The organism is Terrimonas pollutisoli (genome assembly GCF_029360765.1).
Taxonomy (GTDB): domain Bacteria; phylum Bacteroidota; class Bacteroidia; order Chitinophagales; family Chitinophagaceae; genus Terrimonas_B; species Terrimonas_B pollutisoli.
The window spans coordinates 57,672-115,342 of the sequence record NZ_JARKNA010000019.1; the positions used below are offsets into that span (position 1 = coordinate 57,672).

The 57,671-nt window shown below is 41.5% G+C and carries 41 protein-coding genes (2 of these 41 cut by a window edge); 20 read left to right on the top strand and 21 right to left on the bottom strand.

Annotation, left to right across the window (positions count from 1 at the left end; genetic code table 11):
• From P2W73_RS22075 to P2W73_RS22090, 4 genes are all read left to right on the top strand, one after another.
• On the top strand, positions 1-784 hold the 3' portion of the coding sequence (locus P2W73_RS22075) for a hypothetical protein (RefSeq protein ID WP_276504278.1). 260 nt of this gene lie to the left of the window's left edge; only the last 784 of its 1,044 coding nucleotides appear in the window; its start codon lies beyond the left edge, outside the window; its stop codon occupies positions 782-784.
• 24 nt (positions 785-808) lie between these two features.
• Positions 809-1,660 (top strand): HAD-IIA family hydrolase, encoded by an 852-nt coding sequence (locus tag P2W73_RS22080; RefSeq protein ID WP_276504279.1) that lies wholly within the window; start codon positions 809-811, stop codon positions 1,658-1,660.
• Between the two features lie 161 nt (positions 1,661-1,821).
• Positions 1,822-2,832, top strand: a complete 1,011-nt coding sequence (locus tag P2W73_RS22085) for a glutamine synthetase beta-grasp domain-containing protein (protein ID WP_276504280.1) — start codon at positions 1,822-1,824, stop codon at positions 2,830-2,832.
• 122 nt (positions 2,833-2,954) lie between these two features.
• On the top strand, positions 2,955-5,144 hold the full coding sequence (locus tag P2W73_RS22090; RefSeq protein WP_276504281.1) for a glutamine synthetase III family protein: 2,190 nt from the start codon (positions 2,955-2,957) through the stop codon (positions 5,142-5,144).
• A 74-nt stretch (positions 5,145-5,218) separates the two neighbouring features.
• Here P2W73_RS22090 and P2W73_RS22095 read toward each other — a convergent pair whose 3' ends face one another.
• The 4 genes from P2W73_RS22095 to efp all read right to left on the bottom strand — a co-directional run bounded on the left by P2W73_RS22095 (position 5,219) and on the right by efp (position 9,192).
• Positions 5,219-6,397 carry a dipeptidase gene (locus P2W73_RS22095; protein WP_276504282.1) on the bottom strand — a complete coding sequence of 393 codons (1,179 nt, stop codon included), beginning with the start codon at positions 6,395-6,397 and terminating at the stop codon, positions 5,219-5,221.
• A gap of 91 nt (positions 6,398-6,488) precedes the next feature.
• Positions 6,489-7,826, bottom strand: coding sequence for an acetyl-CoA carboxylase biotin carboxylase subunit (gene accC, locus P2W73_RS22100; protein ID WP_276504283.1), 1,338 nt, complete (start codon positions 7,824-7,826; stop codon positions 6,489-6,491).
• 119 nt (positions 7,827-7,945) lie between these two features.
• Positions 7,946-8,443 (bottom strand): acetyl-CoA carboxylase biotin carboxyl carrier protein, encoded by a 498-nt coding sequence (accB, locus tag P2W73_RS22105; protein WP_276504284.1) that lies wholly within the window; start codon positions 8,441-8,443, stop codon positions 7,946-7,948.
• Positions 8,444-8,625: 182 nt separating this feature from the next.
• A complete protein-coding gene (efp, locus tag P2W73_RS22110) occupies positions 8,626-9,192 on the bottom strand; it encodes an elongation factor P (protein WP_276504285.1) in 567 nt (188 codons plus the stop codon).
• A gap of 340 nt (positions 9,193-9,532) precedes the next feature.
• On the opposite strand from efp, the gene P2W73_RS22115 reads away from it, so the two are divergent.
• The 4 genes from P2W73_RS22115 to P2W73_RS22130 all read left to right on the top strand — a co-directional run bounded on the left by P2W73_RS22115 (position 9,533) and on the right by P2W73_RS22130 (position 13,544).
• Positions 9,533-10,036, top strand: coding sequence for a thioredoxin (locus P2W73_RS22115; protein WP_276504286.1), 504 nt, complete (start codon positions 9,533-9,535; stop codon positions 10,034-10,036).
• A gap of 291 nt (positions 10,037-10,327) precedes the next feature.
• Positions 10,328-11,257: a malate dehydrogenase gene (gene mdh / locus P2W73_RS22120; protein WP_276504287.1), complete on the top strand. Its 930-nt coding sequence runs from the start codon at positions 10,328-10,330 to the stop codon at positions 11,255-11,257.
• A gap of 94 nt (positions 11,258-11,351) precedes the next feature.
• Positions 11,352-12,446: a lipase family protein gene (locus P2W73_RS22125; protein WP_276504288.1), complete on the top strand. Its 1,095-nt coding sequence runs from the start codon at positions 11,352-11,354 to the stop codon at positions 12,444-12,446.
• Between the two features lie 291 nt (positions 12,447-12,737).
• Positions 12,738-13,544: a M57 family metalloprotease gene (locus P2W73_RS22130; protein WP_276504289.1), complete on the top strand. Its 807-nt coding sequence runs from the start codon at positions 12,738-12,740 to the stop codon at positions 13,542-13,544.
• Between the two features lie 112 nt (positions 13,545-13,656).
• Here the strand turns inward: P2W73_RS22130 and P2W73_RS22135 are convergent, their stop codons facing one another.
• Positions 13,657-16,302: a S8 family peptidase gene (locus P2W73_RS22135; protein WP_276504290.1), complete on the bottom strand. Its 2,646-nt coding sequence runs from the start codon at positions 16,300-16,302 to the stop codon at positions 13,657-13,659.
• A gap of 160 nt (positions 16,303-16,462) precedes the next feature.
• Between P2W73_RS22135 and P2W73_RS22140 the strand changes: the two genes are divergently transcribed.
• A complete protein-coding gene (locus P2W73_RS22140) occupies positions 16,463-17,272 on the top strand; it encodes a M57 family metalloprotease (RefSeq protein WP_276504291.1) in 810 nt (269 codons plus the stop codon).
• Between the two features lie 47 nt (positions 17,273-17,319).
• Here the strand turns inward: P2W73_RS22140 and P2W73_RS22145 are convergent, their stop codons facing one another.
• Positions 17,320-18,285: a class I SAM-dependent methyltransferase gene (locus P2W73_RS22145; RefSeq protein ID WP_276504292.1), complete on the bottom strand. Its 966-nt coding sequence runs from the start codon at positions 18,283-18,285 to the stop codon at positions 17,320-17,322.
• Positions 18,286-18,355: 70 nt separating this feature from the next.
• Between P2W73_RS22145 and P2W73_RS22150 the strand changes: the two genes are divergently transcribed.
• Positions 18,356-19,747: an exonuclease domain-containing protein gene (locus P2W73_RS22150; protein ID WP_276504293.1), complete on the top strand. Its 1,392-nt coding sequence runs from the start codon at positions 18,356-18,358 to the stop codon at positions 19,745-19,747.
• Here P2W73_RS22150 and P2W73_RS22155 read toward each other — a convergent pair.
• Positions 19,732-20,187, bottom strand: a complete 456-nt coding sequence (locus P2W73_RS22155; RefSeq protein ID WP_276504294.1) for an acyl-CoA thioesterase — start codon at positions 20,185-20,187, stop codon at positions 19,732-19,734. The two genes, P2W73_RS22150 and P2W73_RS22155, sit on opposite strands and share 16 nt — an antisense overlap.
• Before the next feature lie 76 nt (positions 20,188-20,263).
• On the opposite strand from P2W73_RS22155, the gene bamJ reads away from it, so the two are divergent.
• Positions 20,264-20,986, top strand: coding sequence for a BamJ family beta-barrel-assembly machinery protein (bamJ, locus tag P2W73_RS22160; RefSeq protein WP_276504295.1), 723 nt, complete (start codon positions 20,264-20,266; stop codon positions 20,984-20,986).
• Between the two features lie 2 nt (positions 20,987-20,988).
• Here bamJ and cmk read toward each other — a convergent pair whose 3' ends face one another.
• The gene (gene cmk / locus P2W73_RS22165; protein WP_276504296.1) at positions 20,989-21,675 is read right to left on the bottom strand and encodes a (d)CMP kinase; all 687 of its coding nucleotides are present in this window, start codon (positions 21,673-21,675) and stop codon (positions 20,989-20,991) included.
• Between the two features lie 148 nt (positions 21,676-21,823).
• Positions 21,824-24,349 carry an ATP-dependent Clp protease ATP-binding subunit gene (locus tag P2W73_RS22170; RefSeq protein WP_276504297.1) on the bottom strand — a complete coding sequence of 842 codons (2,526 nt, stop codon included), beginning with the start codon at positions 24,347-24,349 and terminating at the stop codon, positions 21,824-21,826.
• A 92-nt stretch (positions 24,350-24,441) separates the two neighbouring features.
• Between P2W73_RS22170 and P2W73_RS22175 the strand changes: the two genes are divergently transcribed.
• Both P2W73_RS22175 and P2W73_RS22180 read left to right on the top strand, forming a co-directional pair.
• Positions 24,442-24,825 carry an STAS domain-containing protein gene (locus P2W73_RS22175; RefSeq protein WP_276504298.1) on the top strand — a complete coding sequence of 128 codons (384 nt, stop codon included), beginning with the start codon at positions 24,442-24,444 and terminating at the stop codon, positions 24,823-24,825.
• A 105-nt stretch (positions 24,826-24,930) separates the two neighbouring features.
• On the top strand, positions 24,931-25,833 hold the full coding sequence (locus P2W73_RS22180; RefSeq protein WP_276504299.1) for a ribonuclease Z: 903 nt from the start codon (positions 24,931-24,933) through the stop codon (positions 25,831-25,833).
• Positions 25,834-25,907: 74 nt separating this feature from the next.
• On the opposite strand, the gene P2W73_RS22185 is transcribed toward P2W73_RS22180, so the two are convergent.
• From P2W73_RS22185 to P2W73_RS22225, 9 genes are all read right to left on the bottom strand, one after another.
• Positions 25,908-26,219 (bottom strand): protease inhibitor I42 family protein, encoded by a 312-nt coding sequence (locus P2W73_RS22185; protein ID WP_276504300.1) that lies wholly within the window; start codon positions 26,217-26,219, stop codon positions 25,908-25,910.
• Positions 26,220-26,396: 177 nt separating this feature from the next.
• Positions 26,397-26,813, bottom strand: coding sequence for a hypothetical protein (locus P2W73_RS22190; RefSeq protein WP_276504301.1), 417 nt, complete (start codon positions 26,811-26,813; stop codon positions 26,397-26,399).
• A gap of 12 nt (positions 26,814-26,825) precedes the next feature.
• Positions 26,826-27,944 carry a C1 family peptidase gene (locus P2W73_RS22195; RefSeq protein WP_276504302.1) on the bottom strand — a complete coding sequence of 373 codons (1,119 nt, stop codon included), beginning with the start codon at positions 27,942-27,944 and terminating at the stop codon, positions 26,826-26,828.
• A 642-nt stretch (positions 27,945-28,586) separates the two neighbouring features.
• On the bottom strand, positions 28,587-29,747 hold the full coding sequence (locus P2W73_RS22200) for an alpha/beta hydrolase-fold protein (protein ID WP_276504303.1): 1,161 nt from the start codon (positions 29,745-29,747) through the stop codon (positions 28,587-28,589).
• A 59-nt stretch (positions 29,748-29,806) separates the two neighbouring features.
• Complete coding sequence (dapA, locus tag P2W73_RS22205; RefSeq protein ID WP_276504304.1) at positions 29,807-30,697, bottom strand: 4-hydroxy-tetrahydrodipicolinate synthase; 891 nt, start codon at positions 30,695-30,697, stop codon at positions 29,807-29,809.
• Positions 30,698-30,850: 153 nt separating this feature from the next.
• Positions 30,851-31,795: an acetyl-CoA carboxylase carboxyltransferase subunit alpha gene (locus P2W73_RS22210; protein WP_276504305.1), complete on the bottom strand. Its 945-nt coding sequence runs from the start codon at positions 31,793-31,795 to the stop codon at positions 30,851-30,853.
• Between the two features lie 166 nt (positions 31,796-31,961).
• Positions 31,962-32,726, bottom strand: coding sequence for a murein L,D-transpeptidase catalytic domain family protein (locus tag P2W73_RS22215; protein WP_276504306.1), 765 nt, complete (start codon positions 32,724-32,726; stop codon positions 31,962-31,964).
• A gap of 403 nt (positions 32,727-33,129) precedes the next feature.
• Positions 33,130-34,584, bottom strand: coding sequence for a hybrid sensor histidine kinase/response regulator (locus P2W73_RS22220; protein ID WP_276504307.1), 1,455 nt, complete (start codon positions 34,582-34,584; stop codon positions 33,130-33,132).
• 8 nt (positions 34,585-34,592) lie between these two features.
• Positions 34,593-35,705 carry a sensor histidine kinase gene (locus P2W73_RS22225; RefSeq protein WP_276504308.1) on the bottom strand — a complete coding sequence of 371 codons (1,113 nt, stop codon included), beginning with the start codon at positions 35,703-35,705 and terminating at the stop codon, positions 34,593-34,595.
• A gap of 25 nt (positions 35,706-35,730) precedes the next feature.
• Here P2W73_RS22225 and P2W73_RS22230 point away from each other — a divergent pair, with 25 nt between their 5' ends.
• A complete protein-coding gene (locus P2W73_RS22230) occupies positions 35,731-36,072 on the top strand; it encodes a response regulator (protein WP_276504309.1) in 342 nt (113 codons plus the stop codon).
• Between the two features lie 11 nt (positions 36,073-36,083).
• On the opposite strand, the gene P2W73_RS22235 is transcribed toward P2W73_RS22230, so the two are convergent.
• Positions 36,084-36,518, bottom strand: a complete 435-nt coding sequence (locus P2W73_RS22235; RefSeq protein WP_276504310.1) for a response regulator — start codon at positions 36,516-36,518, stop codon at positions 36,084-36,086.
• Positions 36,519-36,680: 162 nt separating this feature from the next.
• On the opposite strand from P2W73_RS22235, the gene P2W73_RS22240 reads away from it, so the two are divergent.
• The 3 genes from P2W73_RS22240 (at position 36,681) to P2W73_RS22250 (ending at position 53,039) form a co-directional block, all read left to right on the top strand.
• Positions 36,681-42,818: a HAMP domain-containing protein gene (locus P2W73_RS22240; protein ID WP_276504311.1), complete on the top strand. Its 6,138-nt coding sequence runs from the start codon at positions 36,681-36,683 to the stop codon at positions 42,816-42,818.
• Positions 42,819-42,825: 7 nt separating this feature from the next.
• Positions 42,826-44,127, top strand: coding sequence for a response regulator (locus tag P2W73_RS22245; RefSeq protein ID WP_276504312.1), 1,302 nt, complete (start codon positions 42,826-42,828; stop codon positions 44,125-44,127).
• A 191-nt stretch (positions 44,128-44,318) separates the two neighbouring features.
• On the top strand, positions 44,319-53,039 hold the full coding sequence (locus tag P2W73_RS22250; protein ID WP_276504313.1) for a glycoside hydrolase family 94 protein: 8,721 nt from the start codon (positions 44,319-44,321) through the stop codon (positions 53,037-53,039).
• A 26-nt stretch (positions 53,040-53,065) separates the two neighbouring features.
• Here the strand turns inward: P2W73_RS22250 and P2W73_RS22255 are convergent, their stop codons facing one another.
• Positions 53,066-53,302, bottom strand: a complete 237-nt coding sequence (locus P2W73_RS22255; protein ID WP_276504314.1) for a hypothetical protein — start codon at positions 53,300-53,302, stop codon at positions 53,066-53,068.
• Between the two features lie 284 nt (positions 53,303-53,586).
• On the bottom strand, positions 53,587-54,480 hold the full coding sequence (locus P2W73_RS22260; protein WP_276504315.1) for an AraC family transcriptional regulator: 894 nt from the start codon (positions 54,478-54,480) through the stop codon (positions 53,587-53,589).
• A gap of 96 nt (positions 54,481-54,576) precedes the next feature.
• Between P2W73_RS22260 and P2W73_RS22265 the strand changes: the two genes are divergently transcribed.
• The 3 genes from P2W73_RS22265 to P2W73_RS22275 all read left to right on the top strand — a co-directional run.
• Positions 54,577-56,022, top strand: a complete 1,446-nt coding sequence (locus P2W73_RS22265) for an alpha-L-fucosidase (RefSeq protein WP_276504316.1) — start codon at positions 54,577-54,579, stop codon at positions 56,020-56,022.
• Between the two features lie 243 nt (positions 56,023-56,265).
• Positions 56,266-57,498: an ROK family protein gene (locus P2W73_RS22270; RefSeq protein ID WP_276504317.1), complete on the top strand. Its 1,233-nt coding sequence runs from the start codon at positions 56,266-56,268 to the stop codon at positions 57,496-57,498.
• Between the two features lie 59 nt (positions 57,499-57,557).
• On the top strand, positions 57,558-57,671 hold the beginning of the coding sequence (locus P2W73_RS22275; RefSeq protein WP_276504318.1) for a SusC/RagA family TonB-linked outer membrane protein. Its footprint extends 3,219 nt past the window's final position; the window shows 114 of its 3,333 coding nt (coding positions 1-114); it begins with the start codon at positions 57,558-57,560; its stop codon lies beyond the right edge, outside the window.

Below are 57,671 nucleotides of genomic sequence, written 5' to 3' on the forward strand. Positions count from 1 at the left end.
AAAAAACAACCGGGTATACACGTATCGTCACCGAAAAAGCAATATAGATGCATGGGTCGTTTTTTACAATCCCAGCCGGGTGATGCAGGTCATGCCACGTCGCTTACAGGAAGGACATATCCGCAGTTTTGGAAAACAAATCGCCAAATTCCATCTTGCCTGTAGCAGGATACGCAATGTATTGCCAAAAAGCAGTAAGACACTCAGAACGGACATTAATACATTACTTGACCAATTGGAAACGGATGAAAAAAGATTTACCAACAAAGAACATGTCAAGCTGATAAGACATCACTGTGAAATGTTTCTGAAAAACAGGAATAAATGCAATGCCGGCAGTTTCGAAACCATCCCTGTTTTTATTGATTGGAATATTGGGAATTTTTCCGTGGTTGACAATTTTCAACTATTCAGCCGCTGGGACTATGACTGGTTCAGGATGAGCAGCCGAATGATGGATTTTTATTTTTTTAGCCGGGTAGTGAGCGATGCAGGTGATAGAACCGTGTGGAGTTATGTAATCGGACCGATGATGGAGGAACGGTTCCTGGTTTTCCTGAGTGAGTATCATTCGATAAATCCATTGACGGCTGACGAAATACGTTTCCTGCGGGAAGGGTATCGTTTTTTTATTTTGAACTATGTGATTAAGAATGGTATTTATTTTTTTAGCGAGCATTTTGCAAAAAAACTATATAATGAAGCTATTGAAATATATCTGCCGTCTGTAGACAGGGATTTCGATCCTGATAAAATCATTGATCATTTAAAGATTAGTAAGTAGCTGGCGGATAAAACAAATGTGGTTATGACAGATTTTAAATCCTTGCTGGAAAATTATAAGGTTATCCTGTTTGATGCTTACGGCGTTGTAAAAAATTACAAAGGCCTGATACCTGGCATTGAAAGCACCTTCAACTGGTTGGACGAACAACAAAAAGCCTACTACATTCTCACCAACGATGCCAGCCGCAGCCCCGAGCTCTTGGCGGATTCTTATTACAAAAGTGGCTTAAACCATATTACACCCGATAAAATTATCTCATCAGGCATGCTGGCAAAAGAATTTCTTGATCTGAAAGTGAAACAGGGGCTTGTGGCTTACCTGGGAACAGAAGATTCGGCCCATTATATCGAGCACCCTGGCTTGGAAACCTTACCGCTGCAAGAAATGACGGAAGATAATATTAATGACATAACCGCTCTTGTATTACTCGACGATGAGGGATTTGACTGGATGGATGGATTAAACAAAGCTGTCAATTTACTTCGCCGGCGAACAATACCGGCTATTGTTGCCAATCCTGACGGAGCCTACCCAATGTCTAAGAGAGAAGTTGGTATTGCCATTGGTGGCCTTTCTTATATGATTGAAAAAATAACCGGCCGAAAATTCATTCGTTTTGGCAAGCCTGATTCGCAGATATTCATGTTTGCCTGGGAGTATATTTTACCGCTTTATCCAGGGATCACTAAAAAGGATATTTTAATGGTAGGTGATACCCTGCACACCGATATATTGGGAGGAAATAAGTTTGGCCTCGACACCGCATTGGTCTTAACAGGCAACATGTTACCAGAAGATTATGAAAACCGGATTATATCTACCGGCATCGCTCCTACATTTATTTGTGAAAGTGCGGTTGTTTTCGGAATGTGATTATAAAAAATAATAATTTGAAAGAAATCATTCCAAATACATCCCAATAATGATCGTTAGTGTCAAAATATCCACTTTTTTTAACCACCTGTCCGGTTTTTTACCGTTATTGTTGTAAAATTGCAAATTATTTTATTTATCAATAAACAATCCTTCGTTTTATGGCAGTAAAGTTAGAATACGTTTGGCTTGATGGTTACAAGCCCACCCAAAGTCTCCGCAGCAAAACAAAAATTGAAAAAGAATTTAGTGGCAACCTGGCTGATCTACCAATGTGGAGCTTCGACGGTTCTTCAACTGAACAGGCGCCAGGCGGATCATCTGACTGTTTATTGAAACCAGTATTTGTTGTGCCCGATCCGCAGCGCAAAAACGGTTACCTGGTAATGTGCGAAGTTTTGAATGCTGATGGTACTCCTCATGCATCAAATGGCCGTGCTTTGATCGATGATGATGACAATGATTTTTGGTTTGGATTCGAACAAGAATATTTCCTTTGGGATAATCAAACAAATAAGCCTCTTGGTTTTCCTGCTGGCGGATTTCCCGGCCCGCAAGGCCCATATTATTGTTCAGTAGGTGCAGCTAATGCTTATGGACGCAATATTATTGAAGAACATTTAGATGTTTGCCTGGAAGCTGGCCTGAATGTAGAAGGCATCAATGCTGAGGTAGCTGCCGGACAGTGGGAGTTTCAAATATTCTCCAAAGGCGCTAAAGAAGCTGGTGATCAAATCTGGATTGCACGTTACCTGCTGGAAAGAATTGGTGAGAAATACGGAGTTTCAGTAAATTGGCATTGTAAACCTCTTGGTTCTCTTGATTGGAATGGAAGTGGTATGCATGCCAACTTCTCTAACGGCTTGTTGAGAAATGCCGGTAGCAAAGAGATCTTTGATAAAGTGTGCGAAGCTTTCCGCCCTGTGGTAAAAGAGCATATCGAAGTTTACGGAGCTGACAACCACTTGCGTTTAACCGGTAAACACGAAACAGCCAGCATCCACGACTTCAGCTATGGGGTTTCTGATCGCGGTGCGTCTATCCGCATTCCTGTAATGGTTCCGGCAAAAGGATGGAAAGGATACCTGGAAGATCGTCGTCCAAACTCTGCTGCTGATCCTTATAAAGTGGCAGGACGCATCATTAAAACAGTAAAATCTGTAAAAGCATAATTTTGAAAGGCATGTCTTCGGGACATGCCTTTATTCTTTTCGATATTTATTGTCAATAATTATTTGATCCCTTCCGTCTTTGTATGAGAGGGATTTTTTTTCTTTGCCAAAAGTATACAACTATGTCACTAAGGTTTCATGCATTAGAAGAGCTGACAGCCAATGGTCAACTTGATATCGACAGCTCGAAAAAAATCACCGGTGTCTTTGGCAGTAATGTTTTTACCCTAAAAGTTGCCCGTGAGTATTTGAGTGACGAGGCATATAAAAGTCTTGCCAATTCAACAAAGTCAGGACAAAAGATTGACAGGGCAGTTGCTAATCAAATTGCAACTGGTATGCGGGCCTGGGCTGAAAACAAAGGAGTCACCCATTTTACTCACTGGTTCCAACCCTTAACCGGAACTACTGCCGAAAAACATGATTCGTTTTTCACCATAAAAGGCGATGGTACTTCAATTGAGCAGTTTGAAGGCGATGCACTGATACAGCAGGAACCCGATGCTTCTTCATTTCCAAGCGGCGGATTACGTGCCACATTTGAAGCAAGAGGCTATACTGCATGGGACCCTTCTTCTCCCGCTTTTATCATGGAAATTGGTAATGGCAAAACACTTTGTATTCCTACCATCTTTGTTTCCTATACCGGCGAATCATTAGACTATAAAGCACCTTTGCTGAAAGCGGCAGAAGCTTTGAACAAAGCAGCGGTAGATGTTTGTAATTACTTTGATAAAAACATAAGCCGTGTTACTTCTACGCTGGGATGGGAGCAGGAATACTTTGTTATCGATGAAGCAATGTTCAATGCCCGTCCTGACCTGGTGATGTGTGGCCGTACGGTGTATGGGCATAACTCTGCGAGAAACCAGCAACTGGAAGACCACTATTTCGGGTCCATACCCGAAAGAATTTATGCTTACATGCGTGACTTCGAAACGGAATCTTATAAATTAGGTATTCCCTTGCGGACAAGGCATAACGAAGTAGCCCCGGCACAGTTCGAATGCGCTCCTATTTTTGAAGAAGTAAGTGTGGCGGTAGATCACAACTCACTTTTGATGGACGTGATGGATCGTGTAGCACGGCGTCACAGCCTTCGTGTATTACTGCATGAAAAACCATTTGCAGGCATCAATGGCAGCGGAAAGCATAATAACTGGAGTATGTCAACCGATACGGGTGTAAATCTTTTAGGCCCCGGTAAAACTCCAAAAACGAACCTGATGTTCCTGACTTTTTTTGTTAACACAATTAAAGCGGTGCACGACTACTCAGATCTTTTAAGAGCATCCATTGCATCAGCGCCCAATGATCATCGCCTCGGCGCCAATGAAGCACCTCCCGCTATCATTTCGGTTTTTATCGGTCAATACCTGACCAAAGTATTGCAGGATGTAAAGGAAAGAGTGGGCGACAAGTTTGATGAGCAGGATGAAAGCATGCTGAAGATCGATATTCATAAAAGCATTCCTGAACTGATGATGGACAACACAGATAGGAATCGTACATCGCCATTTGCTTTTACAGGAAACAAATTTGAGTTCCGTGCTGTAGGATCATCGGCGAATTGTGCGAATCCCATGACAGTGCTGAATACCATCATGGCCGATACATTGAAGAAATTTAAAGATGATGTCGATGCGTTAATCGAGAAGGGTGAGAAAAAAGAGATCGCTATCATGCATGTGATCCGTGAATATATCGTTGCCAGCGAAAAAGTATTATTCGAAGGTGACGGTTATAGTCAAAGCTGGGAAAAGGAAGCTGAAAAAAGAGGTTTACCTAATGTGAAGACCACTCCGTTGGCCCTGGATGCAATGGTTACCAACAAAGCAAAAAAGCTTTTTGAGAACAATGATATCTTTACTCATTCCGAATTGGAAGCCCGTCATGAAATAGAGCTGGAAAAATACATCAAGAAAGTGCAGATCGAAAGCCGCATCATGGGTGAACTGGCTACCAGTCATATTTTACCACCTGCTATCCGTTATCAAAATTTATTAACTAATAACATCCGCGGATTGAAAGAAGCCGGACTTCCGGAGTCGGCTTACAGCAACCAAAAACAAATTCTCGATAAAATATCAGAACACATCAACAAGGCAAGCGACCTGGTTGAAAAAATGATCGAAGCCAGAAAGATCTGCAACAACATAGAAGACACAAGAACAAAAGCCATCGCTTATCAAAGCCAGGTAAAGGATGTGTTCTTTGATAAGATCCGTTATCATGCTGACAAATTGGAATTGCTCGTTGATGACAGGGAGTGGTATTTGCCAAAATACAGGGAAATGCTATTTCTCAGATAATTTCTACGACCACCTTGAAGAACTGTTATATTTTTTAAACCCTCCCTATGCGGAGGGTTTAAATTTTTGTAGCGCTAAAAATTTTCCTTCATTACCCGTAACACATTTTTACCCAATATTTTTTTTATTGACTTCTTTGAATATCCTCTTCGCATCAACTCCTCCGTTATTTTTGGATAAGACGTCACATCATCCATGCCAACCGGCAATGAACTTACGCCATCATAATCCGCGCCAATACCTACATGATCGTCTCCGATCAATTTTACAACATAATCAATATGGTCAACCAGGTCGGCTATTGTGGGCCGAATCTTTTCCAGCTCAGTCTTTGAATATTCCTGCAGCCTGGTTTTCATGGTCGCAGAATCTTTGTATATTTTAAACAGTGAATCCTGTAACCCATTTTTTGCTGCATTTTTGAAATATTCAGATCGTTCATCAAAGGCTTTACTTATAAACCCTGAATAAAAGTTAATGCAGATGACTCCACCATTTCTCTTCAACGCCTTAAGCTGATCATCTTTCACGTTGCGAAATACCGGACATAGATTCCAAACTGAGCTATGTGATAGCAGAACCGGCTTCGATGAAATGGCAATGGCGTCATAAAATGTTTGCTCACCTGTATGAGAAAGGTCAACGATGATTCCCAGTTCATTCATTCGCCTTACAATTTGCTTTCCGAAATCAGTAAGACCTTTCCTTTTTTTAGAATTTTTCAAAGTCCCTCCCTCGGAGGGATTTAGGGAGGCCTCATCCATGGCACTGGAAGCCCAATCCGTGCTGTTGTTCCAGGTGAGGGTCATATAACGCATACCCCGTTTATACAAGGCCTCCAGTTTTTGCAAATCACCTTCAATCATATGACCACCTTCTACTCCTACCAGGGCTACCAGTTTTCCTTGTGAGATGCCCATCTCTGTATCGGCGTATGTCTTAGCCAATACCATTTTGTCTTTGTTTCTGGCGACAATACTTTCAAGTGAATCGATCTCTTCGTTAGCATCTTTATATACCCCTTCTTTATTTCTTGGCTCCGGTCCGGTGAATACTGAAAAAAACTGCACATCTACCCCACCCGCTTTAAACCTGTCGAGATCGCTATGCCCTTCACCGATCCTGTGTGAAATATCCTTACCATCCAACACGGCAGAGGAAAGGACATCATTATGTGTATCAACTAAAACAGCTTTTGAGTGCAGTTTTTTATAAGCTTGTGAATAACCGTTACTGAATGAGATCAAAACCATTGAAAAACAAATCCATTTTTTCATCATTTCCTATTTCAGGTTAAGATAAAAAAATCCCGGCTACGAGCCGGGACCTTTTTTGTAAACACAATTATTTCAATTCAAAACTGTCTAAAAACTTCGTATTAAAATCACCGGCACGGAAACGTTCGTTTTGCATTAATTGCAAATGAAACGGTATTGTTGTTTTTACTCCTTCTATTACATATTCACTTAAAGCCCTGTACATCGTATCAATCGCTTCGTTTCTCGTACGGGCAATGGTAATAAGTTTGCCGATCATAGAATCATAATATGAAGGAATGGTATAACCAGCATATACATGGCTGTCCACCCGAACACCATGTCCGCCAGGTTGATGCAGAGTTGTAATTCTTCCGGGTGAAGGACGAAAATCATTGTAAGGATCCTCTGCATTGATCCTGCACTCGATGGAATGCATTTGCGGGATATAATCATTGCCTGAAATCCGTTCGCCGCCGGCAATTTTTATTTGTTCTTTGATTAGGTCAAAATTGATCACCTCTTCCGTTACGCAATGCTCTACCTGGATACGGGTATTCATCTCCATGAAATAGAAATTGCGATGCTTATCCACGAGGAATTCAATAGTTCCAACGCTTTCGTAATTGATGGCACCAGCAGCTTTTTTAGCCGCCTCCCCCATTTGCATTCTTAGTTCATCCGTCATAAAAGGTGAAGGCGACTCTTCTACGAGTTTTTGATGCCGGCGCTGGATAGAACAATCTCTTTCACTCATGTGACAAACAGTTCCGTATTGATCACCTGCCACCTGTATTTCGATATGGCGTGGTTCCTCTACAAATTTCTCCATGTAGATGCCATCATTCTTAAATGAAGCGGCGGCTTCTGCTTTAGCCGTATCATAGGCTTTCTCCATTTCACTTTCTTCCCAAACAATCCGCATTCCTTTACCACCGCCACCGGCAGTAGCTTTTAAAATCACCGGATAACCCATATTTCTTGCCAGCCCTTTTGCTTCGTCAAGGCTTTGCAACAGGCCTTCGCCGCCGGGAACAACAGGTACGCCGGCTTTGATCATCGTTTCTTTAGCCGTTATCTTATCGCCCATGCTGTTGATCATATCAGGCGTTGGACCAATGAATTTTATTCCATGGTCATTACAGATACCAGCAAACTTTGCATTCTCAGCCAAAAAACCGTAACCGGGGTGTATGGCGTCTGCATTGGTAATTTCCACGGCCGCCATTAAATGAGGAATATTCAGGTATGAATCACTGCTTTGGGGCTTACCGATACAAACAGCCTCATCCGCAAACTTTACATGCAAACTGTCACGGTCAGCAGTGGAATACACTGCTACCGTTTTAATTCCCATTTCGCGGCAGGTCCTGATAATACGGAGAGCAATCTCTCCCCTGTTAGCTATTAATATTTTTTTGAACATGGATTTTATTTGAAAGATTGAAAATGTGATGATTTGAAAATGAAATCAAAAAAGCCAATAAGAAAATAAACATGGAGCATTTCTCCATTTTTAAATTTTCAAATTGACTCATTTTCAAATTATGCCGGCTCCACCAGGAACAGAGGCTGATCGTATTCCACTGGCGAAGCATCGTCTACTAATACTTTTACAATTTTACCGCTTATCTCACTTTCAATTTCATTGAACAGCTTCATCGCTTCTATTATACAAACCACTTTACCCTTTGTTACCTCATCACCCGGTTCAACAAAATTGGGCTTGTCAGGCGCTGCTTTGCGATAAAATGTTCCAATCATAGGGCTTTTGATTGTTAACAAGTTGGCTGCTGGTGTTTCTGTCTTTGGTTTTTCGGCTGAAGAAGCAGCGGCCGGTATAGAAATAGGTTGTTGTGGAGCTGCAATGGCTTGCTGTGTGGGTGGTGCGAAAGATGTGGAGGCTGGGGATGATAGTACTTGTGTAATATGTTCTTCTTTCTGTTTTATGGTCACTTTAAAATCCTTTTGCTCAATAGTCAACTCGCCAATATTTGATTTGTTGATCATTTTGATCAATTCCTGGATTTGTTTGAAGTCCATGTTTTTCAATTTAATAGACAATTTAATTTAGTAAGAAAATGGAGGGCTAAGGTAAGGAAATCAAAATCAGATAATCAAGATTTTTTTGGTCATTTTGACCAAAAATGAGTCAAATTCAATCAAAAATGGCCTAAAATCGGGAGATTTCGGGCCATTTCTAAATATTTTCCTGTTGCAAAAAATTACTCTTTTACTCTTTCCAGGTACTCGCCTGTTTTAGTATTTATTCTGATGAATTCTCCTTCATTTACAAATAAAGGAACATTGACAGTAGCGCCGGTTTCAATAGTGGCGGGCTTTAATGTACGGGTTGCTGTATCACCCCGTAGCCCCGGCTCTGTGTAAGTAACCTGCATAACAATTTTATCCGGTAGTTCTACACTCATCGGAAGTTCCGTCTCCGTATTGATGAGAAGAGAAACGGTCTGACCTTCTTTTAAAAACTGGGGAGCGTCAACCAGGTTTTCCTGAACAGCAACCTGTTCAAAGGTTTCAGTATCCATAAAATTATAACCAGTGTCGTCCTTGTATAAAAACTGGTAATCCTTTCTTTCAACACGTACCGGGTAAATGGTATCGCCGGAGTTCCAGGTTTTTTCAATAGTGCGATTATTGTCTACACCTTTCAATTTAGCCCACACTTTAGCAGCGGCACGGGCTGTTTTGTTTTCACCAAATTCTACTACAGAATATAAGCTGCCATCTAATTTGATGATGAGGCCACGGCTGATGTCTGCTGTACTTGCCATAAATTTCTTTTTTTGAGGCGGCAAAGATAGGGAAATGTGGAAACGGCTACTCCAAAAAAATACTATCCGGTTGGCCAGCCAGACAAGTTGTGCAAACTGAAAAATACTTTCAAATTCTGCCATGATTCGGGTCAATTCTGCAGCTCGGTTATATCACTGTCAGAATCCAAAACATTACTACTTTGAAATGTCTGGTAATGAAAAAAATGAAGCGGTTTTGCCGCCCCGCCTTCAAGGAGTAGAATAAGGTTTCCGGGATATTTCTATTTTACTTTTCTAGCGAGACGCATGATTGTGTTAATATCAGGGTCGACTCTCAATTAATTCTTTTCTTTGAGTCATGAAAAGAATTTGCTTATTGTTATTTTCTATAGTTGTATCTCTTACCGGCATAGGGCAAGTTGATTCCATTGCAGAACCACCTTACAAACGTTTTCCGTCGGTGCCTCCCTTCAAACTATTGCTGACCGATAGTAGCAGTCATTTCACAAAAGATGACCTGGCTAAGAAGAAAGCGGTAATGTTTATGTTATTCAGCCCGGATTGCGATCATTGCCAACATGAAACAGAAGAGATCATCAAAAACATAACCGCTTTTGACAAGGTACAGATCGTGATGTCCACTACCCTTCCCTTTGACAAAATGGTGGATTACTACAACAAATATGATTTGAAACGATTTGACAATATCATTGTAGGAAAAGACCAGGCTTACTTTCTTCCGGTCTTTTACGATATTCATAATTTACCTTTTCTGGCTTTTTACAATAAAAAGAAAGAGTTGATATCGGTATTCTCAGGAGCATTGCCCATTAATAAGGTAGCTGAAGAACTGAAGAAGTAAAGCCCATCCCGACCGTCCCGAAGGGAAGGCCATCAACACACATCCCTCGCTTTTCGACGACTCAAAAAATTATCGGAGTCTTCGGAAATGCTGAGCAGAGATATAAAGTTGATGTGGTAGATATGGAGTTTGGATCAGTAATGCAGCACCGCTCCTTCCTTTTTTGGGAAAGGAGGATGAGGCCGCACTTCGATCTGTTGCAAAAACAATCATTCGTACAAGGATGGGGTTTACTGTCAAGCATTATCTTTGCCCCGCAAAATAATTTCCTCATTCCATAAATTTCCGCAAATGAAAGTAACTGTTGTAGGTGCCGGAGCTGTAGGGGCTACCTGTGCTGATAACATTGCCCGTAAAGAATTGGCAACAGAATTAGTCTTACTGGATATCAAAGAAGGTATAGCTGAAGGTAAGGCGCAAGACATGATGCAAACCGCCGCTTTGCTTGGTTTTGACACCAAGATCACCGGTTCCACCAATGATTATGCAAAAACTGCCGGCAGTGATGTAGTAGTTATAACTTCCGGGCTTCCCCGCAAACCTGGTATGACAAGGGAAGAACTGATCGGCGTGAACGCAGGTATTGTAAAAACAGTTGCTGAAAATATTTTGAAGCATTCCCCCAATGCCATTCTTATCGTGATCAGCAATCCGATGGATACGATGACTTACCTGGCATTACAGTCAACTGGTCTTCCTAAAAACAGGATCATTGGTATGGGCGGAACGCTTGATAGTGCCAGGTTTAAATACCAGCTGAGCCAACATTTGGGTTGCAGCCCCGCAGACCTGAATGCTGTGGTTGTTGGCGGACATGGTGATACCACGATGATACCATTGATTCGTTTGGCAACATGGAACTCCGTGCCGGTTACCAAATTTTTAAGTGCTGATCAACAAAAACAGATCGTAGCAGATACCATGGTGGGTGGCGCTACATTGACGAAACTCATCGGTACTTCTGCCTGGTATGCACCCGGAGCTGCCGGAGCAGCATTGGTAGAAGCGATTGTAAGAGATGAAAAGAAATTGTTTACCTGCTGCGTTGCTCTTGACGGCGAGTATGGTCAAAAAGATATTTGTCTTGGTGTTCCTGTTATCATTGGAAAAAATGGCTGGGAAAAAATTCTCGACTTTGAACTGAATGAAGCTGAACAAGCGGAGTTTAATAAAAGCGCAGACGCTGTTAGAAATATGAATGATGTTTTGAAGACGCTTTAATAACAAAACATAGTTTGATAAAAGAAACCGGGTAACACCGGTTTTTTTTATTTACCCAACTAATTATTTATAAATTGTTGCATAAACAACTCTCATGCGCCGACTCATTGTCCTTCTTTTCCTGGCAACAATAAACACTGCTGGTGCGCAACACAAATTGCAGCCCGGTTTTGATGGAAAGGAGTACCTGGAACTTCTCTCGTTAACCTTTCACCGTTCCAGCATTGCTGATTCGGTCGCTAGAAAAACAGCAAAGGACCGGTATAAGATGGAATACCGGTCAGAAGAAATGGGACTGCAAAATCGCTGGACTTTTTATCTCCGCGACGACAATGTAGCGGTCATCGACCTGAGAGGCACTGTTAATCATTTACCAAGCTGGATGGCCAACTTTTATGCGGCTATGATACCGGCAACCGGCACATTACAATTAAACGATAGCACAAAATTTGACTACCAGCTTGCTAACGATCCCAGGGCAATGGTACATGCAGGCTGGACCATTGCAATTGGTCATCTCGCACCTCAGATCATTAAAAAGATTAACGAGTATTATAACATTAAAGGCGTAAAAGAATTCTATGTAGCCGGTCATAGCCAGGGCGGAGCGTTAGCATTTTTGTTAAGATCTTACCTGCATTATCAGCAGCAAAAAAAAGATATTCCCGCAGATATATTTTTTAAAACTTATTGCAGTGCTGCCCCTAAGCCGGGTAATATGTACTATGTCTATGATTTTGATTTTATCACCCGTAATGGCTGGGCCTTTAATGTGGTCAATGCTGCTGACTGGGTACCTGAAACGCCATTTTCGGTTCAAACATTAAACGACTTTAATCCAACGAATCCCTTTGTTAACACAAAATCGATATTAAAAAAACAAAAGCTGCTGATAAGGGTTGCCGGCAATATGGTTTATAATAAACTCGAACGCAAGCCGAGGAAGGCACAAAAGAAGATGGAGAAATACCTTGGTAAAGTAGTTTATAAACGAGGGGTCAAAAAAATATTGCCGCAACTACAGGAGCCGGCTTATGCCCATGGCAATAATTATATGCGTGCAGGCACTCCCGTTGTATTGATGCCCGATGAACCCTATAAGGCAAAGTTTCCAGACAACAAGCAAACGCCTTTTGTTCACCATTCCTTCGCTGCTTATTATTTTCTTGCCAGCAAGTATTATCCTTGAGAATTGACTTCTTCCTGTTTAGTAAGGGAAAATGAAGCCTTTTGAAAAGATCGAAAAAGGTAACCTGGTTGTCAACTTGCTTTTTGCAAAAGTTCGATGACCAGTGCTCATAGATTAGCTGCCTTTATTACCACGGTATATTCCGGAAAGCAAACACCCCGGTAAATTTTCTGATTCAAAATGCTCTCTTCATATTTTCGGATATCATTTTTTCGTATCTTTTGTATACCAAAGCTCCTCTATTCTGCGAAGCTTTATCCTATTCATCATCATCAAAAAACAAAACCACTTATGAAGCACATGAGAAAAATGCTGGCTCTAATAGCCTTAGTATGCCTTATCATTCCCGCCTGTAAAAAAGAGTCTCAAAAAGTTCAACAGGAAGAAATTTCAACTGATGTAAAAAACAAAATCTTTGCATTGGGTTTTAGCCCCGGTAATATCCAGTTGCACCCGGAAGGCTACCTGGTAGAAGGAGATATTGTAATTACCCCGGAACAGCTAAACTCTTCGCCCGGGCGACAGTTGCTTCGTATAGCCGAAACGGAACAGTATCACACCTTTAATTTGGTAACTGCGCCAAGAGTTATCACGATAAGTATTGACAGTAAGATCTCTAATCATGGGCCTGCTCTTGATGAGGCCATCAGAAGGTATAATGCTGAAAATCTTTTAATTACTTTTCAAAGAGTGAGCCGCAGGGGAAATATTGTAATAAGCAAAGCCCCGGCTTTTGCAACTTATTTGGCATCGGCCGGGTTTCCTTCTGCAACCGGAAATCCATATCCTTCCATTTTACTAAATACAAGTTCGCTTTTTGGTGTGGGTGGACAGCCGGTAAATACTGTTGCCTCCATATTGGCACATGAAATTGGCCACTGCATTGGTTTTCGACATACTGATTGGATGGATCGCAGTTACAGTTGTGGCGGATCGCCTACCAATGAAGGCCAGGAAACCACCGGTGTCGGCGCTGTATTGATCCCCGGCACTCCTTCCGGTCCTGATGCCGGTTCCTGGATGCTTTCCTGCATTGGCAGCGGACAAAACCGTCCATTTAACACTAATGACAAAACAGCTTTAGGATATCTATACTAATTTCAACCGATCTTTTTTTATAAGCCGTTGATTTAGGTCAGCGGCTTATTTTCTTTGAGCAATTATTATCCATCAAATTGTTTTTTTGTTACACACTGCCACCCGATCAACATTAATTAATGAGCAATTTGATAACGGTAGCGGTATTGTCTTTTTTTATAAAGCGGATAAAGTATAATCCCCTGCTCAACTTTTCCAACGAAATGGTATTAATCAAATCTAAAAGCATTTCCTCATGCACTTTTATACCCGCTGTATTATAAACCTGCATTCGCACCTCTTCCGTTTGATTGCTGAGAATAGTAACAGGTTCTGTTCGTTCAACAGGATTTGGAAAAACATAAAACTCAGTTTTACCAAGGTAATAGATATTAACCGGTTCGGTATATACTACCCTGCCTCCACTGAGTTCAATTTTTACCCGGTAAATATTGATGCCATTGGTTGGCAAAGCATCAGTGAATGAATAGAAAGTTCCATTGATAAGCGTTAAGATTTGAGTGGGCTGAAAATTATTCTGAGAAAACTTTTCCAGGGTAATTTGTTGCACCTGGTATACGGAACCCAACTGCAATTCCAGCTGCACTTCGTCAACTGATGCCGACCCCAAAAAACTTCTTACATAGCAATCCACACCCTGTGTAGTATAGTTGATCGCAAAACTTTTAAGAGCAGTCTTACCATTTACCAAAGTTGCAACAGAATAATGCATTGATGTATTCAAATTTTTTCCAAGCACTACGATCGTGTCTCTCGTAATCAACATTGATTCCAGGTAATGATCACCCAGTTTATAAACCTGGAAGCTATCTACACCGGCCGGCCTGTTCCAATACAGCAAAAAAGAGTCCGGGCAATTAAATCCTACAGAAACATTGATGCGATTTGAAATAGTGAAAGTATCTGAAATATATTGTTGGCCTTGAATATTCATCCGCAGCATGGCAGTGGCAAAAGTATCTGGAGCCAGCCAGTTGTAATAATTTGTACTTAAGTTAACTGAACTATTGATTTGCTGCCAGCTATTACCGTTGTCCATACTGTATTCCAACAGCCCATCATTATTCTCAAAACTGTTTTCCCAACGCAGTGTATTGGAAGTACCGCTGATTACATTGTCCAGCCTTGATGGCCAGGACCAAACAAAATTATCCTTCTTATCAAACTCGAAAGCGACAGCATAAGACTGCGCCGCAAGAACATTAAACCCTCTTATCCTGATAATATAATTTCCTGCACCAGGATTGTCTATTGAGACTTGTTCCATATTGTTTAAGCTATCTCTTCTTCTTACAGGCAGCAAGCTCAGTGAATCTTTATTTGGGAAATGATTTAATACCCAGGGCTGCCAAACCTGGTTTGTTGAAAGCTCCACCAATTCCAGGTCAAGATCATTGATCAATGCTTTCGGTGCGTTTGCTGCTGCTGCAGGATCGTTCCAGACTAGTGTAACTTTCACTGATCGGGTGTTTGCCGGAATGAAAATGTTATGTTCATTTGTTGCTCCGGCTGTAATAATATTTTGAAAATAAGTACCGCCTGCTAACCCCTGCATTGCTTTATGCGCATTAACAGAACCATAGCCAGATACAAAATCAATTCCCTTTGTATGGACATCATCTGCGCTGTTTAAAAGAATTGCTTTTACCAGGTCGGAAGAAGGAACTGTTCCTTTTAATTGTTTGTATGCATCCTGTAATATCAATCCGATACCCGATACAATCGCTGTTGCCCCACTGCTCCCATCTAATGCAAAGGCCACCAGTTCAGGCTTAACCCTTCCATCGTAGGCAGGTCCTCTCGAACTGGCAGGCAGTACTGTTCCAAAAGAATCAATATGACCAACAGTAAGGATGTTCTTTGCCATCTTAAAACTTCCGGTGAGATTGGCATACCCCGCTGCCCCCGCATAATTGCCCGTATTGCTGGTGAGCGTTCCGGAATTACCAGCAGAAAACACATGCAGCAACGGAGCCCGAACAGAAACACTTGCGTCATAAGCCGCAGCGTCAGCACCGTAATAGTTTTCTATATCTGTTCCGTAGGAATGATTTTGCACGGTTATATTATGTTGCTGGTAATAAGCATCAGGCTCGGGCAATAAATTGGAAAAATTAGCTGAGCTTATCCCGGCGGCCGTAGCAACACCTTTGCCTTCATAGTAAGTATTGCCAGCTCCTGCAATAATTGTCGCCATGATAGTTGCATGGCCACTCAGGGTTGGAGAAGTTGATGAGGTGGAAATATATCTTCCTTTAAAATCGATATCAGCTGTATCAGGTTTGTTTTCTTTTACGGAAACCACAAGCGGCTGACCATTGTAAAAAGGAAATTCGCTGTGAACAAGATTGACCTTATTAGTACTAAGATCCAAATTACTAACCGCCACTTCTTCTTTCGGAATTCTTTGTTGTTCGATAAATAAAACTTCGGGGCGATCAGCTATCTTCTCAACTATATCTTTCCAACTACTCCGCACAACGATTATTCCCGCCTCATCGTATTCATAAATCGTATAAATACGAGAAAACTTACCCGTAAACTCTTTAAATGATTTTTTATCGGATACAGCTATAGTAAAGGTGGAAAAAGCAGAAGTATCCTTTGCGGCGTATCTTAAAAAAAACTTCGGTGAAAATTTTCTAACGTTCTTTTCTCCTATTTGAGAAAATGCTAATGAAAACGGAAAAAGACTAAATAATAGTAAAGAGTACTTACAAAAAATTGACCACCTTTTTATACAAAGTACAGACTGCATCTCTTTAATTTGCTATCTCTCAAAAGTATTGAATAAAACTCACGACAAAATTTTTATGCTCACCATATTGCTTTATCAAAATGCTTCGTATCTTACTAACGCCTGTTTATAGATACCAGGCTTTTTATTTTTCAACCACACACTAAAACCCTAAAACTGTATGAAACTGGTAAAAACTACTACCGCATTACTCTGCGTAATGTCTCTAACTGTTATCTCCTGTAAGAAAAATGTTAAGGATGTTCAACAAGAAGAGATATCCCGGGAAACTCTCACCAAAATTTACAATCATGGCTTTGGCACTTCCAATGTACAACGGACTGAAGACGGTTACCTTGTAGAAGGTGACATCGTTTTAACTGAAGAATTCTTAAATGGCAAACCCGGCGGAACATTTTTACGTATTGCCAATAATGAACAGTACCGTACCAACAACCTGGTAACGGCTCTGCCACGTACTATCAAAGTTGCCCTGGATAGCAAACTGGCGGCAAAAGCCGGATACTCTGCGGCACTTGCAGAAATGGCTAGTCGTTACAATGCCGAAAATCTTCAACTTAATTTTTTAGTTGTTAGCTCCGGTGCTGACATCACTTTTGTAAATGCCAATGGTAGCTACCTCGCTTCTGCAGGCTTTCCAACCAGTAGTGGTCAACCTTATGGCCAGGTAAAAGTAAATTCAAGAGCAATCGGCACTGGTTCTTCACCAACCTTTATTAATTACCTCGCTACTATCCTGGCTCATGAAGCAGGTCATTGTATTGGCTTCCGTCATACCGACTATATGGATCGCTCCTTTAGCTGCGGCGGAGCAACCTCTAACGAAGGTGCTTCTACAGTAGGTGCTGTACACATCCCCGGAACTCCAACAGAGGCTGACTCTGGTAGCTGGATGCTGGCTTGTATCGGCAGTGGTGTTAACCGCCCGTTTAATAACAATGATAAAACAGCGCTGGGTTATTTATATTAATTCAAAACAAGTTGTTGAAAAAACTCCGGGATTACCCCGGAGTTTTTTTATTCCTTGACTATTCTAAAACAGTAACGAAACAACTTGCCCTCAAAATCGAAAGGTGTTGTTGCTTTGGTAATATCTTTTACCGAATCAGTATTTATTTTTTCTCTATCCAAAACAAACTTTCGAAAATTGGTGCTGAAATAAAGGATGCCACCATCCTTCAACGTGTGCAAGCAGTCATTTATAAGCGAAGCATGATCTCTTTGTATGTCGAGAAAATCATCCATTCGTTTGCTATTGCTAAAAGTGGGCGGATCCATAATGATCAAATCAAATTGATCTGGCGGCAATTCTTTCAAAAATTGTAAGACATCAGCATGAATAAATTTGCCCCCACCTGCAACAGTAGTACCATTGACCTGGAATCCATTTAATTGAAAATTTCTCTCCGCCCAATTTAGATAGGTTTTGGAAAGGTCTACAGTAACCACCTCCGAAGCACCGCCTGCCGCGGCATAAACCGAAAAAGAACCAGTGTAGGCAAACAAGTTTAAAACCTTTTTGCCCTTTGCTTCTTTTTGAACCCGTTCCCTTGTTAAGCGATGATCGAGAAACAGGCCGGTGTCAAGGTAATCGCTAAGATTGACAATAAATTTCAATCCATTTTCCTCAACTACAAATTCATGCTGCACAGCATCAAACTTTTGATACTGCCCCAGTCTGCCGGGCTTACGCTGGCGAAGTTTTAAAAAAATATTTTCCTTTTCTACCGATAAAACATTGCAGATAATTTCCAGGCTTTTTTCCATCCACTCATCATGTTCCTCCTCACTCATGCTATGCCTTCGCTTATACTCTGCTACATATAATTTATCATCATAAAACTCGATGCAAAGGGGAAATTCAGGCAAATCATGATCGTACACCCGGTAACAACTTACTCCTATTCGTTTAGCCTGTTTGCCTACATGTTTGAAAACTTTTGTCAGCCTGTTTTTAAACATTTCCAGTTTTTCTTCACTCATATTTCCGCATAATTTTTACGAAATTCGTATTTCTTCTGGTAGCGGCAGGATCAAAGCCAGGTATTAATTTATGTATGCAATTGTAGATATAGAAACGACAGGAGGATATGCTTCTGCCAACGGTATTACGGAAATTTCCATTCAGGTATTTGATGGCAGCCGCGTGGTACAAAAATTTGAGACATTAGTCAATCCACTTCATTCGATTCCTTACTACATTCAATCGATGACTGGCATTACGAATGAAATGGTAAAAGACGCCCCTCTTTTCAGCGACGTTGCAGAACAGGTCTATGATATTTTACACGATAAAATTTTTGTTGCCCACAATGTGAATTTTGATTATTCATTTCTCAAAAGCCATCTTGCTGCCAGCAACTTTGCTCTTAATACCAAAAAACTGTGTACCATCAGGCTGAGCCGCAAAATATTTCCCGGCTTTAACTCTTACAGTCTTGGCAATCTTTGTCATTCCCTGGATATACCCATTAATGACCACCACAGAGCCGGTGGTGATGCAGAAGCTACGGTGAAAGTTTTTCAATTGCTTTTACAAAACGATAAAGAAAAACTGATTGAAAAAAGCCTGCTTCGTAATTCGAAAGAACAGGTGTTGCCGCCCAATGTTCCAAAAGAACATTTTGACCAACTGCCTTATACTCCCGGGGTCTATTATTTTCACAATGAAAAGGGCAAGGTCATTTATGTGGGTAAGGCAAAAAATATCCGTTATCGTGTCAATAGCCATTTCAGCAATAACTCAGAAAGCAGGCAAAAACAGAATTTTCTAAAGCATACCTATGGCATATCCTATCAACCGTGTGCTACGGAACTAATGGCTCATATACTGGAGTCAACCGAAATAAAAAAGATATGGCCGGCGTTCAACTATTCGCAAAAAAATGCAGAACGGGTTTATGGCATTTTTTTATATGAAGACCAAAAAGGTTATTACCGGCTCGCTATAGAAAAAAATAAAAAGCAGCTCAGGCCTGTTCATACATTTCACTACCTGGTGGATGGTCATTCTATTTTACGCAAGATGATCAGGGAATATAACCTTTGTCCCAAACTGTGCTTCCTTCAAACTACTCATTCGCATTGTGAGGGAATAGAAGAGAATTATTGCTATGGCGCCTGCGAACTAAAGGAGAAGCCAGCAGAATATAACAATCGTGTATTAAAGGCAATCGAATCTTTTGCCGATCAACCAACTTTCGCCATCATCGATAATGGCCTTTCTGCAGAAGATCAGTCCTGCATATTGGTATGCGAAGGGAAGTTTTATGGTATGGGTTATATTCCGTCAGACATACAGGTAGCCGAACCGGAAATGTTGAAAGATTTGCTGACCCCGTATAAAGAAAACCTTTTTATCCGAAACCTTGTCAATGGCTATGCAGCAAGATTCCCGGAAAAGGTAAGATTATTTTCCCGTGCTATCGGTCAATCAAGCCATTGAAAATTTTCAGCTTTTGGCATTTGAGCAAGCACTTCAGAAACTTCCTGCGGCGGGATCGCTAATTTTCTTTTAACAATATCAAGCCATGCGCCATCCACGGTGATAATAGCTGAAACGGTATCAGTATTTTTTATGATTGTATGCCGGATTGACCAACGTGAGTAATCTTTTTTTGAATGGAGAACTTCCAAATTGATCATCACCTTATCGCTTAATCTAATCTCCCGTTTAAACACACACTCCTCACGAAACAATATCGGGCCAATCTGCAATCGCTGCAATACTTCTGTTGACAATTGATGTTCATCAAAAAAAGCAATACGGCAAAAAGCCCCCCAGTCATAATAGACTGAATGCCTTAGATGTACATTCGGGTCAAGGTCCGACCACCTTACCTGTATTTGTTTTATAAATTCTCCCATCCTGCTAATATACTTCACCAGGGGCTGAAATTAACAGCTTCATTGCTCAAATACCACCAGCACCTATTACTTTTGCTTCTCATAAAAAAAAATAATGAAAAAAATATTTCTGGTTATCCTGACGGTTGCTGTTGGCGCTACATCATGGGCACAACAACCTGCTAAAGCCAAGCCTGCGGTGAAGCCGGCAAAACCCATTACTCCGGCAACTACTTTGAAAACAGTGAATGACTCTGCGAGTTATGCGATCGGGGTTAGTGTTGCCAGTTTTTATAAGCAACAAGGCATTACAAATATCAATACCGCTATTTTATCGAGAGCTATCGGTGATGTAATGTCCGGTAAGAAAGCGCTGTTGGATGACATGACCTGCAATACAGTTGTGACCAAATTGATCAATACTGCACAGGAACAAAAATCAAAACCAACGATTGAAGAAGGCCAGACCTTCCTTGAAAAAAATAAAACAAGACCCGGCGTAAAAACTACCGCCAGTGGTTTACAATACGAAGTGATCACAGAAGGAACCGGTATCAAGCCGTTAGCAACAGATAGTGTAACGGTGAACTACAAAGGCACTTTGATCAACGGAACCGAATTTGATAATTCTTACACCCGTGGAGAGCCTATTACTTTTCCATTAAACAGGGTAATTGCAGGATGGACCGAGGGATTGCAACTGATGAGTGTTGGATCAAAATATAAACTTTATATTCCTTATACACTTGCCTACGGCTCTAACGACCAGGGACCTATTCCCGGCGGTTCTACCTTAATATTTGAGGTGGATTTATTAGATGTGAAGAAAGCACAATAAAATTATTTGAATGCTTTTCTCTCCTTGGCCCATGCCAGGGCTTTTTGAAATTGCTGCTCAGGAGTAAGGTTGGTGTTGTCTAATACTATGGCATCATCAGCCTTTCTTAATGGGCTGACCTCGCGGTGTGAGTCAATATAATCCCGCATCTCCAAATTGTTTTTTACTTCTTCAATCGTGATGTTGGGATTCTTTTCATACAATTCTTTGAACCTGCGTTCAACTCTTACAGCATTGTCTGCTGTCATAAATATTTTTAGCTCAGCATTGGGAAAAACAACTGTCCCGATATCCCGACCATCCATTACAATGCCTTTCTTCACGCCCATTTTTTGTTGCTGCGCTACGGCAAATGTTCTCACCTCTTTTATCGCCGCCACCTCACTTACTTTCTCGGCTACTACCAGGTCCCTGATCACATATTCCACGTTTTCATCATTCAGGTATATTTCACTCGTCTCATTTTTTTCATTGAAATGAAAATCGAGATGAATTTCTTTTAAGGCTGCCTGTACCTCTTTTTTATCAGTCCAGTCAACATGATTTCGCAGAAAATATAAAGTAATAGCCCGGTACATAGCTCCACTGTCTACATACACATAGCCAAGCTTTTTCGCCAGCCCTTTTGCTAATGTGCTTTTACCACAACTTGACCAGCCGTCTATCGTAATTATTATTTTTTTAGCCATAACTGGTATGCCGTCAGCAAGCGGGGTGCTAGTAGATTTCGATATTGAAAAGGTAAGTTCCTGATTTTCCATAATATCCTACTTCCTGCAAAAATAAAAAGGAGTGCTGTATAAAAGCACTCCTTACTCGATTTATTATGAACTTAATTTAGGCCTTTGATTTTGTTTCCACCTTCTTAAAGGAGAATACAATTTTGGCTTTATCCTTATCCAGGTCGGCCTCCAGCACATCCCCGGCCTTCACATTCATATTTAATATCTCTTCAGCCAGCGGATCTTCCAGGTATTTCTGAATAGCCCGATGCAAAGGTCTTGCGCCGAACTGAACATCATATCCTTTTTCGGCAAGGAATGATTTTGCCTCTTCGGTCAAAGTAAGATTGAAGCCAAGGTTGGCCAATCTCTTCATTACACCCTTCATCAAAATATCGATGATGTTGAAGATATGTTCTTTTGTCAGGCTGTTGAAGATTACTACATCATCTATACGGTTGAGAAATTCTGGCGAAAATGTCTTCTTCAGTGCTTTTTCTATTACCGCTTTATTAGCTTCATCCTCATGCTCTACCCTTGAAGAAGTAGCAAAACCAACACCAGCTCCAAAATCTTTCAATTGACGAACGCCAATATTAGATGTCATGATGATCAGAGTATTCTTAAAGTTCACTTTCCTTCCCAAACCATCTGTCAACTGCCCGTCATCCAGCACCTGTAACAGAATATTATAAATATCCGGGTGTGCCTTTTCGATCTCATCCAACAGGATAACACTGTATGGTTTGCGGCGAACCCTTTCAGTTAACTGACCACCTTCTTCATATCCTACATATCCGGGAGGCGCACCAATTAAACGGCTGACAGTGAATTTTTCCATGTATTCACTCATATCGATGCGAACTAATGCATCTTCGGAATCGAACATATATCTCGCCAATGCACGGGCCAACTCTGTTTTACCAACACCTGTTGGACCTAAGAAAATGAATGTGCCAATTGGCTTTTTCGGATCCTTCAATCCAACCCTGTTGCGCTGGATGGCTTTCACTACTTTTTGAATAGCTTCGTCCTGGCCAATCACCATTTCCTTCATGTCATCCATCATCTTCCGCAACTTTTCAGTCTCGGCCTGTACCATACGTTTAACAGGAATACCCGTCATCATACTTACTACTTCAGCAATGGCCTCTTCATCTATCGGATAGCGTTTATGCTTGCTTTCTTCTTCCCAATCTTGTTTTGCTTTTTCCAGGTCTTCGGCGAGTCTTTTTTCTGTATCACGCAAAGAAGCAGCTTCTTCAAATTTCTGACTCTTTACAACTTTGTTCTTTTCATTTTTTACATCTTCAATCTTCTTTTCCAGATCCACGATGTTTTGAGGAACGTTGATGTTCTTCAAATGCACCCTGGCACCAACTTCATCCATCACGTCGATAGCTTTATCCGGAAGAAGACGATCGGTGATATAACGATCACTCAACTTAACACAAGCATCAATTGACTCATCATTATAAGTTACGTTGTGATAATCTTCGTATTTCGACTTGATGTTATTTAAAATCTGAACTGTTTCTTCTACACTTGGAGGATCAACGATCACTTTTTGAAAACGACGATCTAATGCACCATCTTTTTCGATATACATCCTGTACTCATCCAACGTAGAAGCGCCGATGCATTGGAGCTCACCTCTTGCCAACGCAGGTTTGAAGATATTGCTCGCATCCAATGAACCACTCGCTCCGCCCGCACCTACTATTGTATGCAGCTCATCAATGAACAGGATCACATCACGATTTTTTTCCAGCTCATTCATGATTGCTTTCATTCTCTCCTCAAACTGGCCACGATATTTTGTACCAGCTACCAAAGCAGCCAGATCAAGAGAGATTACTCTTTTATCGAATAAAACCCTCGATACCTTTCTTTGAACAATGCGAAGGGCCAGGCCTTCAACGATCGCTGTTTTACCAACGCCAGGTTCACCAATAAGAATTGGGTTATTCTTTTTACGGCGTGAGAGAATTTGTGATACCCTTTCGATTTCTGATTCACGGCCAACTATCGGATCCAATGATCCTGATTCGGCCAGTTTTGTAATGTCCCGTCCAAAATTGTCAAGAACGGGAGTTTTGCTTTTCACGTTAGCTCCTTGCTTGGATCCCTTTTGTTGTGAATACTTTTTCTCGTCTTCAAAATCATCATCGTTTTCATCGGTGAATTCAGCACGGGGATCACTTGATTTTACAATGCCTAATTCCTGGCGAAAAAGATCGTAGTCCACGTCAAATTGATTTAAGATTTGAGTTGCAATATTTTCTTTATTCTTTAAAATGGAGAGCATAAGATGCTCTGTTTCTACCGTCGTACTCTTTAAAGCCTTTGCCTCCAACACTGTCACTCTAATCACTTTCTCAGCTTGCTTCGTCAATGGCAGACTGTTGATGTTAGCAATGTTTTTTCCTGTCTTATCTTTTACAGCCAGCTCGATCTCTTTTCGAAGCTCATACAAATCGACATTGAAGCTTTTTAAAATGCGGACAGCTGTATTATCACCTTCCCGGATTAAACCAAGAAGCAAGTGTTCGGTACCGATAAAATCATTTCCCAATCGTAGCGCTTCTTCCCTGCTGAACGAAATGATCTCCTTTACCTGGGTTGAAAAATTATTATCCATATTTAGATAATTGGTTGTGTTACAATATTAACAAATATATTTGGTATCAAGTTCTCCGTAATTATAAACGGATTGTTGATAAACTTAGTTGTATGAAGGTCAAAATAGATACCAAAGAAAGATTTCATGCCATCACGCTGCCGGGCGACTCACTTTCTGCTACTATGACAGAGGAACTGGGTGCATGTCTACTTCCTTACCTGCAAAATGACGTTAAAAACATAGTGCTCATTCTTAAAAACATCCAAACTGTGGATAAGGTTGCAGCTGAAAAGCTTGTTTCCATACAGCAAAGCTTCTATGAAAGTAATGCATCTTTTGTGATCTGCGAACTACAAAAAAGCGTCGAAGATTTTTTGGACAAAAATGAACTTTTAGAACTGATGAATGTTACACCAACCGAAAGCGAAGCTTGGGACATCGTTCAGATGGAAGATATTGAACGGGAGCTGATGAATGACGAAGAGGGGCTGTAATTCAACGATTCACCTTTTTAAGTACCGGTCAGCTTCATCACTGTTAAAAATCTTGCCGCACTCACCATCTTTTGTCACAAAACTCATTGTTCGTACTTTTAGAACATGCTCGCTGTAACCATCCTTGGAAATAACTCAGCCGTACCGGCATTTGACCGGCATCCGACCAGCCAGGTAGTCACACTGGATGCCTTTAGCTTTTTGGTGGACTGCGGGGAAGGGACGCAGATACAAATGATAAATTACAAGATCCGCCGCAGCCGTATTTCGCATATTTTTATCTCTCATCTCCACGGCGATCATTATTTTGGCCTTATCGGTCTTATTAACTCGTTCAGCTTATTGGGCCGCCAGCAGGAGTTGCATATTATCGGACCTGCGCCGCTTCAACAATTAATAGAACTGCAATTAAAAGTAGCCGACACAACCCTCTGTTTCGATCTGCACTTTCATACGATCAGGAATGAAGGCGTTTTGATTGACAATGATAAGTTTTTGGTAAAGTGTTTTCGAACCAATCATCGCATAGAATGCTACGGCTTTGTGTTTGCGGAAAAAAAGAAACCCCGCCGGCTGATCCTCGAAGCCGTCAGGGAAAACAATATCCCCCTACATTTTTATGAGCGATTGAAAAACGGTGAAGACTTTGTTTCCAGTGTGGGTGAAATAATTAAAAATGAATGGCTTACTGAGGCTGCACCCAAGGGAAAATCGTATGCTTTTTGTGCCGATACAAAATATAATGAAGACATGATAGCTCATATCAAAGATGTCGATATGATCTATCATGAGACTACGTATTTGGATAATTTTCGTGACAGGGCGGAACTTCGATTTCACTCCACTACACGCCAGGCTGCAATGATCGCTCAAAAAGCAGGCAACAAAAAACTGTTAATTGGCCACTTCAGCAGCAAATACGACACTCTCGAAGAGTTTGAACAGGAAGCAAGAGAAATTTTCCCAAACACAGATCTGGCTCTTGAAGGAGTAACTTACAGAGTTTAAGGAGTGTCAGCAGTTCAAAAGGTTTCAGAAGTTGTGTTATTGAACCCACTAAATTTTTAAACCTATTAAACCCGTCAATCAGCATGCACATTTACCTCAAATTTTTGGTAAATGTCCCCGCTCCACCGTTGTGAGTTTTTTAATTTGATCCTGCCATTACCCTGTCCGTCCACCAAAAAAATCATGGTACGTAACCCGCTCCCCCCGATCCCCCCTTCGTTATACAACTTGTAGTCGCTTGACTGCAGTTCAAAAATGTTGGTATCCATATTGTCGATCTCCCAGGAGTAGCCAGCGGTCGGAGTCTCCTCCAACTGAATCTCGATAGTGTCTCCTTTATGCACTGCGATGCTCGTATTGCTACCGGCAAAAACTTTATGATGCATATGAAGTGTTTTAAACCAGTTTAAAATTTTAAAATTTACCGGGAACCGATTATAGAAAGGTTTAAGAGGTTTGAAAAGTTTCAGAGGTTCAATAGTTTGAATGGAACATTCAACTTTTGAAACCTTTTGAACTCCTGGAACTTTTTAAACCCTTTACGGCTCCCGGTAAATTCATGATTACCACACATACATTTCAGTGATAACACCGTTTTCCTCAGAGAAATCTATCCTGCAGTTTTTTTCCCTGCAGTGAGCGGCTAATTGTGTCATTGCCTCGCAAGCTGAATCATTAGCTGTAGTTAATTTCTTCCATCCAACGCCGGCTATACTCATCCAGGAATTACGGGCATGCAAAGTAGTGTACAATGCATTTACCCTTTTATCTGAATTCCATACGGCGGCTTCTGCAGCGGTGATTCCTTCTTCCATTTCAGGAGGGGTGAGCTGCGGAGCATTAGCAGACGTAACGAGTGTTGTATAAGCGGCAGCTTGTTGCTGCACATTGACTGTGGGGGCATTTGCACCTGTGTTTCCATTAGCAAAGGCTGAACCGGCAGGTGGTATTTTTTCGGGTGATTTCATTTTTCTACTCATTTTAATGATTTTTTAAAATACATAAATAGTGTCGATAAGACCATTGTCAACATGGACATCCACACTGGCATTGGTGGCTTTTGCCGCAGTCAATTGACGAACGGAATTGATGAATCCATCATCATTGTTGTTGTTTATTTTTTGCCATCCTTCATCGCTCAGGTAGGCCCAGGCATTTCTTTCCTGTGCGTTGGCCCACAAGCCGACCACTTTTTTCCCACGTATCCAGCGGGTATTCAGGATGCCATTGATACCAAATGATTCTGCATCGATACCAGCCTGGCCATAGCCAATTCTAAAGTAGCCTGATTCGCCCCAGGCGGTACCCCAGCTATTTTTACAAATCCAGCATTGCAGGTTGTCATCATAACCAACAATAGTTACGCAGTGGCCACCGATAACTGTAGCATTGGCAGTTTTGCGGTAAACACCACTTGAATAGTAATAATAAAAATCGCTATAGACGGTGAAGCATGCCTGAACGGGCCCTTGAGAAGAAACCCAATCCCTGGTGGCCTGTACGCCACCAACTTTAGTATAGCCTGTTGTTCTTATGACCCTGTTTTGCCAATCGGAGCAGCGATTGGTGCAGTTTTGATCACCTGCAGTATAAGGGTAGCAAGCCTCATCGCAAACGCCGATATCGCGGAAACCAATTTGTGATGGTTCGGGCCACCAACCGCCTGAACTTCCACCGCATGTTCTGCCCTGCGCCCGGGCTATGCAATAGAAAAGATGCGCCTCAGATAAATCGATGGCATAACCGGCGCCGCGCAAAATTTTTACTTTGCTTTCAACGGCAGCTATGGCGCCAAATGCGACGCAGGAACCACATCCACCCTGATTTTTAACTGGCGTAACAAAATTCTGACCATTGATATTTCTCCAGTCAATTGCAGCAGGCGCAGCAAAGGCACTGGTATCAGGGCTTGTGGACAAATAAGCTGCATACTGATCAACAGCGGTTTTTTCCCTTGCTTCTAATGAGAGTTCATCCCCTCCGGGTGTATAACCCAGGTATTTTTTTCCTTCCTCTTCCGACAGGTTAGCCAGAAAAGTGGGTGATGCATGCCAGGTATGACCTTCATGGGCAATGGCATCTTTTACGGTTTGAAATTCTTGTTTAGCCATACGATTGAGGTTTAAAGTTTGCCTACTCTGTTCAGTTTTCGGCGTCCCTGCTGCATACTTTTTTATTTAATGTCGCTGTTCTGCACGTGACGACAACGACTAACCAGGCCGGGATATAACGGATTGGTCCGCTATCTGAATAAATAACCTTTGGAGGCTTATACTATTATACTATAAGAAGATTTTAAACAAATGATTTGCTTTTGAAGATCATAATTTAGGTGGAGTTTGAATAGACCTTAGAGCAAATCAACTACAAAGCCATTAGCCACTAAAAAACTACAAATTGAATCAACTAATTCCACGCAGGTAAAGAAAAGCCTCAAAGGGTTCTGCCATTTTAATTAACCAGAGCGTTTAAGGCATAGGATATTTTGTACGAAACCAGAACCAGGTACTAATTGAGCTTTTGATAATAGTGAGAGAGAATATTAATCCAGAGATTTGAATGATCCTTCTTGAAGACAAATCCTGATTGAAGTAATTTCTAAAATCGGATATTAAAGGTAATGTAGAAACTAACCCAAACAATAATTTGAGACATTAATTTTCAGCGATTTTCTACGCAAATTTTTTGCATCAGAAATTACGGATTTACTACCGGTAATTTACGATCGGCACATGCCTTTCCTCATTGAGTTGTCAGTTGCCGGTATTGATCCAATTATAAAACAATGGGAATTCTTTTCGCCAGGTTGCTTCATTATGTTTACCATCATCACGGATGACTGCCTGCATTTTTGACTTCGATACTTTGCTCATCGCTTCATAGGCCTTCAGCATATCGGGTACCATTCTTTCCCCTTCCAACTTGCCTGCAAAAAAATAGATTTTGGAATTAACCTTTTTACCTTTTGCTTTGATGTCGTCAAAGATCTTTGGCGCTACCCAAAACGCGGGAGAAAATACAGCAACCGCTCCAAAAATCCGTGGATACTTAAGCACGGCATACAGCGAGATCAGGCCACCCATCGAACTACCAGCGATAGCTGTGTTGGCTTTGTTTTTTACGGTTCGATAATTTTTATCAATAAATGGCTTTAATGTCTTGACAATAAAATCAACGTAGGCGTTACCTTCTCCTTTATTTGAAGTACTGGGTGCTCCTGGTCCGCTTAGATTAAAATCATAAGGGCAGTATTCATTCATTCGCCTGATCCCGCCATTGTCGATAGCCACAACGATGCACTCGTTGGCATTCATGCCCAGCGAATCAAGGTATTCATCCACCCCCCATTCTCCGCTATAAGAAGTAGCATCATCAAAAACATTTTGCCCGTCATGCATATACAGCACCGGAAATCTTTTTGAACAGCTATTGTAACACCCGGGCAGATAGATCCAAATCCTTCTCGTGCGTTTAAGTTGGGGTATTAAAAATGCTGTATCAATTACCTGCACATTTTTACTGGCTGTACTTTCTTTGGGAACAGCAGGAAAACGATCCGCCCACTCTTCAATAGCTATCTGTATGTTTGTATTTTCTTCCACTTTTAATAACCGGTTTTCGATTCCTGCACCTGCTTTTTTGCATTCTGCCTTGTCCCACCCGCCACGGGTAAGTTTGTACTCATATGAGCCCTTATCCAATTTCAAGTCGAGGTAGTAACTTCCTTTATCATCCCTTTTAAATTTATAGCCTTCGTCCCGGGGATTCCAGCCATTGAATGAACCAGCAACATAAATACTGCTGCCAGAAGGATGAAATTCCGGCAAAGCTTTTATCTGCAACTGAACTGTATGCTGTGCCATAGCCGCAGCGGTTAAGAACATTCCAAGAATAGCAAAGGCAATCCTATTCATACGTGCAGAGTCGTTGAAATTTAAAATAGGCAGTTCTCTTAATTGAACCGGAGAAATTATTACAGGTCACTGCCCTTCATTAATTCTTTGATTTTTGCATGATGCCCAGCACTTACCGGCCAAACAGGTTGCCGGAAAGTATTTTGACAAAGTCCCATTTCCGCTAAATAAGCTTTTACGCCGCTGGGACTTCCTTCTGCAAACATAGAATTGATAATATCCGTATAACGATAATGAAGTTCTTTTGCCTCTGCAAATTTTCCGTCGAGGCAAAGACGAACCATCGTTGAAAAACCCTTTGGATAAGCGTTGGCAACAACAGATGTAACGCCTTCGGCTCCGAGTGCAATCATGGGTAGCGTAATACCATCATCACCACTGATCACCATAAAATCGGCGGGCTTGTACTTTATGATCTGCATCACCTGGTCAAAGTTTCCGCTTGCCTCCTTGGTAGCGAAAATATTCTTGCACTGGTGAGCAATGCGCAACTGGGTTTCTGCTGTAATGTTTTGGCCGGTGCGTGATGGCACATTGTATAACATGATAGGGAGCGGCGCATGATCATTCAATAATTTATAATGCTGAAATATCCCTTCCTGATTGGGCCTGTTGTAGTAAGGACCTACAGAAAGTATTGCATCATATCCTTTGAGGTCAAATGATTTAAAATGCTTCAGCACTTCACTTGTATCATAGCTACCGATACCGGCTACCAATGGAAGCCGCCCTGCATTCACCTGATTCACGAAAGAAAACACCTGCTGCTTTTCTTCTCCATGCACGGTTGCACTTTCACCCGTTGTACCCAGCACCACCAGGTATTCCACCTTGCCCACAATCCAGAATTCGATCAGCTTCTTAAAGCTATCCCAATCGATTGTTCCGTCTGCATTGAAGGGTGTAACGATAGCAATACCTGTTCCGGTGAATTTCTTTCTGAGTGACATTTTAAATTAAAAATTGAAGATTTAAGATTACTATTTAGATAATTTGTTTTGTTGAATAATGAACAGAGCGATGAAGACTGCTCTTCAACAAGCTCAGGGTAAACTGCAAGAGTCGCTGCCATGAAAAACAATAGTTCGGCTTCGCTCACTACCCTACACTTCATCCCAGAATCCCATCTTACCAAACTTCTCTATCCGGTCATTCACCCTTTGCTCGGGAGTCTTTTGCTTTAATTCCTTTAACACGGGTATAAGATAACTGCGGAGAATTTTTGCCGATTCATCATAATCCCAATGCGCACCACCAATCGGCTCCGGTATAATGCCATCAATGAGCCCAAAACCCAGCATTTTATCGGCCGTCAGCCGAAGTTGTTCAGCAGCAATTTCTTTATTTTCCCAGCTCCGCCATAAGATAGAGGAGCAGCTTTCGGGACTAATTACCGTGTACCAGGTGTTCTCCATCATAAAAACCTTATCGCCCACGCCAATCCCTAATGCGCCACCACTGGCGCCTTCGCCTATAATAACACAAATGACAGGAACTTTTAACCGGATCATTTCATAAATATTCCTGGCAATGGCTTCCCCCTGCCCTCTCTCCTCAGCTTCCAGTCCGGGAAAAGCACCAGGTGTATCAATCAACGTGATAATAGGTTTATTAAATTTTTCAGCAAGCTTCATTAATCTCAGCGCCTTTCGATAACCCTCGGGATTAGCCATTCCGAAGTTTCTCAATTGGCGCATTTTTGTGTTGATTCCTTTTTGCTGCCCGATAATCATTACCGTTTCACCTTCCAGCGAACCAAAACCGCCGACCATCGCCTTGTCATCCTTGACATTCCTGTCACCAAACAATTCCACAAAATTCGTCGTCATCTTTTCGATGTATTTCATCGTATAAGGTCTGTCCGGATGACGGCTCAACTGCACTCTTTGCCAACTGGTGAGATTTTCCGTAATGGCCTTTCTTTTTTCCAAAATATTCTGATCCAAACGCTGGATCAGATCGCTCATATCAATCTTTGTTTTCTCCTGCCTGTGTTTCGCATTTTCAATTTCTTCGATCAGATCCTTTACGGGTTTTTCAAAATCCAAAAACTGTCTGTTGGCATTAGTTGGCATAGTCAGTAAAATGAGCGGCTAAATTAAGGATTATATAATAATGAATTGGACGGTATTGAAATACCAAAAAACAAGAAGTTCAGGTAGTCGTGAATTACCTGAACATTTTAAAAAAACGTTTGTCTGTATATTGCTGATTTTATCCGTTCACGGTATCAGCCAGCATTGAGGAGTGAGAAAGATATTTTTGATCGGGAGCGTAGATATATAAACAAGCCCCATTTTTTAATGTGTTGATGATAGCCTTTGCATTTTTTAGAGGTACGGCCGGGCAACCCTGGCTTCTTCCAATGTAACCGCGGGAAGCAATGTAAGATTCATTTACATAATTAGCTCCATGTATGACGATAGCTCTTGAAAGTGCGTTGTCATTTATTCCTTTTTCAATTCCATCCAGTCGCAAAGAATAACCATTACTTCCATTGTATGTATCGCCGGTGATGTAGAATCCCGGGCTGCTCTTATAAGACGAAGTTCTATTTGAAAAATAAGTAGCTGTTTCTTTGCCCGAATTTCTTCCATGTGCTACCAGTGTATTGTAAAGCACTTTATAGTTGCTCATATCCAGCACATACAACCTTTTTTGACTACTTGGCTGACTGAAGTCGACTATCCCAATAACAGATTGGTTGAGCAACCTGCCCTGAGTCTTTAGTTTTTCCCATCCCCTTTTTGCAAAATCAAATGCTTCCCTGCTGAGACCAGCCAGATCCAGCTTCAAACTGTCGTAAACAGACTTATGACTGCCCTCCGTTAAGGCGGGATCATTGACAGACACCCATACGGCATTCTTGTCCTTTACACGCCTTTCTGTCACCGACTTACCGAAGGCAAACGGTAAATGTAAAAGACTGATAAACAATGATGATAAAATGAGATAAAAAGATTTCAGGTTCCTGTTCATAGCTGATAAAGGGTCATTTAAAAATCAGCCGTATTGCACCAAAATCATGCCTTTTGGGGCATTTTTTTCCCAATTAACATTTCTGAAACTCACTTTTTAAGTGACTATAAATCAATACAATAATGTTTATGGAGATGGTAAAAGGAAAGAAATTTAAAGATTGTCACAGTAATGCCAGAAAACAGAACGACCATTAAAAAAGAAAGGGGTGGATGGAAATCCTCCCCTGTTTTTAAAATCCAATATCCTATGAAAATCTAATAAAGAAGTTGCAAAAGCAATACCAATATTTTTAAACGGGAAATCGAAATAAAGTGTGTATTTAATTACTCAACAATCCCTTATTTACAATCGGTCCTAAAAAAGTGTGGAATTTCTGCGTCTTACAAACTATCCAATTTAATCAATCTTCCCTCTTAAATGTGATGATAAAGCTGGTTCCCTGGTTTAGTTTGCTTTCCACATGCACTTTGGCTTTGTGCGATTGAAGGATTGTATAAGACGTTGCCAATCCCAGACCCATTCCATTTTTCTTTAACGTAAAGAACGGTTCAAATAACTTAGGCAAATATTCCTCCGGAATTCCCTTACCATTATCGCAGATAGTCACCACATAACTGTCCGGTGTCTCGGCAAGTTTAATAGTCAGTTCCCCCTTGCCCTTTTCCATTGCTTCAATGGCATTGATCATAATATTGGTAAAGGCTAAAACAAGTTTTGATTCATTAGCGGCTATTACCAGTGGGCTGTTGGGGAAATATCTGTGCAAGGTAATTTTTTGCAAGTTGATTCGGTCCGCCGCATAATTGATACTCTCGTCGAGTAAATGCTGCAGGGAGTATCTTTTAAATGCCATCTCCAATGGCCGGGTAAGATCAAGCAACTCCGTAATGATGTGGTTGATGCGTACACAATTTCTTTGCATAATATCCACCAGGTTCTGATGACGTTCCTCCTCGTCCTCATCTTCTTCAGGAATCATAAATTGATCCAGCGAAAGCCCGATGTTATTTAAAGGATTTCTTATTTCATGCGCCAGGGTCCGCATCAGACGCTCATTCGAAGCCAGTTTTTGTGCATGCAGGTTGGCCAGCTCCGCCCGCTTTATAGCTGTGATATCGTGCAATACGGCATGCACAATTTTTTTGTTTTCGCTATCTCCAATAAATGACAGAGAAAGAAGACATGGCTTTACTTCACCTTTTTTACTAACGATTTCCAATTCGAGGTCCCTTATATCCTGATTCTTTTCAAAAAGGCCCTGCACCATTTTTTTTTGCGAGTCATCACGGATAAAAGAAAATAAATCACAATTGGCTAATTCTTCGCTGCTGGCAGCGAATAAAAGTGTGGCTGCATGATTAGCTTCTTTTAACTCCAGGTGATCATTACCGATAAACACTGCGTCTTTTGAATTTTCAAAGAGTGCCCGGTATTTATTCTCCCTTGTTCTTAATTCTTTGAGGTCAGCGGCACGATCAAGTGAATAACGCATGCAGCGTTCCAGCTTTTCTGAATTGAGTTCTGATTTGATCAGGTAATCAGTGGCGCCGCTCTGCATGGCTTTAATGTCAATATCACGGCTACCCTTACCTGTTAATAAAACGACAGGATTGTCGAGCCTCTTACCAGATGTCTCTTGTAAAAGCTCCAGTCCTGTATGGGTTCCTAAGCGGTAGTCGACAAAGTAAATATCATACTGGCCGGTTTTAATTTTCTTAACTGCCTCGTCATAATTATTGCACCAATCAATAATGAACTTATCCTTTGCAATATTTTGTATGTAATCAGCAATGATGAAATAATCATCTTCGTCATCATCAATAATTGCAATTCTGATCTTGCGGCCGGTAAGCATATTCCCTCTTAGGTTTGTGGTAAAATTAAAGTAAAACTTGCCCCATTGTTTTCATGTCCTTCTGCATATATGATGCCGTTATGTTTTTCGGCTATTTTTCTGCAGATCGCCAATCCCATTCCGCTACCGGGATATTCCGATTTACCATTTAGCCTGACAAAAGGCCGAAAGATTTTTTCAGCATCTTCATGAGCAAAACCGATACCATTATCCCGAACGGTGATCTTAAAGAAATCTTTTGCCGTTAATGATTTGTATCGTTGCTTTTCCGCTTTGCTCAATATTTCTGTATTTACTTCCACTACCGGTTCCATGTCTTTGTTACAAAAAACAAGGGCATTTTCCAGCAAGGCCTTCAGCAATAGCTTTAATTGCGCCCTATTACCAATAACTATGGGAAGTGAATTGATGTTAACTGACGCATTTTTTTCAGCAATGATCTGCTTCAATTCTCCTTTAACCTCACCAGCAATTTTGTAGAGGTCACAGGCATGCATTTCCGAATCAACTGCATCAATACCTGCATAGGTTGAAAGGCTATCAAGCATTGTACGCATGTCCGATAAACAAGCTTGAATGCGGGTTATATATCCCTGCAAATCTGCTGAACCGCCAATCTTATCGACAACACGATCAATAAGCACGGAAAGCTTTCGCAATGGCGCATCCAGGTCATGAGCAGCTAAATCAATAAATTCGGCATAATCTTTTTGATAATTGCGGGGCGAATTACCGGAAGAGGCGCCGCCATTTTGTGCAGCCGATTTTTTCCCATGAATAAAAAGAAGGAGTGAGTCTGAAAAAACAGGAAGTTTTATTCCCCGGGCATTGATAGTATATGTCGGTGAGCCCGGGGTGTTATCAGTCTTATTAAAAGAAAAACTATGCGCCTGATTTTCTTTTAAGCCAAGACATGCCTCCCATTGTTTTTTTATGTTTTCCGTATAATCGGAAGAATCGAATATAGCCGTGAAATCATGATTTAGATCAAGTGAAGATGATTCAAAAAAAAGCGGAGCAGACACACTGGAGAATAATATTTTTTTATTTTTAGCATCAAATAAAAAAAATGCATCTGAATACGAATCTTTGTTGCGTTCAATAGATTCTGTTGTGCTCATTATTTTTATTTTTTAAACCGATGGAATGTTAAAGTTAAAAGTTTTAATTATTGACGATGAGGTAGATTACTGCCGTATCATGGAAAACTATTTTAAAAAAAAGAATTACGAAACAATTTCATCTTACACGTTGAAAGAAGGGTTACAATTAATTGAAGACGCTCAACCCGACATACTTCTTTTGGATAACAATTTGCCTGATGGGCAAGGCTGGACACATGTGGATGCAATCGTAGAAAAAAATCCACACTTGCGGGTTTACCTTGCCAGCGCCTATCATCAAAGAGGTGATTTTTTTCCGAATTCACCTCAGGTTACAGTTTGGGAAAAACCAATTTCGATGAAGCTGTTGAACAGTACTTTTTAACCATACAATCTTTAGCAAAGAGCAAGCAATCGCCGGGCGATAGCCGACAGGTCGTTTATGCTGGATGGTTTGATAACATATTCCTTTGCTCCCAATTCAAGGCATTTCTTTTTGTAAACGTCCGACCCCGACGTGCTCCAAATCACTTTCGGAATGTGATCGTATCGTGGGTTATCTTTTAGTATTTTTAATATTTCTGCGCCATTTAGCTCTGGCATGTTATAGTCCAATACAATCAGTGAGGGTAATTGACCTGAAGACATTGCTTCTAAAACGGACAGCACTTTGCGACCCGTATTAATGAACTGAAGCGCTATACTGTTATCGATGTCGGAAAAAATTTCTTTCAGCAGGTCTTCATCGTCGATATCATCCTCACCAAGCAGGATAAATTTGGGGATTAAATGGGGGGCAACGGCTTTTTGATCAGGTGGAGTTAATGGCACAGTTTTATTACTTAAGTTAGTTTGCTGTAAGTTAAGGATAATTCCATTTTGCGAATTTATCAGTAACTTTTTTTGATTTTTTCTTTGTAATTATGTGACTAACCCGGTGCTTTTTCAAATTTTATTAATTAGATACACTTAAACGTTCAATAAGCTCAAGCTATGAAAAAAAAGCCAAGCTCGCTGCGGTCATCGGTTCCTGCAAATTTTACTGAAGACGTAATTTCTCCTGCTGATACAACTACCATTGTGAAAAAAACAAACGGCAAGGCAAAAAAAACATCGCCGAAAAATGCTGAGTTTTCTGATGAGCTTGATAACCGGGAATTACTTAAAATATTATCCGAGGTAAGACAGGGAAATTTCAGTGTACGCATGCCTATTGACAAAATTGGCTTAAGCGGAAAATTATGCGATACACTTAATGAAATATTTTCTTTAAATGAAGCTTTGGTAGAAGAGCTAACCCAGGCAAGGCATACGATAGGTAAACAAGGGCACCTCAATCATAGGGTTTCTTTACCAAGATATGCAAAAGGGTCCTGGGCTACCAGCGTTGATTCTATTAATAGTCTTATTTCTGACCTGGTACACCCCACCATTGAAATAGCTCATGTAATCAGCTCGGTGGCGAAGGGAAATCTGTCACAGCAAATGCCTTTAAAAATTGGTGATCACCTGTTGCAGGGTGAGTTTGCCAATATTGCTGCGGAGGTGAATGACATGGTAAAGCAATTGAATTTGTTTTCCATGGAGGTAACCCGTGTGGCACGTGAAGTAGGTAGTGAAGGTAAACTGGGTGGACAAGCTAAAGTAAAGGGTGTCGCAGGTGTATGGAAAGATCTGACAGACTCCGTAAACCAGATGGCAGGTAATCTTACCGCGCAGGTAAGAAATATTGCCGAGGTAACTACAGCGGTGGCCAAAGGTGACTTACGTAAAAAAATCACGGTGGACGTACAAGGCGAAATCCTTGAATTAAAAAATACCATCAATACGATGGTGGACCAACTGAACTCTTTCTCCTCCGAGGTAACCCGTGTGGCACGTGAAGTAGGTACTGATGGTAAATTGGGCGGCCAGGCAGAAGTGCAGGGTGTTGCCGGTACCTGGAAAGACTTAACGGATTCCGTAAACCAAATGGCATCCAACCTTACCGGCCAGGTAAGAAACATTGCGGAAGTAACCACTGCCGTGGCGAGAGGTGACTTGTCAAGAAAGATCACCGTGGATGTAAAAGGTGAAATTCTTGAGCTGAAGAATACAATCAATACGATGGTGGACCAGCTCAACTCGTTTTCAGTGGAAGTAACCCGTGTGGCAAGGGAAGTGGGTAGTGAAGGAAAGTTGGGCGGACAGGCTACAGTAAAGGGTGTGGGTGGTACCTGGAAAGACCTGACCGATTCGGTAAACCAGATGGCGGGTAATCTTACCGCACAGGTAAGAAATATTGCCGAAGTAACTACTGCGGTGGCAAAAGGTGACTTGTCGAGGAAGATTACGGTGGATGTAAAAGGTGAGATCCTCGAGTTAAAAGTAACCATCAATACGATGGTGGACCAGTTGAACTCATTTGCATCCGAGGTAACCCGTGTGGCATTGGAAGTAGGAACGGAAGGTAAACTCGGCGGCCAGGCAAAAGTGCAGGATGTGGGTGGTACCTGGAAAGACTTAACAGAGTCTGTAAACCAAATGGCATCCAACCTTACAGCTCAGGTGCGTAACATCGCCGATGTAACAACAGCTGTGGCAACCGGTGACCTTTCGAAAAAAATTACGGTAAATGTGGCGGGTGAGATCCTCGAATTGAAGAATACAATCAATACGATGGTGGACCAGCTGAACTCCTTTGCATCAGAGGTAACCCGTGTGGCACTGGAAGTAGGTACGGAGGGCAAATTGGGCGGCCAGGCGAAAGTGCAGGGTGTGGGCGGCACCTGGAAAGACTTGACCGATTCCGTAAACCAGATGGGGTCCAATCTTACGGCACAGGTAAGAAACATTGCCGAAGTAACAACAGCGGTGGCAAAAGGTGATCTATCAAGAAAGATCACCGTGGATGTAAAGGGTGAAATTCTTGAGTTGAAGAATACCATCAATACCATGGTGGACCAGTTGAACTCATTTGGTTCCGAGGTATTCCGTGTTGCCCGTGAAGTAGGTTCCGAAGGTAAATTAGGTGGACAGGCTGATGTACCGGGTGTAGAAGGTCTCTGGAAAGACTTGACCGATTCCGTAAATAAGATGGCATCAAACCTCACTTCACAAGTAAGAAATATCGCCGAGGTAACGACAGCCGTGGCGAACGGTGACTTGTCACGCAAAATTGAAGTGGATGTAAAGGGTGAGATCCTTGAATTAAAGAATACGATCAACACGATGGTGGAACAGCTTCGTGCCTTTGCATCTGAAGTAACCCGTGTGGCCCGTGAAGTAGGTACGGAAGGTAAGCTCGGCGGACAGGCTAATGTACCGGGTGTAGGTGGAACCTGGAAAGACTTGACAGACTCAGTAAATCAAATGGCCGGTAACCTTACCGCACAGGTGCGTAATATCGCCGATGTGGCGATCGCCGTGGCCAATGGTGATATGTCAAGGAAGATCACCGTGGATGTAAGAGGAGAAATTCTCCAGTTGAAAGAAACATTGAACACCATGGTGGACCAGCTTCGTGCCTTTGCTTCCGAGGTTACCCGTGTGGCCCGTGAAGTAGGTACGGATGGTAAGTTGGGTGGGCAGGCGTTCGTACCCGGTGTCGCTGGTACATGGAAAGATTTGACAGACTCCGTAAACCAAATGACCGGTAACCTTACCGGCCAGGTAAGAAATATTGCCGAGGTGACAAAAGCGGTGGCCTCCGGTGACTTAACGAAGAAAGTAACCATCGACGTAAAAGGTGAAATCTTCGAATTGAAAAATACCATCAACACGATGGTGGACCAGTTAAACTCCTTCGCATTCGAGGTAACCCGTGTGGCCCGTGAAGTGGGAACGGAAGGTAAGCTCGGTGGACAAGCGGAAGTACAGGGTGTTGCCGGCACCTGGAAGGATTTGACTGACTCCGTAAACATGATGGCTTCCAACCTTACCAACCAGGTAAGAGGTATCGCCAAAGTGGTAACAGCAGTTGCTACGGGTAATCTGAAACAAAAATTATCGATTGTTTCCCGTGGTGAGGTAGCCCAGCTGATTGATACGATCAATGAAATGATTGATACCCTCGCTCTGTTTGCCGACCAGGTAACCAATGTGGCCCGCGAGGTGGGTGTAGAAGGGAGATTGGGTGGCCAGGCTTCGGTGCCAGGCGCATCCGGTATCTGGAAAAACCTGACCGAAAACGTAAACCAATTAGCAGAAAACCTGACAACCCAGGTGAGGGCTATTTCGGAAGTGGCATCAGCTGTAACCAAAGGTGATCTTACCCAGATGATCCGCGTAGAGGCAAAAGGTGAAGTAGAAGAGCTGAAAGACACGATCAATCAAATGATCGCCAACCTGAAACAAACTACCCTGCGTAACCAGGAGCAAGACTGGCTGAAATCCAACCTTGCCAAGTTTACACAAATGCTGCAGGGACAAAAGGATCTGAATACAGTAACACGGCGTATCCTTTCAGAGCTGGCACAGGTGGTAAATGCGCAGAAAGGAATGTTCTACATATTGGAACAGGATGATAATTCAAAAGAATCCAAGCTAAAATTATTTGCGGCTTATGCCTACGGAGATGAAGTAAAAACATCCAAAGAGTTTTCACTGGGTGAAGGCCTGGTGGGACAATGCGCATTGGAAAAACAACGTATCCTGCTTTCCAATGTTCCTAAAAATTATATCAAAATTGGTTCTGGCCTGGGTAAGGCCTCCCCTGTTAATCTGGTCGTGTTGCCGGTGCTTTTTGAAAAGGAAATCAAAGCGGTAATTGAACTGGCTTCATTTGACAATTTTACCGATATACACCTCGATGTATTAAGTCAGCTCACCGAAAGTATCGGGATCGTGTTGAATACGATTGAATCGAATACCCGTACAGAAAGCCTGCTGGTGCAGTCACAATCACTGGCGGATGAGTTAAGAAGAACAAACGAAGAACTACAGGATAAAGCACACCTGCTGGTAAAACAAAAAGAAGAAGTGGAGGCCAAAAATAAAGAGGTGGAAGAAGCAAGGCTGTCCCTGGAAGAAAAAGCAGAGCAGTTACAGATCACATCAAAATATAAATCCGAGTTTTTGGCCAACATGTCGCATGAGTTAAGAACGCCATTAAACTCATTGCTGATCCTTGCGCAACAACTCTATGAAAACCATGATGGCAACCTGAATGAAAAACAGGTAAGCTATGCTAAAACCATTCACAGTTGCGGCGATGATCTTATTCAACTAATCAATGATATTCTCGATCTTTCCAAGATTGAATCAGGTTACATCTCAACAGATTTCGGAAGCCTGCCCTTTCACGAAATCACCACTTTTGTCGAGACAACATTCAAACATATTTCTGAAAATAAAAATCTCCGGTTTAGTATTGACCTTGATGAAAAACTTCCGGCCAGTATGGAAACGGATGCACAACGCCTTAACCAGATCCTCAAAAACCTGTTATCGAATGCGTTCAAGTTTACGGAGAAAGGAGAAGTCAGGCTTAATATCTATGAAGCCAGGCACAATTGGCGCCAGGCTAATCCAAACCTGGAAGCAGCCAAACGGGTTGTTGCCTTTGAGATCAGGGACACAGGCATTGGTATCTCAAAAGATAAACAGAATATCATCTTCGAAGCATTCCAGCAAGCCGAAGGTTCTACGAGCCGAAAGTATGGAGGTACAGGTTTAGGACTTTCCATCAGCCGTGGTCTGGCCGACCTGTTAGGAGGTTCAATTGAACTGCAAAGTGAAGCAGGACATGGCAGCACCTTTACACTCTTCCTCCCGATAGATTACAACCCGGTGATAACGAAGAAGGAAAAACAAAGTACGCTGCAGCCAGGTGTTTACAAATTAGCCGAAGGTTCAGAATCAAATGTTGCCTTGCAATCTGTTCCTACCATTAAGGTAAATGAGACAAAGGACCTGGAAGCACTCAATGAGATCATCAACGAGATGGGTGATGACCGGAATAATATTGTCAGCGGTGATAAAGTTGTACTGGTCATTGAAGATGATGTTCGCTTTGGAAAGATTATGATCGAAAAAGCGCATGAGTTGAACCTGCGTGTAGTAGTTGCCACCAATTTTGCCAGTGTGTTTGACCTGGTTAATAAGTACAATCCTATTGCTGTAACGCTGGATGTAAAACTACCAGATGCAAGCGGATGGCGTGTTCTCGACCTGTTTAAAAATGATATCAACTTCAGGCACATTCCTATTCACCTCATTTCGGGTGAAGAAAACCGCCTGCTCGCCATGCAAAGAGGCGCCAGGAGTTTTCAATTGAAGCCATTAACCAATGCTGCCCTGAATGAACTATTTGCAGACATTATACATTACAACGATGTGACGCAAAAGAAACTGCTGATCATTGAAGACAATGAACTGGATTCATCACAGGTGGCAAAAATACTGGAGAACGGTGATGTGATCAGGATTGAAATTGTGTGTTCGGGACTGCAAGGATTGGAATTAATAAAGAAAAACGACTACGATTGTGTAATAGTTGATTATATGCTGCCCGACATTGGCGGCCTGGAACTGATCACTGAAATAAGTAACCTGCGAAAGACATTGACAACGCCGATACTTATTTATTCTGCCAGGGATTTTTCACCGAAAGAAAAAACACAACTTAAACAATATGCCAACCGCATTTTGCTGAAAGATGTTACTTCGCTTGATTTGTTATTGGAAGAAACAGTCATGTTGCTCCATATCGATCACAAAGACCTTTTACCGGAAAAAAGAAAGCTGATAGAAAATTTGCGCTCAAAGAACGATGTTCTTACGAATAAAAAAGTATTGGTAGTAGATGATGATGTTCGTAATTTGTTTGCATTAACCACAGCTTTTGAAAAGTATAATATCAACACGATAACAGCTGAAAGTGGTAAAGAGGCAATGAATATCCTCGAGGAGAATCATAACATTGATATTGTGTTAATGGATATCATGATGCCGGAGATGGATGGCTATGAAACCACCCAAAAGATCAGGCGGGAGCACAAGAATACCACCTTACCGATCATTGCTGTTACAGCAAAAGCCATGAAAGGCGACAGGGAAAAATGTATTGAGGCTGGTGCGTCTGATTATATAACCAAACCTGTAAAAATTGATCAGCTATTGTCGCTTATGAGAGTGTGGTTATATAAATAAGAATTGAATGAAGCCAAACAACTCACAATACCCTCTTTCCAAATCGGAGATCAAGATTCTTGTTGTGGATGACAGGGCAGATAACCTTTTTTCCATAGAAGCCATATTGGAAAAGGACAACTATACGGTTGTAAAGGCAAATTCAGGAAGAGCGGCGTTGAAAATTTTATTGACCCAGCATGACTTCTCATTGATTTTAATGGACGTGCAGATGCCGGACCTCAACGGATTTGAAACAGCTGCCATTATCTACGAAAGAGATAAGCTAAGGGATATACCCATCATCTTCATCACTGCGCACAATTATGACGAGGAAATTATCTTTAAAGGTTATAAAACCGGGGGGGTGGATTATATTTATAAACCTATCAACCCCGATATGCTGCGGGTTAAGGTTGGTGTATTCGTTGAACTGTATCGAAAAAATTTACAGCTTCTTCAACATGAAAAAAAATTATTAGCAGCCAACCGCACATTGCAAAAAGAAATAGAAGAAAGGAAAGCATCAGAAGAAAAAGTACGGCTTTTAAATGAACAATTGACACAAAACAATGCACATCTTAAAGCGGTAAATGAGGAGCTTGATCAATTTGCCTATGTAGCCTCGCATGATTTGCAGGAGCCGCTTAGAAAAATACAGGTCTTCAGCGACAAAATATTATCGAACATAAGCCACGATGAAGAAACCCAGAAATATTTCAAAAAAATCATCAGCTCGTCCAAAAGGATGCAGTCACTAATCAATGACCTGCTTAGTTTTTCAAGACATTCAGTTAATCCTTCTGATTTTAAGAAAACTGATCTGAATGATTTGGTACATGAGGCAATGGGCGAACTGGAAATAGAAATAGAAAAAACAAATGCCCGGATCTATGTTCAAAAATTACCGGTAATCAGGGTCATTCCTAATCTGATGCAACAACTATTTTACAACCTGATCGGTAACGCCATCAAGTTCAGAAAAAAGAATGTTCCGCCGGTTGTGACTATTTCGGCAACAAAAATGACCCCGGTTGAAGTAGGTGATTATACCAATACACCAGCGGACGCCGATTATTATAAAATTTCTGTCAGCGATAACGGGATTGGCTTTGACAACTCCTATGCCGACGAAATTTTCATGGTCTTTAAGCGATTGCACAGTTACCATGAATTTGAAGGAACAGGCGTAGGCCTTTCTATTTGTAAAAAAATTATAGAAAAACATAACGGTTTTATTAAAGCCGAAAGTGAAACGGATAAGGGAGCCACTTTTATTATTGGCCTTCCGGAAAAAAAAGTCGAGGCAGAACAGCCTGTCAATTCTTAAAAATATCCCTCCTCCCCTAAGGTCTGCAATAAACAAATATCTCCCTGATTTTGTTTATTGGCTGGATACCAAAGTGATTGGCCGACACCATATTTCACAAGAAGGTAAGGCATGATATTGGCTTATAAAAAGCAAAATAATCCAACCTATGATCATTAGATAACACTAATTCAATAAAGTTTTTATAAGCAATGAGAGCAGATCAAAGAAAAAGAAAGCAAACTGACCTCTTTGAAATGCTGCCACAGGCAATTTCTAAGTTCAAAAAAAATGTCATTGAGCCTTTTTTCACCGATACACGTAGTTCGAAAAATGCTAATGAGAGTCAACCGCTCCGTTCTGAAATATATACCGAAGAGCAGCTGGAACAATTGGCAAGAACGCTTGCTGCAAAACACTCCCTCATCACGCAGGAGCCATCTGAGCAGCTGTTAAAACGGCTCGCAGAAAACGAAAGTATTTTGTTAGAAGCTCATGCAGTGATCACTCAAACTGTAAAGCAAAATAACAGGATCGTTCCGGCAGCTGAATGGTTACTCGACAATTTTTATTTGATAGAGGAGCAGATCTATACCGCAAAAAAACATTTACCCAAAGGATATAGTAAAGGACTACCGCAATTAGCCAAGGGGATGTCTGCCGGGTTACCCCGTGTATACGATATTGCTGTAGAAATTATTTCCCATAGTGATGGCCATGTGAATCTCCAAAATCTTTCAAGTTTTGTAAAGGCTTATCAGACTATTACACCGCTGAAGCTAGGTGAGTTGTGGGCCATTCCAATCATGCTGCGACTGGCACTTCTTGAAAATCTCAGACGTTTGTCTATCCAGATATCCATCGATATTGCCAATAAAGCGACCGCAGAGCATTGGGCCGATCAACTGATCAACGTAGTAGAAAAAGATCCGAAGAACCTGGTATTGATTATTGCCGATATGGCAAGAGCCGATCTTTCCATGGACAGCTCTTTTGTAGCAGAACTAACAAGAAGGCTGCAGGAAAAAGGAAGCTCACTAACCTTAGCCATTAATTGGCTGGAGCAAACTTTATCAGAGCAAGGCGTGAGCAGCATGGAGCTAATCCATCATGAGAATCAAAAGCAGGCGGCTGACCAGGTTTCGATCAGCAACAGCATCAGCAGTCTTCGTTTTTTGGGAACGAGTGATTGGCGTGAATTTGTCGAATCAACCAGCCTTGTTGAATACACGCTCAGGCAAGATCCTTCTGGCATCTATCCAAAAATGGATTTCACAACGAGGGACCACTACCGGCATGTAGTAGAAAAGATTGCTAAATACAGCCATCTCTCAGAACAACAGGTAGCAAAAATTACCATAGACCTCGCAAGAGAAAGCCAGGAAAAAAATGGTGAACTGCGAACAACACATGTCGGCTATTATTTATATGGGGCTGCATTAAAACGAACGGAGAAACTGGCAAAAATGCGTGTTACCTATAAGGAAGGTGTACGCAAATTGGCAAGACATATTCCGCTGCTGATCTATGCCGGGTCAATACTTTTAATAACTGCATTATTATCCTGGATTATTTATTCAAAAATCAGTAAAGAAGGATTTGAAAAATGGTCCATTATTGCAATTACCGCAATAGGAATCATTGCGACCAGTCAGCTGGCTGTCGCAATCGTAAATTGGCTGTCCACCATTCTTACAAAACCATTTTTATTACCCCGGATGAATTTTTCCAAAGGAATTCCGGATGAGTATCGAAGTATGGTAGTGGTACCCACTATACTGACAAGCAGTGCTGGCATCGCAGACCTGATCGAACAGCTGGAGGTTCGCTTTTTGGCCAACAGGGATGCTAATCTCTCTTTTGCATTATTGACCGACTTTAAGGACTCTAACCAGGAAAAGATGGAAGAAGATGATATTTTATTACAATATGCTTCTTCAAAAATCATCGAGCTAAATAAAAAATATGACCGGCCTGGTAATGATACATTCTTTCTTTTTCACCGCCCCCGCTTATGGAATAAGCGGGAGAAAAAATGGATGGGATTTGAGCGTAAAAGAGGAAAGCTTGGTGATTTGAATACCCTGATACAAGACGGAGATAAGAGCCCATTTTCGCTTATTATTGGTGATGAAAATGTATACACTAAAGTTAAGTATGTAATAACGTTGGATACCGACACGCAACTACCCCGTGATTCGGCCTGGCAAATGGTAGCCACCATGGCTCACCCGTTAAACCATCCTGTTTATTCAACAAAGAAAAAAAGAATTACTGAAGGATATACCATTTTACAGCCCAGGGTATCGAATAGTTTAAATACAACGGGCAGTACTTTCTTTTCCAACATTCACGGTAATGAACCTGGTACCGACCCCTACACAAAAGCTACATCTGATGTATACCAGGATATGTTCCAGGAAGGCTCGTTCATAGGGAAAGGCATCTACGATGTTGAAGCTTTTGAAAGAACATTAAAAAACCGGTTTCCTTTAAACCGGATATTAAGCCATGATCTTTTAGAAGGCGCCTATGCAAGAGCGGGGTTGATAACAGATGTACAACTCTACGAAGAATACCCATCCTCTTACGTAATTGATGTTTATCGCCGCCATCGGTGGATAAGAGGTGATTGGCAAATAGCAAACTGGTTGTTTCCGTTTGTTTCGGGTGTCGGTAAAAAGATATATAGCAACCCCCTTACGCTACTTTCGAAATGGAAAATTTTCGATAATCTCCGCAGAAGCCTTGTCCCCATCGCCTTGTTACTATTATTACTGTTCGGCTGGATCTTTTCTGCCAATCCTCTCTTTTGGACAGCTATCGTCTTATCGGTCCTTTTCCTTCCTTCCATTATCAGCTTTGCCTGGCAATTGAGCCGAAAACCGGCTGACTCTGTTTTTGTTCAGCATTTTATTTATACCGTCCGGTCATTAAAAGACAGCTTAGCCCAGCATACAATTGATTTCATTTGTTTGCCTTTCGAGGCTTACAACAATGCAGATGCTATTTTAAGAACGATTTGGAGAATAATGATTTCCAGGAAAAACTTATTGCAATGGAATCCTTATTCGAATACCAGTTCGGGGCAAAAAACGGTTGGTGCATTATACAAGATCATGTGGTTTGCCCCGCTGTTGGCAATGGCTGTTTTTATTTATCTCGCCGTTTTCAACTCTGTTACACTTTTAAAAGTATTGCCGCTACTCATCCTTTGGTTTGCTTCTCCACTTGTAGCATGGTATATTAGCCTTCCTTATGAAAAGGAAAAAGTTGATATTTCCAAAGAGCAAACAATTTACCTGCGAACGCTGGCAAGAAAAATTTGGGCTTTCTTCGAAACCTTTGTAGGCGAACAGGACAACTGGCTCCCCCCCGACAATTACCAGGAGCAACCTGTTGAACGTATCGCTCATCGCACTTCTCCTACCAATATTGGTTTGTCGCTGCTGGCGAATCTCACAGCCTACGATTTCGGTTACGTAACAGCCGGTGAGTTAATAGAACTTACCAACAATACACTGACCACCATGCAACGAATGGAAAAGTATCGGGGGCACCTTTATAACTGGTACGATACACAAACATTATTGCCATTAGCCCCCCGATATATTTCAACCGTGGATAGTGGTAACCTGGTCGGGCACCTGATAACGCTGAAACAGGGTCTGCTTTCAATCGCTGACAAAAGAATAGTCAGTGACAATATGTTTGAAGGAATTATTGATGAGTTAAGAATTCTTTCAAAAAAAATCAAGGTTTCCTCCCTGCAAAAATTTCAAACCGATTTATCGAATAACTATCTTCAAAATATTGACAATCCTGAAAGCATAAAAAAATATCTCGATCAGCTCGAGGTATCATTGACCAGTATTTTTGTTGAACTTGATACCGATCCCGAAACAGAAGCCGACTGGTGGATACAAAAGATTTTTGCACATATTAAAAGTATAAAGAACGACCTGGGCATCTTCGTGCCCTGGCTGTATTTATCATCACCACCTGCCAGGTTCGAAGAGCTGATCCCTTCACTACCCGGCATTCCAACGCTTAATCAACTGGCGAAGATTGAGCAAATACTATTGCAAAAGATCAATGAACTTTTTTCATCAGCAAATACCGAAGAAGAAAATCGCTGGCTTACCAATTACAGGGCAGCCATTACCGAATCAGGCAGAAGAGCGAAAGGAATGCTGATTATGATCGAGCAGTTAGTATCGAAATGTGATCAGCTCTCCAATATCGACTATGACTTCCTGTATGACAGGTCACAACATTTACTTACAATTGGATATAATGCCGATGATCACCGAAAAGATAATAGCTACTATGATTTGCTCGCCTCCGAAGCAAGGCTCACCACTTTTGTCGCCATAGCACAAGGCAAACTGCCGCAACAAAGTTGGTTCGCATTAGGACGCCAGCTAACCAATATCGGCACCACACCAATACTTCTCTCATGGAGTGGCTCTATGTTCGAATACCTGATGCCGTTGCTTGTAATGCCCAATTATGAAAACACTTTACTGGATCAAACTACCAAAGCCGTTATTCAAAAACAGATTGAGTATGGCCGCAAACGCGGCGTACCCTGGGGCATTTCTGAATCCGGCTATAATATGGTAGACGCAAATCTCAATTATCAATATCATCCTTTTGGTGTTCCTGGTCTTGGCTTTAAAAGAGGATTGAGTGAAGACCTCGTAATATCTCCGTATTCGACCGTCATGGCTTTAATGGTAGCACCACAAGAAGCGTACGACAATTTGCAGGTATTAAAAAAAGAAGGCTTTGAAGGAAAGTTTGGTTTCTATGAAGCAGTGGATTATACATCGGGTCGCCTGTCCAGAAAGCAAAACAAATCGGTGATTAGTTCCTTTATGGCGCATCACCAGGGAATGAGTTTTCTATCGATCGCTAATTTCCTTTTGGCTCAACCCATGCAGCAGCGTTTTGAATCCGATGTACAGGTAAAGTCAGCTTTATTACTGCTGCAGGAAAGAATACCCCGTGTCACTACATTCTATTCACCAAGTGTACATGAAGCAGATACCAGCATCATCCCCGGTGGTAATGGATTTATGCGGGTGCTCGACACTCCTTTCACTCCAATTCCCGAAGTTCAATTACTGTCGAACGGCCGCTATCATGTGATGGTATCAAACTCCGGCGGCGGATATAGCCGTTGGAAAAATTTATCCCTGACGAGATGGCGCCAGGACAGTACTTGCGACAATTGGGGTACATTTTGTTTTATCAGGGATCTTGATAACAACTCATCGTGGTCCACAGCTTTTCAGCCTACGTTGAAAGAGGGTGACAACTATGAAGCTGTCTTTTCCCAGGGACGTGCCGAATTCAGGCGAAGAGATTTTGCACTGGAAACGCATACGGAAATTGTTGTATCGCCTGAGGATGATATAGAATTAAGAAGAGTACATATCACCAACCGGTCGAGAAAAAAAAGAACTATAGAAATTACCAGCTATGCAGAAGTAGTGCTGGCAGCAGCTATTGCAGACGAAATGCATCCGGCGTTCAGCAACCTGTTCATTCAAACAGAGATCAATGAACAACGCAATGCCATTACCTGCACACGCAGACCAAGATCCGAAGAAGAAAACAATCCGTGGATGTTTCACCTGATGAAAGCACATGATGTCGAAATCAAAAATGTGTCGTATGAAACAGACCGCGACCAATTTATCGGTCGTGGTAATTCTATACACGATCCAAAGATCATCAACCAATCTTCGCCCTTGTCAGGCAGTAGCGGGTCGGTATTAGATCCTGTTGTATCCATACAATATCGCATTGTGCTGGAACCGTATGAGTCAGCAACTATTGACATGATATTTGGAATTGCCGATACAAAAGAGCTTTGCACAACATTGATCGAAAAATACCAGGATCGTTATCTCATTAACCGTATACTTGAATTAGCCTGGACGCATAGCCAGGTAATACTAAGGCAAATAAATGCGAATGAATCGGATGCACAGCTTTACTCCCGTTTGGCAAGCTCCATCATCTATGCCAATGCATCGTTACGGACAGATCCCGGCATCATGCTGAAAAACACGAGAGGCCAATCTGGCCTCTGGAGCTCCTCCATCTCAGGCGATCTGCCCATCGTATTGCTGCAGATAGAAGACTCATCCAACATTGAATTGGTAAAACAATTAGTACAGGCACATGCTTATTGGCGATTAAAAGGCTTGTTGGTTGATCTTGTTATCTGGAACGAGGACCATGGAGGATACCGGCAAGTATTGCATAACGAAATACAAGCCCTGGTGACCCCGGGTATCGTGATAGATTCTAACCAACCCGGTGGAATTTTTATCCGCTCGGCTGATCAAATATCCAATGAGGATAGAATATTATTTCAAAGTGTAGCTCATGTTATCATCGCCGATAAACTGGGTTCATTGGAAGATCAGATTGCCGGTCGTACAAAATTGAAAACAACGGCACCTGCGTTTAGTCCAAGCAAATTCCCGTCGTCTCTTGACACAACACTTCCTGCCCCTGCCGATCTGCAATTTTTTAACGGGTATGGTGGTTTTTCAAAAGATGGTAAAGAATATGTGATAACAACCACAGCCACCCGATCTACTCCGGCTCCATGGATAAATATCCTGGCTAACCCGGATTTTGGAAGCATCATTTCAGAAAGCGGTCAATCCTATACCTGGATAGACAATGCCCATGAATTTCGCCTGACACCCTGGAACAACGATCCGGTCACCGACCTGAAAGGTGAAGCATTTTACATTCGTGATGAAGAAAGCGGTCGTTATTGGTCCCCTACTCCGCTGCCTTGCCGCGGCAAGTCGATTTATATTACCCGTCACGGTTTTGGCTATAGTATTTTTGAACACAGTGAAGATGGAATTGAAACATCTTTCTGCATTTATACAGACATTGCCGCTCCTATCAAATTCTTTGTCTTAAAAGTGCGAAATAGATCAGGAAGACTTCGTCGCCTATCGGTGACAGGTTATATTGAATGGGTATTGGGTGATCTTCGCTCCAGGTCATTGATGCATGTAATTACCGAGATGGACTTGCGTAGCGGCGCCATACTTGCCAGAAATTCTTATAATACAGAATTTGAACAACGTGTTGCCTTTTTTGATGTAGACGGCCTCAATAAATCATTTACTGGCGACCGGACAGAATTTATCGGAAGAAATGGAGCTATGAGCAGTCCTGAAGCTATGCACCGGACCAAACTTTCGGGTAAAACAGGTGCAGCTCTTGACCCTTGTGCCGCTATTCAAACAGCATTTGACATTGCAGATGATGAAGAGCATGAAGTTATTTTTAGGTTGGGGGCCGGTAAAAATATCAATGTTGCTCAAGCACTGATCAAAGATTTTGAAGGAAGAGGCGCTGCTCAAAAAGCATTGGGAAAAGTAAAGCAATATTGGGAAGAAACATTAACTGCTGTGCAGGTGCAAACTCCCGATGCAGCCACCAATATTTTAGCTAACGGGTGGCTAAATTATCAAACACAGGCTTGCCGCATTTGGGGCCGGAGTGGTTTTTACCAGTCAGGTGGTGCATTTGGATTCAGGGATCAATTGCAGGATGTGCTTTCACTAATGCATACAAAACCGGAATTCGCCAGGGAACAAATATTGGCAAGTGCTTCCCGGCAATTTAAAGAAGGTGATGTTCAGCATTGGTGGCACCCCCCATCCGGCCGCGGTGTAAGAACAACCTGCTCCGATGACTTTATGTGGCTGCCGCTGGTAACCAGCCGTTATATCATAACCACCGGCGATGAAAAATTGCTGGACGAACCCATCCATTTCCTGGAGGGTCGTCCATTGAACGAAGGAGAAGAATCCTACTATGATCTTCCCATCCGCTCGGATGAAACAGCGACACTCTACCAGCATTGTGTAAAGGCAATTGAACATGGATTCAGGTTTGGCGCCAATGGCCTGCCTTTGATCGGCTCAGGCGATTGGAATGATGGTATGGATAAAGTAGGGCAGCACGGAAAAGGCGAAAGTGTATGGCTTGCTTTCTTCTTTTATGATATCCTGGTTCGTTTTATTGAAGTCGCTAATTTGAAAAATGATATTGCCTTTGCAGATAAATGCCGAAGGCAGGCGGAACAACTAAAAAATAATATTCACCTGCATGCATGGGATGGCGAATGGTATCGCAGGGCTTATTTTGATGATGGCACCCCGCTGGGTTCGGTGATGAACGACGAATGCAAAATCGACTCCATTGCCCAAAGCTGGTCGGTGCTTTCCAAAGCAGGCGATCCTGTTCGATCATTAAAGGCCATGCAATCGGCCGATAGGCACCTGGTGCGAAAAGATGACCAGATCATCCAGCTTTTCAATCCGCCATTTGATAGATCAAAACTCAATCCCGGTTATATAAAAGGGTATGTGCCGGGGGTCCGGGAAAATGGTGGTCAATATACACATGCCGCTATTTGGCTGATTATGGCCTTCGCTAATCTTGGTGATAAAAAGAAAACCTGGGAATTATTGCAAATGGTAAATCCGATTAATCACGGAGCCGATCTTTCCTCTATTACACAATACAAAGTGGAACCCTATGTGATAGCAGCTGACGTATATGGAGTGAAAAGGCACAAGGGCCGTGGCGGGTGGACATGGTACACAGGTTCGGCGGGCTGGATGTATCAATTGATCATCGAATCTTTTATTGGCCTCAAAAGAAAGGGCAATTGCCTCAGCTTTGCTCCCTGCATTCCGGCAGACTGGGGCTCCGTCAGGATCAACTATCGATACCAGCAAACCATGTATAGTATTGAAATCATTCAATCGCAGGAAAAAACCAGTGGTTCAAAAATGGTAATTGATGGAGTGCCCCGGCAAGATCAGTCAATCCATCTGAAAAATGATGGCAATCCGCATGACATAAAAATATTCATCTAATAATAAGGAAGAAATTAAATAAGCTATTAGCGCATCCTAAGAAATGTATAGGATTGAAATTCGTAGGAAGATGTTTTTAAGAGGCTGGAATTTGAACTATCCTTTTTCTGGCGGGACTCGTAAAGGGAAAGAGGCTGCTTCTTATTTTGAATTTTATCTTTTATCGCCAGTTTATCCTGATTACCGGAACTTTCTTTTTTATCTTTTTGATATTGATGAAAAATTAACAGGTGTATCGCCAGCAACAAAATGACTTGCTTCATAGAAGTGATTTACTCATAGTAAATAAAGAAATAAACATGCCATTAGCATTGTGGCACATTTATTTAATTATTAACAAGGCCTACCAATTATACTTCATATTTTATGGAGTGATCTTAACCTGCTATACATATTTTTTAAAAAAATCATACTGTAATGGAGCAAAAAACTTGTCCCGGGTCAGGTAAGTGAACACTCCTGTTGAAAATAATAAAACTGAGGAAAAACCCGTGTGGAGAAGTTTACACAACCATGACTAGTTTTTTCCACGACTAAAGAAAAAAATTTAATGGTGCATTTCCTTATACTTCTTCGGTGTTACGGAAGTCAGCGATTTAAATATTTTGTTGAAGTTGGAAATATTATTAAACCCTGAGTCGAAGGCGATCTCGCGGATGGTCATTTCCTCATTCTCTATCATCAATTTTTTGGCATGGCTTATCCTGAACTCGTTTAAAAAATCGATAAAAGTTCTCTGTGTTCTTTTTTTAAAAAAACGGCAAAACGACTGAGGCGTCATGTTGCAATTTTTGGCTATATCTTCCAGGCTAATATCGTGACCGAAGTTTTGACTCACATATTGAAACACCGAATCGATCTTATGATTATCTATAGTATCATAGGTATTATGGTAACCAATGCTCGCCAGCAAGTCATATTCTCCACCTGAAGAAATTGTTTCCAATATCTGCAACAGGACGATAATGCGGTTCAAATCTTTTGCACCCAGCATTTCCCGCATCAAAGCCACAACTTTTTCATTAGTACCGTCATTTATCTTCAATCCCCTTTCTGCTTTGTGGTATAATTGTTTTAAATGCTGGGTCTCGTGAAGACTATAAAAGTTGCTTCCAAAAATATCTTTATTGAAGTATAAAACGATGGCCCTTGATCGCAGGTTAGGGTTTCCACGATGATAGATTTCATCACTATACCATACATGTGAAATATTAGAACCTAATAAAACAAGTTCACCAGGATTAAAAGCTGCAACGCTATCGCCTACAATTCTTTTTCCATGGCCTTCCTGGATATAGACCATCTCCAACTCTGGATGAAAATGGAAGGGAGTGTTGAAATAAGGGACATTCCTTTCAACAATTATGATTTGTTCGTGGGGTGAATGACCAATATGGGTAAAAACAGGTTTGATATTGCTACAATTGTTTATAAGCCCCAAACAATATTAATAAAATATCAGCATGTGGTAAAATAGAAGCATTTTGTACAGGAAAGAAAGTGGAATTTCATTCCTTTGTCACAAATCACTACTTCCATGCTAAAAAAAATCCAGCTCATTTGCGTTTCCGTGCTTCTGCAGAGCCTTGTAATAGCTCAACAAAATGTTCACCCACAATCCACTACCTACGAATGGCCAACGGATCCGGACGTAAAAGCCAAATTGGAAAAATGGCAGGATCAAAAGTTTGGTATCATCATCCACTGGGGGCTTTATGCTGTTCCAGGCATTATGGAATCATGGAATCTTTGTTCGGAAGAATGGATTGACCGGGATAGTACTATTGCCTATGAGGATTACAAAAAATGGTACTGGGGACAAAGCAAAAAATTCAACCCGGTAAACTTTAATCCTGAAGACTGGGCTAAAGTGGCAAAAGAGGCCGGTATGCGTTACCTGGTGTTTACTACCAAACACCATGATGGCTTCAATATGTTTGATACCAAACAAAGTGATTTTAAAATTTCCGCAGGACCGTTTAAAGACAATCCAAAGGCTGATGTAGCGAAATATGTATTCGATGCGTTTTCAAAAAATGGATTTATGATTGGTGCTTATTTTTCCAAACCCGATTGGCACTCGGAATATTATTGGTGGCCAAAATATGCCACAGCAGACCGCAACAACAATTATGATATTCGAAAATTTCCCTGGCGCTGGAACAAGTTCAAGGAATTTACTTATAATCAACTTAGCGAATTGATGCATAACTATGGCAGTGTTGATATTCTCTGGCTGGATGGTGGCTGGGTTCGCCCACGGGAAACCGTAAATGCCGAAGTGCTTTCCTGGGGAGCAAGAATTCCCGAATGGAGCCAGGATATTGACATGCCACGTATAGCGGAAATGGCACGAAAAGCGCAGCCTGGCTTATTGATGGTGGACCGGACCGTGCATGGAAAATTTGAAAACTATCAAACCCCCGAACAACGAATTCCTGAGCAACAACTGGATCACCCCTGGGAAAGTTGTATGACCCTTGCCAATAACTGGGGTTATGTGCCGGGAGATAAATACAAATCATCGCGGCAGGTAATTCATTCGTTGATCGAAGTAGTAGCCAAAGGAGGAAGTTTATTGCTGGGTATTGGTCCTAAACCCGATGGCGTTCTCCCTGACGAGGCCGTGGAAAAAATGAAAGAAATAGGTAAATGGATGAGCAAAAACAGCAAAGCCATTTATAATACCCGGATCACAAAAAACTATCACGAAGGCAATATCTGGTTTACACAAAATCCTAAAGAGGGTAACCGGTATGCCCTGGTTTGTCTCAAAGAAAATGAACCGATCGCAAAAGAAATAACCTGGCATAATAACCTACCTAAAAAAGGTAGCAAAATCAAATTGCTTGACAGCGGGGAAACAATAAAATGGAAGCAAGAAGGAGATACGGTAATACTTACACTACCCTCTTCATTAATACAATCCAAAAAAAATAATCCGGCACTCGCCTTTTCATTTATTCCTGCCGGGGAAAATTAATATATAAAATAACTCAACATGGGGAGCCGTGAAGTGTTACTTCACGGCTCTTTTTTTTGCTGTTGTAACGATTTAGAAACATATATTCTGTTAAAGTATGTTAATATTTCATTATAATCTGGTAAAATGATTTGATATTATTTAAAAGAATAACCATAATTTTAAAAACAATATTTAGCTTTTGAATTATTTTAAAAACTAAATTTATATTTCTAACTTTTTGAGAAAGTCAACCAAAGCTGGATGGGTAAAAAATGGTTTTATAAAGGCCTGATTTTAAGAGAGTTTTATTTCTCTAATGTACTTTCCTGTGCGGACGTGAGTGAGCGGATCAATAAAAGCCTGCCGTTCACCGCCAAAATCTTGGATGAATTAGTTAAAGAAGGCCAACTGATCGAGTCAGGCTATGCTCCTTCAAGTGGCGGTCGTCGCCCATTGCTGTATACCATCAACCTCGATACGACTTACATTCTTTCTGTGGCTATGGACCAATTGATAACCCGTATCTCCATTATGAATGTTCAAAACAAACACACTAGCGAGGTACAGGCTTTTGAACTTCCACTCCAAAACAATCCTGATGCCCTTAGCATTTTAGCTGACAAAATGAACTATGTCGTCAACAAATCGGGCATCGACAAGAAAAAGATCATTGGTGCCGGTATCGGCATGCCCGGCTTTTTGGATTATGAAAAAGGAATCAATTATTCCTTTTTACAAACAAAGGACAAAACAATTGTACAATACCTCAGCGAAAAACTGGAACTGCCGGTATATATCGACAATGACTCGAGTCTCATAGCATTGGCTGAATTAAGATTTGGCGCCGCCCGAAACAGAAAAAATGCAATGGTCATCAATATCGGCTGGGGAGTTGGTTTAGGAATGGTGTTGAATGGCGGATTATTCAGAGGACACAACGGTTTTGCAGGAGAATTCAGCCATATCCCGCTATTTAATAATAATAAATTATGCAGTTGTGGTAAGACCGGTTGTTTGGAAACAGAAACATCACTACTGGTAATAATAGAAAAAGCGAAAATGGAATTAAAAGAAGGTCGCTTATCAAGTCTCAGTAAAAACTTTCCATCAGGACATTTTGAAAAAGATTATAAAGCTATCATCAGTGCTGCTTTGAAAGGTGATCAGTTTGCGGTGGAATTGCTGTCCGAAGTGGGCTTCAACATTGGAAAAGGTGTCGCTATTCTGATTCATTTAATGAACCCTGAATCGATTATTATCAGTGGTCGTGGCGCCATGGCAGGCAAAATGTTACAGACCCCTATTCAACAGGCATTGAACAAAGATTGCATACCATGGCTTTCAGCAAATACCGAAATAGAATTATCCACCCTGGGTCATGATGCGGAATTAATTGGTTCTGCCGCATTGGTAATGGAAAGCCAGGTAAAGGAAAAGGCAACGATGATTGAAAAGAGAAAGGTTAGAAAACGGCTTTTGCAAAACATCAATTGAGTTATTCTTAAATAACATATAGTAATCCACTTTTTTTAAAAACAAAAAAATCAACTGCAATGAAGAAGAGAAACAAACGATTCTTATTGGTACTGTTGGCTCTTGTGGTCAGTAACATTATGTTGCTGGCACAGGTAAAACGTACCATTACCGGTGTTGTTACAGACAGTGAC

Excerpts from the sequence above, each read along its gene's own strand:
- P2W73_RS22185 (WP_276504300.1), bottom strand. The coding sequence starts at position 26,219 with ATGCATCATAAAGTTTTTGCCGGTAGCAATACGAGCATCGCAGTGCAT.
- P2W73_RS22220 (WP_276504307.1), bottom strand. The coding sequence starts at position 34,584 with ATGCTTACCGGCCGCAAGATCAGAATTGCAATTATTGATGATGACGAA.
- accC (WP_276504283.1), bottom strand. The coding sequence starts at position 7,826 with ATGTTCAAAAAAATATTAATAGCTAACAGGGGAGAGATTGCTCTCCGT.
- P2W73_RS22225 (WP_276504308.1), bottom strand. The coding sequence starts at position 35,705 with ATGAGCACAACAGAATCTATTGAACGCAACAAAGATTCGTATTCAGAT.
- P2W73_RS22200 (WP_276504303.1), bottom strand. The coding sequence starts at position 29,747 with ATGAATAGGATTGCCTTTGCTATTCTTGGAATGTTCTTAACCGCTGCG.
- P2W73_RS22215 (WP_276504306.1), bottom strand. The coding sequence starts at position 32,726 with ATGAACAGGAACCTGAAATCTTTTTATCTCATTTTATCATCATTGTTT.
- P2W73_RS22140 (WP_276504291.1), top strand. The coding sequence starts at position 16,463 with ATGAAACTGGTAAAAACTACTACCGCATTACTCTGCGTAATGTCTCTA.
- P2W73_RS22270 (WP_276504317.1), top strand. The coding sequence starts at position 56,266 with ATGGGTAAAAAATGGTTTTATAAAGGCCTGATTTTAAGAGAGTTTTAT.
- P2W73_RS22175 (WP_276504298.1), top strand. The coding sequence starts at position 24,442 with ATGAAGGTCAAAATAGATACCAAAGAAAGATTTCATGCCATCACGCTG.
- bamJ (WP_276504295.1), top strand. The coding sequence starts at position 20,264 with ATGAAAAAAATATTTCTGGTTATCCTGACGGTTGCTGTTGGCGCTACA.
- P2W73_RS22080 (WP_276504279.1), top strand. The coding sequence starts at position 809 with ATGACAGATTTTAAATCCTTGCTGGAAAATTATAAGGTTATCCTGTTT.
- P2W73_RS22245 (WP_276504312.1), top strand. The coding sequence starts at position 42,826 with ATGAAGCCAAACAACTCACAATACCCTCTTTCCAAATCGGAGATCAAG.
- P2W73_RS22230 (WP_276504309.1), top strand. The coding sequence starts at position 35,731 with ATGTTAAAGTTAAAAGTTTTAATTATTGACGATGAGGTAGATTACTGC.
- P2W73_RS22150 (WP_276504293.1), top strand. The coding sequence starts at position 18,356 with ATGTATGCAATTGTAGATATAGAAACGACAGGAGGATATGCTTCTGCC.
- dapA (WP_276504304.1), bottom strand. The coding sequence starts at position 30,697 with ATGTCACTCAGAAAGAAATTCACCGGAACAGGTATTGCTATCGTTACA.
- P2W73_RS22145 (WP_276504292.1), bottom strand. The coding sequence starts at position 18,285 with ATGAGTGAAGAAAAACTGGAAATGTTTAAAAACAGGCTGACAAAAGTT.
- P2W73_RS22170 (WP_276504297.1), bottom strand. The coding sequence starts at position 24,349 with ATGGATAATAATTTTTCAACCCAGGTAAAGGAGATCATTTCGTTCAGC.
- P2W73_RS22095 (WP_276504282.1), bottom strand. The coding sequence starts at position 6,397 with ATGGTTTTGATCTCATTCAGTAACGGTTATTCACAAGCTTATAAAAAA.
- mdh (WP_276504287.1), top strand. The coding sequence starts at position 10,328 with ATGAAAGTAACTGTTGTAGGTGCCGGAGCTGTAGGGGCTACCTGTGCT.
- P2W73_RS22090 (WP_276504281.1), top strand. The coding sequence starts at position 2,955 with ATGTCACTAAGGTTTCATGCATTAGAAGAGCTGACAGCCAATGGTCAA.
- P2W73_RS22265 (WP_276504316.1), top strand. The coding sequence starts at position 54,577 with ATGCTAAAAAAAATCCAGCTCATTTGCGTTTCCGTGCTTCTGCAGAGC.
- P2W73_RS22125 (WP_276504288.1), top strand. The coding sequence starts at position 11,352 with ATGCGCCGACTCATTGTCCTTCTTTTCCTGGCAACAATAAACACTGCT.
- P2W73_RS22195 (WP_276504302.1), bottom strand. The coding sequence starts at position 27,944 with ATGGCTAAACAAGAATTTCAAACCGTAAAAGATGCCATTGCCCATGAA.
- P2W73_RS22255 (WP_276504314.1), bottom strand. The coding sequence starts at position 53,302 with ATGAAGCAAGTCATTTTGTTGCTGGCGATACACCTGTTAATTTTTCAT.
- P2W73_RS22240 (WP_276504311.1), top strand. The coding sequence starts at position 36,681 with ATGAAAAAAAAGCCAAGCTCGCTGCGGTCATCGGTTCCTGCAAATTTT.
- efp (WP_276504285.1), bottom strand. The coding sequence starts at position 9,192 with ATGGCAAGTACAGCAGACATCAGCCGTGGCCTCATCATCAAATTAGAT.
- P2W73_RS22250 (WP_276504313.1), top strand. The coding sequence starts at position 44,319 with ATGAGAGCAGATCAAAGAAAAAGAAAGCAAACTGACCTCTTTGAAATG.
- P2W73_RS22085 (WP_276504280.1), top strand. The coding sequence starts at position 1,822 with ATGGCAGTAAAGTTAGAATACGTTTGGCTTGATGGTTACAAGCCCACC.
- cmk (WP_276504296.1), bottom strand. The coding sequence starts at position 21,675 with ATGGCTAAAAAAATAATAATTACGATAGACGGCTGGTCAAGTTGTGGT.
- P2W73_RS22180 (WP_276504299.1), top strand. The coding sequence starts at position 24,931 with ATGCTCGCTGTAACCATCCTTGGAAATAACTCAGCCGTACCGGCATTT.
- P2W73_RS22130 (WP_276504289.1), top strand. The coding sequence starts at position 12,738 with ATGAAGCACATGAGAAAAATGCTGGCTCTAATAGCCTTAGTATGCCTT.
- P2W73_RS22190 (WP_276504301.1), bottom strand. The coding sequence starts at position 26,813 with ATGAGTAGAAAAATGAAATCACCCGAAAAAATACCACCTGCCGGTTCA.
- P2W73_RS22135 (WP_276504290.1), bottom strand. The coding sequence starts at position 16,302 with ATGCAGTCTGTACTTTGTATAAAAAGGTGGTCAATTTTTTGTAAGTAC.
- P2W73_RS22115 (WP_276504286.1), top strand. The coding sequence starts at position 9,533 with ATGAAAAGAATTTGCTTATTGTTATTTTCTATAGTTGTATCTCTTACC.
- accB (WP_276504284.1), bottom strand. The coding sequence starts at position 8,443 with ATGGACTTCAAACAAATCCAGGAATTGATCAAAATGATCAACAAATCA.